At 40.3% G+C, this 51,291-nt stretch carries 47 protein-coding genes; 19 read left to right on the forward strand and 28 right to left on the reverse strand.

Annotated elements, in window-relative coordinates:
- Positions 1–58: 58 nt before the first annotated feature.
- From CLW00_RS05925 to CLW00_RS05940, 4 genes are all read right to left on the reverse strand, one after another.
- Positions 59–1,174, reverse strand: a complete 1,116-nt coding sequence (locus CLW00_RS05925) for a DUF4221 family protein (protein ID WP_106132747.1) — start codon at positions 1,172–1,174, stop codon at positions 59–61.
- A gap of 333 nt (positions 1,175–1,507) precedes the next feature.
- Positions 1,508–3,142: an L-glutamate gamma-semialdehyde dehydrogenase gene (gene pruA / locus CLW00_RS05930; protein WP_106132748.1), complete on the reverse strand. Its 1,635-nt coding sequence runs from the start codon at positions 3,140–3,142 to the stop codon at positions 1,508–1,510.
- A 113-nt stretch (positions 3,143–3,255) separates the two neighbouring features.
- Entirely contained in the window at positions 3,256–3,951 is a 696-nt protein-coding gene (locus tag CLW00_RS05935) for a YjjG family noncanonical pyrimidine nucleotidase (RefSeq protein ID WP_106132749.1), read from the reverse strand.
- Between the two features lie 10 nt (positions 3,952–3,961).
- The gene (locus CLW00_RS05940; protein WP_106132750.1) at positions 3,962–4,345 is read right to left on the reverse strand and encodes an ArsR/SmtB family transcription factor; all 384 of its coding nucleotides are present in this window, start codon (positions 4,343–4,345) and stop codon (positions 3,962–3,964) included.
- A gap of 156 nt (positions 4,346–4,501) precedes the next feature.
- On the opposite strand from CLW00_RS05940, the gene CLW00_RS05945 reads away from it, so the two are divergent.
- Positions 4,502–5,125: a carboxypeptidase-like regulatory domain-containing protein gene (locus CLW00_RS05945; RefSeq protein ID WP_245917195.1), complete on the forward strand. Its 624-nt coding sequence runs from the start codon at positions 4,502–4,504 to the stop codon at positions 5,123–5,125.
- A gap of 248 nt (positions 5,126–5,373) precedes the next feature.
- On the opposite strand, the gene CLW00_RS05950 is transcribed toward CLW00_RS05945, so the two are convergent.
- Positions 5,374–6,777: an aminopeptidase P N-terminal domain-containing protein gene (locus tag CLW00_RS05950; protein ID WP_106132752.1), complete on the reverse strand. Its 1,404-nt coding sequence runs from the start codon at positions 6,775–6,777 to the stop codon at positions 5,374–5,376.
- A gap of 161 nt (positions 6,778–6,938) precedes the next feature.
- On the opposite strand from CLW00_RS05950, the gene pafA reads away from it, so the two are divergent.
- Positions 6,939–8,570 carry an alkaline phosphatase PafA gene (pafA, locus tag CLW00_RS05955; RefSeq protein WP_106132753.1) on the forward strand — a complete coding sequence of 544 codons (1,632 nt, stop codon included), beginning with the start codon at positions 6,939–6,941 and terminating at the stop codon, positions 8,568–8,570.
- A gap of 154 nt (positions 8,571–8,724) precedes the next feature.
- Here the strand turns inward: pafA and CLW00_RS05960 are convergent, their stop codons facing one another.
- Positions 8,725–9,888 carry a homogentisate 1,2-dioxygenase gene (locus CLW00_RS05960; protein ID WP_106132754.1) on the reverse strand — a complete coding sequence of 388 codons (1,164 nt, stop codon included), beginning with the start codon at positions 9,886–9,888 and terminating at the stop codon, positions 8,725–8,727.
- Between the two features lie 399 nt (positions 9,889–10,287).
- Here CLW00_RS05960 and CLW00_RS05965 point away from each other — a divergent pair, with 399 nt between their 5' ends.
- Complete coding sequence (locus tag CLW00_RS05965; protein WP_106132755.1) at positions 10,288–11,079, forward strand: glycoside hydrolase family 16 protein; 792 nt, start codon at positions 10,288–10,290, stop codon at positions 11,077–11,079.
- Positions 11,080–11,162: 83 nt separating this feature from the next.
- On the forward strand, positions 11,163–12,038 hold the full coding sequence (locus tag CLW00_RS05970; protein WP_106132756.1) for a geranylgeranylglycerol-phosphate geranylgeranyltransferase: 876 nt from the start codon (positions 11,163–11,165) through the stop codon (positions 12,036–12,038).
- A gap of 637 nt (positions 12,039–12,675) precedes the next feature.
- Here the strand turns inward: CLW00_RS05970 and CLW00_RS05975 are convergent.
- The 10 genes from CLW00_RS05975 to ilvD all read right to left on the reverse strand — a co-directional run bounded on the left by CLW00_RS05975 (position 12,676) and on the right by ilvD (position 24,758).
- On the reverse strand, positions 12,676–13,461 hold the full coding sequence (locus CLW00_RS05975; protein WP_106132757.1) for a tRNA pseudouridine synthase A: 786 nt from the start codon (positions 13,459–13,461) through the stop codon (positions 12,676–12,678).
- A 118-nt stretch (positions 13,462–13,579) separates the two neighbouring features.
- Positions 13,580–14,641 carry a 3-isopropylmalate dehydrogenase gene (gene leuB, locus CLW00_RS05980; protein ID WP_106132758.1) on the reverse strand — a complete coding sequence of 354 codons (1,062 nt, stop codon included), beginning with the start codon at positions 14,639–14,641 and terminating at the stop codon, positions 13,580–13,582.
- Positions 14,610–16,235 (reverse strand): alpha-isopropylmalate synthase regulatory domain-containing protein, encoded by a 1,626-nt coding sequence (locus tag CLW00_RS05985; protein ID WP_106132759.1) that lies wholly within the window; start codon positions 16,233–16,235, stop codon positions 14,610–14,612. Before CLW00_RS05985 ends, leuB begins: the two co-directional genes overlap by 32 nt.
- A gap of 41 nt (positions 16,236–16,276) precedes the next feature.
- Positions 16,277–16,867 (reverse strand): 3-isopropylmalate dehydratase small subunit, encoded by a 591-nt coding sequence (leuD, locus tag CLW00_RS05990; RefSeq protein ID WP_106132760.1) that lies wholly within the window; start codon positions 16,865–16,867, stop codon positions 16,277–16,279.
- A gap of 16 nt (positions 16,868–16,883) precedes the next feature.
- Positions 16,884–18,284: a 3-isopropylmalate dehydratase large subunit gene (gene leuC / locus CLW00_RS05995; protein ID WP_106132761.1), complete on the reverse strand. Its 1,401-nt coding sequence runs from the start codon at positions 18,282–18,284 to the stop codon at positions 16,884–16,886.
- Between the two features lie 2 nt (positions 18,285–18,286).
- Entirely contained in the window at positions 18,287–19,798 is a 1,512-nt protein-coding gene (locus CLW00_RS06000) for a 2-isopropylmalate synthase (RefSeq protein ID WP_106132762.1), read from the reverse strand.
- Positions 19,799–19,805: 7 nt separating this feature from the next.
- Positions 19,806–20,849 (reverse strand): ketol-acid reductoisomerase, encoded by a 1,044-nt coding sequence (gene ilvC / locus CLW00_RS06005; protein WP_106132763.1) that lies wholly within the window; start codon positions 20,847–20,849, stop codon positions 19,806–19,808.
- A gap of 12 nt (positions 20,850–20,861) precedes the next feature.
- Positions 20,862–21,371 (reverse strand): acetolactate synthase small subunit, encoded by a 510-nt coding sequence (ilvN, locus tag CLW00_RS06010; RefSeq protein ID WP_106132764.1) that lies wholly within the window; start codon positions 21,369–21,371, stop codon positions 20,862–20,864.
- Positions 21,372–21,385: 14 nt separating this feature from the next.
- Complete coding sequence (ilvB, locus tag CLW00_RS06015) at positions 21,386–23,068, reverse strand: biosynthetic-type acetolactate synthase large subunit (protein WP_106132765.1); 1,683 nt, start codon at positions 23,066–23,068, stop codon at positions 21,386–21,388.
- Between the two features lie 13 nt (positions 23,069–23,081).
- Positions 23,082–24,758, reverse strand: a complete 1,677-nt coding sequence (gene ilvD / locus CLW00_RS06020; protein WP_106132766.1) for a dihydroxy-acid dehydratase — start codon at positions 24,756–24,758, stop codon at positions 23,082–23,084.
- A 532-nt stretch (positions 24,759–25,290) separates the two neighbouring features.
- Here ilvD and ispE point away from each other — a divergent pair.
- Positions 25,291–26,097 (forward strand): 4-(cytidine 5'-diphospho)-2-C-methyl-D-erythritol kinase, encoded by an 807-nt coding sequence (gene ispE / locus CLW00_RS06025; RefSeq protein ID WP_106132767.1) that lies wholly within the window; start codon positions 25,291–25,293, stop codon positions 26,095–26,097.
- A 276-nt stretch (positions 26,098–26,373) separates the two neighbouring features.
- Here ispE and CLW00_RS06030 read toward each other — a convergent pair whose 3' ends face one another.
- Genes CLW00_RS06030 through tgt form a run of 3 tightly spaced genes read right to left on the reverse strand, consistent with a single transcriptional unit; the run spans position 26,374 to position 29,499 of the window.
- Positions 26,374–27,294 (reverse strand): DMT family transporter, encoded by a 921-nt coding sequence (locus tag CLW00_RS06030; RefSeq protein ID WP_106132768.1) that lies wholly within the window; start codon positions 27,292–27,294, stop codon positions 26,374–26,376.
- Entirely contained in the window at positions 27,294–28,367 is a 1,074-nt protein-coding gene (locus tag CLW00_RS06035; protein WP_106132769.1) for an LptF/LptG family permease, read from the reverse strand. Before CLW00_RS06035 ends, CLW00_RS06030 begins: the two co-directional genes overlap by 1 nt.
- A 1-nt stretch (position 28,368) precedes the next feature.
- A complete protein-coding gene (tgt, locus tag CLW00_RS06040; RefSeq protein ID WP_106132770.1) occupies positions 28,369–29,499 on the reverse strand; it encodes a tRNA guanosine(34) transglycosylase Tgt in 1,131 nt (376 codons plus the stop codon).
- Between the two features lie 133 nt (positions 29,500–29,632).
- Here tgt and CLW00_RS06045 point away from each other — a divergent pair, with 133 nt between their 5' ends.
- Both CLW00_RS06045 and CLW00_RS06050 read left to right on the forward strand, forming a co-directional pair.
- On the forward strand, positions 29,633–30,769 hold the full coding sequence (locus CLW00_RS06045; protein ID WP_106133065.1) for a glycosyltransferase: 1,137 nt from the start codon (positions 29,633–29,635) through the stop codon (positions 30,767–30,769).
- Entirely contained in the window at positions 30,760–31,371 is a 612-nt protein-coding gene (locus CLW00_RS06050; RefSeq protein ID WP_106132771.1) for a sigma-70 family RNA polymerase sigma factor, read from the forward strand. The genes CLW00_RS06045 and CLW00_RS06050 overlap by 10 nt, the downstream gene beginning before the upstream one ends.
- Before the next feature lie 51 nt (positions 31,372–31,422).
- On the opposite strand, the gene nadD is transcribed toward CLW00_RS06050, so the two are convergent.
- The 4 genes from nadD to CLW00_RS06070 all read right to left on the reverse strand — a co-directional run bounded on the left by nadD (position 31,423) and on the right by CLW00_RS06070 (position 33,525).
- A complete protein-coding gene (gene nadD / locus CLW00_RS06055) occupies positions 31,423–31,989 on the reverse strand; it encodes a nicotinate (nicotinamide) nucleotide adenylyltransferase (RefSeq protein ID WP_106132772.1) in 567 nt (188 codons plus the stop codon).
- Positions 31,990–32,001: 12 nt separating this feature from the next.
- Complete coding sequence (gmk, locus tag CLW00_RS06060) at positions 32,002–32,574, reverse strand: guanylate kinase (protein ID WP_106132773.1); 573 nt, start codon at positions 32,572–32,574, stop codon at positions 32,002–32,004.
- 4 nt (positions 32,575–32,578) lie between these two features.
- Positions 32,579–32,851, reverse strand: a complete 273-nt coding sequence (locus CLW00_RS06065) for an anti-sigma factor (RefSeq protein WP_106132774.1) — start codon at positions 32,849–32,851, stop codon at positions 32,579–32,581.
- A 74-nt stretch (positions 32,852–32,925) separates the two neighbouring features.
- Positions 32,926–33,525: a sigma-70 family RNA polymerase sigma factor gene (locus CLW00_RS06070; protein ID WP_106132775.1), complete on the reverse strand. Its 600-nt coding sequence runs from the start codon at positions 33,523–33,525 to the stop codon at positions 32,926–32,928.
- A 119-nt stretch (positions 33,526–33,644) separates the two neighbouring features.
- Between CLW00_RS06070 and CLW00_RS06075 the strand changes: the two genes are divergently transcribed.
- The 10 genes from CLW00_RS06075 to CLW00_RS06120 all read left to right on the forward strand — a co-directional run bounded on the left by CLW00_RS06075 (position 33,645) and on the right by CLW00_RS06120 (position 45,845).
- A complete protein-coding gene (locus CLW00_RS06075; protein WP_106132776.1) occupies positions 33,645–34,493 on the forward strand; it encodes a lysophospholipid acyltransferase family protein in 849 nt (282 codons plus the stop codon).
- 287 nt (positions 34,494–34,780) lie between these two features.
- On the forward strand, positions 34,781–37,036 hold the full coding sequence (locus tag CLW00_RS06080) for an ATP-dependent helicase (RefSeq protein WP_106132777.1): 2,256 nt from the start codon (positions 34,781–34,783) through the stop codon (positions 37,034–37,036).
- Between the two features lie 55 nt (positions 37,037–37,091).
- On the forward strand, positions 37,092–37,769 hold the full coding sequence (locus CLW00_RS06085; protein WP_106132778.1) for a DUF4290 domain-containing protein: 678 nt from the start codon (positions 37,092–37,094) through the stop codon (positions 37,767–37,769).
- Positions 37,770–39,074, forward strand: a complete 1,305-nt coding sequence (murA, locus tag CLW00_RS06090; protein ID WP_106132779.1) for a UDP-N-acetylglucosamine 1-carboxyvinyltransferase — start codon at positions 37,770–37,772, stop codon at positions 39,072–39,074.
- Positions 39,075–39,559: 485 nt separating this feature from the next.
- The gene (locus tag CLW00_RS06095) at positions 39,560–40,522 is read left to right on the forward strand and encodes a bestrophin family protein (protein ID WP_106132780.1); all 963 of its coding nucleotides are present in this window, start codon (positions 39,560–39,562) and stop codon (positions 40,520–40,522) included.
- A 997-nt stretch (positions 40,523–41,519) separates the two neighbouring features.
- Positions 41,520–43,238 carry an IlvD/Edd family dehydratase gene (locus CLW00_RS06100; RefSeq protein WP_106132781.1) on the forward strand — a complete coding sequence of 573 codons (1,719 nt, stop codon included), beginning with the start codon at positions 41,520–41,522 and terminating at the stop codon, positions 43,236–43,238.
- Between the two features lies 1 nt (position 43,239).
- On the forward strand, positions 43,240–44,004 hold the full coding sequence (locus CLW00_RS06105; protein WP_106132782.1) for an SDR family NAD(P)-dependent oxidoreductase: 765 nt from the start codon (positions 43,240–43,242) through the stop codon (positions 44,002–44,004).
- 6 nt (positions 44,005–44,010) lie between these two features.
- Positions 44,011–44,454 (forward strand): DinB family protein, encoded by a 444-nt coding sequence (locus CLW00_RS06110; protein WP_106132783.1) that lies wholly within the window; start codon positions 44,011–44,013, stop codon positions 44,452–44,454.
- The gene (locus CLW00_RS06115; RefSeq protein WP_106132784.1) at positions 44,451–45,119 is read left to right on the forward strand and encodes an acetoacetate decarboxylase family protein; all 669 of its coding nucleotides are present in this window, start codon (positions 44,451–44,453) and stop codon (positions 45,117–45,119) included. Before CLW00_RS06110 ends, CLW00_RS06115 begins: the two co-directional genes overlap by 4 nt.
- 81 nt (positions 45,120–45,200) lie before the next feature.
- Positions 45,201–45,845, forward strand: coding sequence for a hypothetical protein (locus CLW00_RS06120; RefSeq protein WP_106132785.1), 645 nt, complete (start codon positions 45,201–45,203; stop codon positions 45,843–45,845).
- Between the two features lie 134 nt (positions 45,846–45,979).
- Here CLW00_RS06120 and CLW00_RS06125 read toward each other — a convergent pair whose 3' ends face one another.
- From CLW00_RS06125 to CLW00_RS06140, 4 genes are all read right to left on the reverse strand, one after another.
- Positions 45,980–46,498 carry a lipocalin family protein gene (locus CLW00_RS06125; RefSeq protein ID WP_106132786.1) on the reverse strand — a complete coding sequence of 173 codons (519 nt, stop codon included), beginning with the start codon at positions 46,496–46,498 and terminating at the stop codon, positions 45,980–45,982.
- Positions 46,499–46,702: 204 nt separating this feature from the next.
- Positions 46,703–47,818 carry a DUF6268 family outer membrane beta-barrel protein gene (locus CLW00_RS06130; protein ID WP_106133066.1) on the reverse strand — a complete coding sequence of 372 codons (1,116 nt, stop codon included), beginning with the start codon at positions 47,816–47,818 and terminating at the stop codon, positions 46,703–46,705.
- Positions 47,819–47,828: 10 nt separating this feature from the next.
- Entirely contained in the window at positions 47,829–48,272 is a 444-nt protein-coding gene (locus tag CLW00_RS06135; protein WP_106132787.1) for a DUF2147 domain-containing protein, read from the reverse strand.
- 21 nt (positions 48,273–48,293) lie between these two features.
- The gene (locus CLW00_RS06140) at positions 48,294–48,803 is read right to left on the reverse strand and encodes a hypothetical protein (protein ID WP_106132788.1); all 510 of its coding nucleotides are present in this window, start codon (positions 48,801–48,803) and stop codon (positions 48,294–48,296) included.
- Positions 48,804–48,989: 186 nt separating this feature from the next.
- Between CLW00_RS06140 and CLW00_RS06145 the strand changes: the two genes are divergently transcribed.
- Complete coding sequence (locus tag CLW00_RS06145) at positions 48,990–50,285, forward strand: M20/M25/M40 family metallo-hydrolase (RefSeq protein ID WP_106133067.1); 1,296 nt, start codon at positions 48,990–48,992, stop codon at positions 50,283–50,285.
- Positions 50,278–50,907, forward strand: coding sequence for a Pr6Pr family membrane protein (locus tag CLW00_RS06150; RefSeq protein ID WP_245917182.1), 630 nt, complete (start codon positions 50,278–50,280; stop codon positions 50,905–50,907). The genes CLW00_RS06145 and CLW00_RS06150 overlap by 8 nt, the downstream gene beginning before the upstream one ends.
- 193 nt (positions 50,908–51,100) lie before the next feature.
- On the opposite strand, the gene CLW00_RS21520 is transcribed toward CLW00_RS06150, so the two are convergent.
- The coding region (locus CLW00_RS21520; RefSeq protein WP_211300157.1) for a hypothetical protein at positions 51,101–51,291 on the reverse strand (191 nt) is incomplete at its 5' end.

Genomic DNA, 51,291 nt, shown 5'->3' on the forward strand with positions numbered 1-51,291 from the left:
GTCTATTTCGGACCTCGAAGGTTTTAGGATTAAACCTAGAACCAAGACCTTCGGGGTTTTAAAAACCCCAAAGGTCAAGACGAACCCGAACATATTCCTCGTAATCATCTGAAGAAGGTCCCAATAACTTGAGATAAAACCCTTCTGTTGTGAAAAATCCGAAAGGCGCTATTTTTTGATTGTCAAAAAACACTTCACCAAGCATCTCCAAGTCTTTGTTGTGGATGATAAAACTACTTTTGTTGACATATTTACCTTCGCCGCCTTCCTGGGTTTCTATATTCGTATAACGTAACCACAAATCTCTGTAAGGGTCATGAAGCACCCATTTGTACCTGCTTGTTTCCATGCTTGGCAAAAACACAAGGTACTCTCCCCTTTGTTCTGTAGTACCCTTCTGGAAAACCATTTTATCTGAACTTTTGGATTTTACCCATCTGTTACCATTGTTTTCTATCACCAACAAAGAGTCAGAAACGGGGAAACTCAGGATATGGATTTGATCATTTATAGCGTAAGTATGTGAAAAAATCCCTAACTCTTGATCGTCAAAATGCTGTCCATATATTTCCGGATATTTAAAAGGTAAAGGCTCTGCAAGTTTATTCTCCAAATCATACATCCAGACCCAGTTTTCATATTGCATATTAGGTTCCTTCAGGACAAATGGGACATCAGCCAAGACCAACTGCTTCTTTTCTTTATCATAGCTCATCTTATTGCCGTTGACCACACTGAAGTTGACAGCAAGCCTTTCTTCTGGCACCTCTGGCAATGGGAATCTTTCCATAACCTTGCCCTCAAAATCAGAGAGGACAATCTGCTTTTGGTCAGAAATGAAAAATATACCATCCTCTGTAATCAAGTTTCCTGAAACAAACCCTCCTATACCATCAGGTCCTTCTTTTTCAAAATCAACTGTGTTCTCTAGCTCTCCTGAGGGATAACTGTATTGATACATTCTTCTCCCTACAACACCAATCAAAAAAGATTTACCATTTTGATCCAAAAAGGAAAACTCTTGAGGAAGACTCTTGGTCAAGGTGTCTTTTTCCAGATATAGGGTGTCCACGATGTAATTTTTCAGATCAGCTGTAAAAAAAACAGATTCCTGCTTTGACTTATTACAGGAAACCATCAGAATCAAACAAAAGGCAAAAGCTAAATGTCGCATAGAGAAAGGACGTCTATAATTCTTTGATCTCTTTTGTAATGCTTCTTTTAATCATCCTTGCATTTTTAAAGTGTCACTTTAAAATTACAAGAATATAAAACTAAATTGGAAACCCTTTACAGCAAAAAAAGAAACCTGAAATTTATTTTTTAATATGGACTTTTTCTGCTGGATAAAAGGAGTTGGGTTTTGAAAATTATCAAACCATAAATAGACCTCCAGATTCGATTTCTCAGAAAGCCAATGGAAATTTTTTTATAAAAAAAGACCTTCGGGGTTTTTGAAACCCCAAAGGTCATGCATAATCTCGTTTCTAACCTCTCGCTTCTACCCTCAATCTTCACCCAAAAACGGATACTTGTAATCTACGGGAGACACAAAGGTTTCCTTGATCGTTCTTGGAGAAACCCAACGTAACAAGTTGATCATAGATCCAGCCTTGTCATTGGTACCAGAAGCCCGAGCACCTCCAAATGGCTGCTGGCCTACTACCGCACCTGTCGGTTTGTCATTGATATAGAAATTCCCAGCTGCATTTCTCAATTTCTTCGTAGCCAATTCGACAGCATATCTGTCAGTAGAAAAGATAGCTCCTGTCAAAGCATAAGGAGAAGTCTGATCTACTAATTCCAAGGCTTCTTCAAAATGTTCTGAATTGTATACATAAATGGTCAATACCGGACCAAAAATTTCTTCCTGCATCGTCGTGTACATAGGGTCAGAGACTACCAAAACAGTCGGCTCTATGAAGTAACCTTTAGACTTGTCATAATTACCGCCCGCGATAATTTCTACTCCATCAGCCTCTTTGGCATCAGCTATATACTTACTGATTTTATCGAAAGCCTTTTCGTCGATTACCGCATTGATGAAATTGGTGAAATCCTCCGTAGGACCCATTTTCATGGATGAAAGATCTTCCAAAAGGAATTTTTTGACATCATCCCAAATATTACTTGGAATATAAGCCCTTGATGCAGCCGAACATTTTTGTCCTTGGAATTCGAATGCTCCCCTAGACAATCCTACTGCCACTGCTTTTGGGTTGGCCGATTTATGTGCCAATACAAAGTCTTTCCCTCCTGTTTCTCCTACAATTCTAGGGTAAGATTTGTACTTATAAATATTCTCACCGATGGTTTTCCAAATATGTTGGAATACCCCTGTAGAGCCTGTGAAATGTATACCTGCGAAATCAGGATGGTTAAATACAACTTCTCCTGTAGCAGGTCCATCTACATAGATCAAATTGATCACTCCATCAGGAACACCCGCTTCTTTGAAGACTTGCATCAAGACATCAGCCGAATAAATCTGAGTATATGCGGGCTTCCATACCACTGTATTTCCCATCAGGGCTGCAGATGTAGGTAAATTGCCCGCTATTGCTGTAAAATTGAATGGAGTTAAGGCAAATACAAAACCTTCCAAAGGTCTTTGTTCTAGTCTGTTCCAAACACCATCACCTGAAACTGGAGGCTGCTGGGAATAGATTTCTGTCATGTATTTAACATTAAACCTCAAGAAGTCAATGAATTCACATGCAGCATCTATTTCAGCCTGCATCGCATTTTTGGATTGGCCAAGCATGGTAGCTGCGTTGATTTTGGCTCTGTATGGCCCTGCCAATAGATCTGCCGCTTTTAGGAATATGGCAGCCCTTTGTTCCCACTCCATTGATTCCCAAGCTTCCTTCGCCCCAAGGGCGGCATTGATGGCCTGTTCTACATGGGAGGCATCTCCTTCATGGAAATGACCCAGTAAATGCTGGTGGTCATGAGGAGGAAACATAGGCTTTTTATTACCTGTCCTCACCTCATCCGAGCCAATATACATGGGTACATCAACTTGCTGGCCCCTGAGTTCTTTGAGCTTGTTTTGAAGTTCTTTCCTTTCCGGGGATCCCGGAGCATAACTTTTTACCGGTTCGTTTTTTGGTTCCGGTACGTTAAAAAAGCCTTTAAGCATATAATTTGAGTTTATAAGTTTCTGATAAAACAAATATAAGATTTACGGCTTGGAAAACCCGACCAATGATTGACTAGTGGTGAATCATGTGTTTAGAATTCACCATCATTTTATCAAAGAAAACTTTCTAGCTCCTTGAGATGCTTGATTGTATAAGTAGGGAGGTGTTCAATTCCTTTTTCATACGGATCATAATAAACGTTGTCAATATTGGAATTGATAGCTCCCAGAATATCGGAATTTGGATTGTCTCCTATCATCATCACCTGTTCTGGCTTTACAGATAGCTGTCCCATCGCATACTGAAAAATCTTAGGATCGGGCTTTTTGTGCCCAGTTGTCTCACTGGTTACCACCAAATCAAAATAAGGCGTTAACCCGGAAGCATGCATTTTTTTGGCCTGACTCTCATTGAAGCCATTGGTAATGATATGCAATTGATAATTGGGCTTCAGGTATTCAAGTATTTCGATTGAATAAGGCAATAAATTTGGTTTTGAGGAAGTCCTGTGCATAAAATCCTCTTCCAGTTCCTTCGGTATATCGCTAACACTACCACCAGCCCTTTCAAAAATCTTTTTGAACCTGATCTCCCTGAGCTCATCCTTATTCACTTTGCCAAGGTCATACAATGCCCAAAGCTTGAAGTTCACTTCGTAGAAAGCTTTTAAGAAAGCATCAAAACTGGCGATACCTTTTTCCCCCAAAGCAAAATATTCATAAATCTCCGATAGAGATTCTTTTACATTGGTATCATAATCCCATAAAGTATGATCCAAATCAAAAAACAAGTGTTGGTATTTTTTCAAAATAAGAGGTTTATTTTCTGTAAGGATTGTTTTGAATTTTGTTCATCGCCAGTTCCCTGTTCGAATGCAATATGTTATAAACTTCCTGGTCCTTGATAAGGTTAATGTCTTTTTGGATAAATTTGAAGATCTGCTGAATGATTTCATAGGCTTCATCAAGAATATAATAAAAAATCCATTGGTCTACCCTCCTGCTCCCGACTAATCCTGCATTTTTTAAGTAACTCAAATGACGACTGGTTTTGGTCTGGGTAAAGTCCAGAATATGCTCCATATCTGATATAGACAGCTCTTTGTTCTGTAATAATAGGTGAAGAATTCGAACCCTGGATTCCTCTGAAAGGGCCTTAAAAATTCTCATTCCGTAATTAAGACTTATATTTTTGAGTCGCATTTAGTAACTTTAACAACAAATTCAGCCTGAAATTAAACATTTGATGGTAAAATAGGCTAATATTAAAAGCAAATAAGCAATTGGAGGTGTACCAGACGTCCAAAAGCCAGGTTATTAAACATTACGACATTGAAAATTAAGTTTACCCATCTTGCCATTATCTTATTGGGAATTTGTTTTTTGCTTCCACAGGAAAAAGCAAATGCTCAAGACACCGAACGTAAGGTTATTCAGCTTTCAGGTATTATACTCAATGCCGACAGCACTGATGCTGTCCCCGGGGTCAATGTTTACGTCCCAAAAAAAGGAAGGGGTACAAGTTCAGGTCGATATGGATATTTCTCCTTGCCTGTTCTTGAAGGTGATAGCGTCGTGTTCAGTTTTATCGGCATGCAGCGACAGACCTACAAAGTGCCTGCAGTCATGAACGATGATAAAATCAGTCTTATTCTCACCATGCAAACCGATGAAATTGCCTTGGCAGAAATTGAAGTAATGCCTTTCCCTTCTGAGGAGGAGTTTAAACGGCAACTTTTAGCTATGAATTATGACGCGCCTATGGCAATGGATGGCAGGGGAAGTCTAAGCCCCGAAACTTTACTCCGCTATGCAGCTGGAATGGATGCCTCTGGAAATGAAAATTGGAGAGGGTTCCAGCAAGGTCAAATGATGCAGATACAAGACCGATACGGTCCAAGGCCTTTCACTTTGGTTGATCCTTTTGCTTGGTCCAGATTTATACAGTCCATCAAACGGGGAGACTTAAAGAAACGGGACTAAAAAAATCTTATGAAAAAAGCCCGAGTGTATGCATTTACGCTCGGGCTTTTTTTAGTTATTATGTATATCAGCTTTCATACCAGTAGAATCTAAATAATAGAATTAACCTGTGATTTCGAACCAATATCAATAAATATCAAATATCTATTAGTATCCGTTTGCCAATAAACCCTCGTTTAATTGATTAGTGGCATGATTGCGGATAATCATATTTTGTTATTATGTATATCCGTTTTTTGGATGACTTTTTATTCTTCAATTTGAAGTTTCTGAAGGATACCTTCTTCCTTCATGATCGCCTCAATATCAGCTACAGTTTTAGGCACAAAAGAACTTAGGTTTTTATTGCCATCTTCGGTAATCAGAATGTTGTCTTCAATACGCACACCGATTTGCCACCACTTTGGATCAACATCACTCCCCTTGGGAATATAAATCCCCGGTTCTACAGTCAGCACCATTCCCGGTTCAAACTTACCATTCCCACCTCTATCATGAACATCCAATCCCAAATGATGTCCTATGCCGTGAGGAAAAAATCTATGTCTCTCGCCTTCTTTTATCAAGCCCAATTTCACCAGACCATCATCAATCACTTTTCTTGAAGCCCTATCCACAGCCTGAAAATCAGAACCTGGCTTACAGGCCGCAATACCCGCTTCCAAGGCTTCCAATACGATCTCATAAATTGCTTTTTCTTCGTCCGAAAAAACACCTTTGATAGGCACCGTCCTTGTAATATCTCCCGAATACCCCCTGTACTCAGCCCCGACATCCATCAAAATCAACCCATCCTGTAAGTCGGTTTTGTGATTTTCAACATAATGAAGAATAGTAGCATCGTTGCCGGCACCAACGATAGAACCGTATCCCACTTCCTCTGCACCCATCGCTTTGTGTACAAATTCATGAACTCCTTGGATGGCCCTTTCAGAAATACCCGGCTTAATCGATCTAAAAGCTTCCATATGAGCTTTTCCTGAAATCACAACCGCCTTTTCCAGCACTTCCAGCTCCTCTGCAGTTTTGACAGCACGCATTTTATTCATAATGACTGCCAAGGTATTGTTTCTTGGAAGTTCTGACTGAATATTCAACAAACTGGTTTTTTCCACCATTTCCTTAAGCACTGCATTATGTTTGCCTCCTTCAATTTCGTCCATTTCCATCGTTAAAATAGGACTGACGGCATTCCAATTGATATTTGGAGACTGCAAAAAATCTTTATTTAAGAATACTTGTTCAAAGCCAAGCTTTTCTTTAACTCCTTCAATTCCCAATCTCTCTCCATCCCATTGTTCCCTCAGCGGGTCGCGAGGCTGCACATAGACAATTTCCGTCACTTTTTTGCCATTGAAATCTTGGGCTGTCTGAAATATGATCAATGCCGCATTTGGCTCCCTAAAACCTGTCAGATAAAAAAAGTCTGAGTTAGGTCTATAGGTAAATTCCGTGTCATTGGAACGGTTTTTTACAGGATTGTTAAAAAAAAGTGCAGCACTATTTGGAGGAAGTTGTGACCGGAGTGCTTCCCTCCGTTCCTTGTGGAAATCCGGATCAAGGCCATCTGCAAAATAAGATTGTGCATTAACAGTAGCAATTGACATCCCAAGACATAAGAATGTCAAAATGATTTTTGAAAATCTATACATGTGAATTGTTTTAATAATTGTGAAAGATAATACAGTCAACTGATTTTACTGAACCAATTGTAAAAAAATGGATGTTATTCAAAGCTAAAAGTCCTTAACAAAAGGGTAACCTTCCAGCAAAATTGAATCCCTATATTTGCACCAAATTATAAATCATTGAAATGAAGAATTTATTTACAATTGTATGCCTTATAACATTGGCCTTTCCTGTTTTTTCACAAAGCAACACCACTCAAAAGCCTAAACTGGTAGTGGGAATAGTAGTTGATCAAATGCGTCAGGAATATTTTTATAAATACCAAGATCGGTTCGTCGAGGGAGGTTTCAAAAGACTGATGAACGAGGGTTTTATGATGAAAAATGCGCATTACAATTATATCCCTACTTACACAGGGCCAGGTCACGCATCTGTCTACACAGGCACTACTCCTGCCACGCATGGCATCATTGCCAACAATTGGTACGTCAGAAGTCTTGACCGCATGATTTATTGTGCAGAAGACAGCACTGTAACCGCTGTTGGAGGCACAGAAAAAAACGGACAAATCTCACCTAGAAATATGCTGAGCACCACTATTTCTGATGAATTGAGGTTTTCTACCAACAAAAGGTCCAAAGTAGTAGGCATTGCATTGAAAGACAGAGGTGCCTCACTCCCTGCAGGACATCTTGGCGATGCCTATTGGTATGACAGCAAAACAGGTGAATTTATGACCTCCACCTATTACCATCAGGAACTTCCTGAATGGGTAAAAAAACTAAATGATAAAAAACTGGTAGAGAAATACCTTTCTCAAAAATGGGAGACATTATTCCCTATTGAAACATATACCCAAAGCATCGAAGATGACAACCCTTTTGAGGGGCCATTTATAGGTATGGAGACTACATCATTCCCTCATGATTTACCAGCCTTGATGGAATACAACGATGACTTTGGTTTGATTTCCACTACTCCTTTTGGCAATAGTCTCACTTTAGACATGGCTTATGCAGCCTTAGAAGGTGAACAATTAGGGAAAAGAGGAGAAACGGATCTGCTAGCTGTCAGCTTTTCATCGCCTGATTACATCGGACACAGATTTGGACCAACATCCGTGGAAGTTGAAGACAATTACCTGAGGTTGGATCGGGAATTGGAGGAGTTTTTCAATCACTTAGATAAAGAGTATGGAAAGGATGAATACTTGGTTTTCCTCACAGCAGACCATGCAGTAGCGGACATAGTAGACTATATGCTGAGCGAGAATGTACCTGCAGGAAATTTCAATTCCCGGTCAGTGCTCACGCAGATGAGGGGATATTGCAGCATCAATTACGGAGAAGGTAATTGGGTGCTTAATTTCACCAATGAACAGGTTTTTTTCAACCATGAATTGGCAAAAGAAAAAGGCATTGCCATCGAAAAGATACAAAGAGAGGTAGGTGAATTTATTTTAAACAGGTATGAAGGAATTAAGGAAGTCTACACCGCAGTAGATATGAGAAGATTAGAATATTTAGAAGGGCGAAAAAGCCTTTTGCAAATGGGTTATAACCACAAAGCATCAGGTGACTTATTACTTATCTTGGAGCCAGCTTGGTTGAGTAGTTCTTACAAAGGAACCACACATGGCACTGGATATACTTACGACACTCACGTACCGATAGTATTTATGGGTTGGAATGTGCCTCAAGGATCAAGTTCAAGGTATGTAACGATCACAGATATAGCTCCGACATTATCGATGATGCTTGGAACCAGGTTGCCGAATGGGGCTTCGGGACAGCCGATTTTGGAGATTTTAGATTAGGAAATGTGTGAATGTAAAGAGTTAAAATTTGCAGCTTGACAGCACCTAATTTGTATTGAAAGATAGAAGGGTATAAAAAAAGAAACGCCATACTTGCGTTTCTTTTTTTGTTAGGGTAAGTAATCTTACCAATAAAATTAATTAATCTGAAATTTTATTCCTTCCAAGACATTGGGTATGCCGGATCAACAAAATTCAGTCCTTCTGTTGTTACAAATAATGGTTTGAAAGTATCCAACATAACAGCTAATTCCTCGGTTTCTTTTGCCCCAATTGATTTTTCCACTGTTCCAGGATGTGGCCCATGAGGCAATCCACCAGTGTGAATGGTGAATGATCCCCTGTCAATCCCTTTTCTAGACATAAACTCTCCTTCTGCATAATACAATACTTCATCAGAATCGATATTGCTATGGTTGTATGGCGCAGGAATGGCCAAGGGATGGTAATCAAATAACCTTGGCACAAATGAACAAATCACAAAACCCCAAGCTTGAAAAGTCTGATGTACCGGTGGTGGCTGATGAATTCTTCCAGTAATGGGTTCAAAGTCATGTATTGACAGTGCATATGGATACAGATACCCGTCCCAACCTACAATATCCAAGGGACTATGTCCATAAGTATAGGGATGTAGCATACCGCCTTTTTTGATCTTAACCAAAAACTCTCCTTTTTCCTTTTCGGTATGTAAAGCCCCTGGCGGACGTATATCTCTTTCGCAGTAAGGCGAGTGTTCCAATAGCTGGCCTACTTCATTTCTATATCTTTTTACGGTCTCAATAGGGCCATGAGATTCTATGATCAAAAGCCTCAAAGGACCTTCTTCTTTCCATTCGAAACGATAAATGGTAGTCCTTGGTATGACAATATAGTCACCTTGTCTTACTTCCAATTTCCCGAATTGCGAGTATAGCACCCCTTCCCCATCATGCACGTAGATCAACTCATCCCCATCTGCATTTTTAAAAAAATGATCCATTTTTCTTTCCTCAGGAGCACAGATTCCCATCATGCAGTCGCTATTCATCATCAGTATTTTCCTAGCACTGAGATAATCTTTGCCTGTTGTTTGCACTCCTGCAGTCTTCAAATGAGTCTGCTTCAAGCCATATTCTTTGGCCGGCTCCCAATTATACGGAGTGGGCTCGCCTATTGAGAGCACATTGTTGGGATTATGTATATGGTATAGATTGGAGTAGATACCTGAAAAACCTTTGGAACTCACTAACTCTTCTTTATACAAACTTCCATCAGGTTGTCTAAATTGAGTATGTCTCTTTGGGGGAATATTTCCTAGTCTATGATAATATGCCATGTGAAAATTTATTTGGGTTTATATTATATATATCAAAAATAATAAAAAAATAACGCCCTTTTTGTTTAGTCAGGTATTTAGATCAAGGCAAGAACAAATACATTTTTCTTTAGATGATCATTTTCATTGATGAAAATACCCTCCTTTGCCCAAACCAAAAACAAATACAATTATCAGATTTTTGCTTTTTTAGCCTTCGAATAAGTATTAATTTCAAAAATATATTTAATGAAAGCCTAATCCTTAAAAGTAAGTGATCTCTACCTATAATCATGAAATCGAGACTGTCTGTTTCAGGCATGAGGAAAACGTCACACACTGGGATGTTTATCTATACTGCGAAATTTCATAGCATGCCCCGACTAATCGAGGTGACTGCACAAAAACAATTTTAAACACATGAAAAACCTTATCATTCCTATTGCACTGTTTTTTCTCATCGGATGCCAATCTTTAACAGTAGATGACAACCTCATTTGGGCGGAGGAATTCGATTATGAAGGCCTTCCCGACCTCGAAAACTGGACATATGATGTGGGCGACCATGGTTGGGGTAATAACGAGTTACAGTACTACACCGAAAATAAACCTGAAAATGCCCGAGTGGAAAATGGGAAGCTTATTATTCAAGCCCATCAAGACAGTGCTTATGAAAAGGGTTACAGCTCAGCAAGGCTCCTTACCAGAGGCAAACATGCTTGGAAATACGGGTATATTGAAATCAGTGCAAAGCTCCCAAAAGGTGTAGGTACCTGGCCTGCCATTTGGATGTTGCCTGAAGAGAATAACTATGGCGGTTGGCCAAAAAGCGGTGAAATTGACATCATGGAACACGTGGGCTATGACCAAGGGGTTGTTCATGGGACAGTGCACACGGAAGCTTTTAACCACCGAAAGAATACTCAGGTAGGCAAACAGATCCAAGTCCCTGATTGTTCTGAGGCGTTTCATGTCTATGCCATAGATTGGCAGGAAGACAAAATTGATTTTTACCTGGATGGAGAAAAGTACCATACTTTCGAAAACACCAAAGGTGGCTGGGAAGAATGGCCTTTTGATCATGAGTTTCACCTGATTCTCAATATAGCCGTAGGTGGTGACTGGGGAGGATCAAAAGGGGTAGATACAGACATATGGCCCCAACAAATGGAAGTAGATTATATTCGAGTCTATAAAACCCGTCCTGAATAAGTCCGTTTGATCAATGACATAAAAAGTTTACTGAGTATTTGATGAATCTCCAATAAAGCCTGACCTTTTTATGCTAATTTTGAATGATGAATGCCACAACTACTGCGACACCCTTTTCTATCTGGAGTCTACTTAAAATCAGTAGGCCTTTAAATCTGGTGATTTTGGCATTTGCCCAATTGATGACTGCGCGATTTTTGGTCGAAACAACCCGCATGGGCCTACCAATACTTCAGGATATCAACCTTTATTTGATTATACTTTCCACGGTTATCATAGCGGCTGCCGGCTATATGATAAATGACTATTACGATGTCAAAATTGATTATGTCAATAAACCGGAGGAGGTAATAATTGGTAGAGGGATGAAACGGAGGGTTGCAATTTTTTTCCATACCCTACTCAATTTTATAGGAATCGGAATTGGGCTGATTGTAAGTCCTAGGGTTGCTGTGATTTGTTTTATTTCAGCCTTCTTATTGTGGCTGTATAGCAATCAATTAAAAAGAAGGCCTTTTGTAGGCAACTTCACTGTCGCTTTACTCACAGGTTCTTCTATTTGGATAGTGGGGTACTATTATCAACAATCAGAGCTTCTTGTATTGACTTATGCCATATTTGCATTCTTCCTTAACCTGATCCGGGAAATCATCAAAGATATCGAAGACCGACAAGGAGACAGAAAGCATGGGTGTAAGACATTGCCAATAGTCATAGGATTCAGGAATACAAAACGGGTGATATTTGTAATCGCTATAGCTTTTGTATGTGCGATTTTGATCGTCACCTTCAAGATCAACAATCCCCAACTTTTTTACTATTTCGGGATTTTAAGTCTTCTCTTTTTTTACTTTATGTACAAAATATATGTAGCCGACCGAAAGGTACATTTTACGCAGCTGAGCGTCCTATCAAAAATATTGATGCTGACTGGAATTTTGAGTATGGGTTTTCTTTAGAATCATTTTTATCAGATTTCTTTAATTTTTAAAACGAATTATTTTTTTGTTGACAAGATGAGAAAATATCAAGAGGAAGATTACCCGCATATTTGTGATTTTACCATACTCAGAATGAAACATCCCCATTGACAAAATCATTGTACTTACTGTTATGATTATTAAAATAAACTTTGCCTTAAAATTAACCCACATTACTCAGTGTGATGTTATCTATACGTAAAAAATCCCATCCAGCAATGCCGAATGGGATTTGGTGTTCATTAAATCAAATATTATATAGCAATGATAAAACCTAAAATATCATAAACAAATACCTCCTATATATTGAGTTTACGGAAAAAAAATAGAATCAAACACAAAAAACACCCGTTGCTCAAAATTATATTTTGAGCAACGGTTCACTATCACTCATTTAGGAAATTATACATCTATAAGCTAAATAAATACCGTATTTTTTATCGAGTACACATGCTATATCTCTTATTAGTATTTGCGTAATTATGCGTATAAATGCGTATCTCTTGGAAAATCGAGGTAGCTAAAACATAGCTGTATTTTTTAATAAATTCGATCCAGATTTACATCCAAGCCAGCCTTAAATCATTGAAAATTGACAAACCAGCTGCCGCCAAAATCACTTTGAAGAGAACTGAATTTTGGCCAAAACCAATCCACAGGCTGGCGCTGCAATGGCTATCGGTTTGCCTTCAGGCAAATCCAATGCTTCTTTGAATGCTGAAAAACTAAGTCTTCCCAAACCCAAATCAGCCAATGCCCCGGCCATAATACGAACCTGATACCTCAAAAAACCAGCACCTTTGACTTCAAATACTATCTTAACCTGATTCTGAAGCTCCAATCCCCCACTTGACACGAGAGAAATCTTGGTTTCCAACACTTCCCGTACATAATTATCTGTCACCTTATCGATAGCACAAAACCTTTTGAAATCTTTTTTACCTTCAAATAAGGTCACAGCCTCCTGCATCAATTCAACATCAGGAATTCCTGCAAAAAATGCAGATGTAGGATTTAGGAGTGGGTTTGGCTTCTCCCCGAAAATAAAATTGTAGGCATAGGACTTCCAAGCAACATCCTGAATGACATTAAAGTCAAGTGACACCCGCTTAAAATCCAACAAACGAATATCTGAGGGAAGGTTGAGGTTCACTTGGCTAACTATGTCTTCCTGTACCAAATCAGCTCTTAGAAAAAGCTCAAAAGCACCATTTTCACAACTGACACCGGCATCCGTGCGGCTAGCTCCCAAAATGGTGAAATCTTCATGGCCCAGCACATATCGGAATGCCCGCTCCAAAGTTCCCTGTATGGTCTTGACTCCTTTTTGCTTTTGCCATCCTGCGTACCTGAGGCCTAAGTATTGAATATAAAAAAGAAAGGTAAATGGCTTGTTTTGCATGTCTTAAAGCAAGGAAGTTTGTTTATTGCTTTTTCAAAAGTAAGAAAATACCCAAACGTAAAAAATCCCATCCAGCAATGCCGGACGGGATTAATTGTTCACTAAATCAAATATTATATTAAATATTTGCTGCTAGCCAGTCGCCAACTTCAGAGGTTTTGTAGGACTTGCTGCCCTCAGAAATATCTTCCGTAACCACTCCTTCTGCCAATGACTTGTTGACCACATCCGAAATGGCTTGTGCTTCTTCTTTTAAATCAAAAGCATACTCAAACATCATTGCTGCCGAAAGGACTGTGGCCAATGGATTGGCTATATCTTTCCCAGCTGCCTGAGGATAGGAGCCATGAATAGGCTCAAACAATTTGTTTTCTGTTCCCAGAGAAGCAGAAGGCATCAAACCCATAGAACCTGAAATCACGGAAGCTTCATCTGTTAATATATCTCCAAATAGATTTTCAGTGATCAAGACATCATATGCCTTTGGCCATTGAATCAAGCGCATGGCTACGGCATCCACAAATTCATATTCTACTTTGACATCAGGGTATTCTGAAGCTAACTCCTGAACAGTTTCCCTCCACAATCTTGAAGTTGCCATCACATTCGCTTTATCCACACAGGTCAGCAATTTTCTTCTCTTTTGAGCGGCTTCAAAACCCATCCTGGCCAACCTGATGATTTCTTCCTTCGAATATACATTGGTATCAAATGCCTTTGTGCCTTGCTCATTCCGACCTCTTGGCTCTCCAAAATACACACCACCTGTAAGCTCTCTGAAAAAAACGAAGTCAACGCCATCTACCCTTTCCAACTTCAATGGTGATTTATGTACCAGGGAAGGGAAGGTAAATGTCGGTCTCACATTTGCAAATAGCCCAAGTTTTTGCCTCATACGCAAAAGACCTTGTTCTGGTCTTACCTTGGCTTTGGGGTCATTATCGTACTTCGGATCACCAATGGCGCCAAAGAGCACTGCGTCTGCTCTCAGGCATACTTCATGTGTGTTGTCAGGATATGGATCTCCAGTCAAATCAATAGCGGCAGCACCTACAGGAGCCTCCTCAAAACTGATCTTGTGGCCAAACTTCTTTCCAACAGCTTTGACTACTTTTACTGCTTGGGCTATTACTTCAGGTCCTATTCCATCACCCGGCAATAGCGCGATATTCATTTCCATAAAAATTGGTTTTATCTTGTTCTGGGTTATTTTTTTTATTCCTTTTTTTGGGATCCACTTCATTAGCTTTACCCATTTTATCTATGATATTGAGCATTTTCTCCGTCGCTTTCAAAGCTGCGACTGTCTGATCACTATCCAGACCTTTGGTTTTGAAAATCCTTCCACTGTCCCAGGTGATGACAGTTTCCACAAAGGCATCCGTTTTGCCTCCTGGAGGAATGGTTACATGGTAATTAATCAACTTGGGCAAAGGAACATTGATGAGCTTATATATTTTTTTCAAAGCCTTCATAAATGCATCATACTGTCCATCACCAGAGGCTCCTTCCTCATAGCTTTCACCATAAATATTCATTTTTAGCTGTACGGTAGGTTTGAGGCCTTTCGAATGGCTGAGGTTGTAACCTTCTATGAATATATCATGAGAAATAGAGTTGTTTTGCAGGACATCAGAAATGATATATGGTAGATCTTCAGTCGTTACCCTTTCTTTTTTATCACCCAATTCAATGATTCTTTGGGTAACTTTGGTCAACTCATCCGGTTCTAGGGATATCCCTAACTCCTGCAGGTTTTTTACAATATTGGCCTTACCGGAGGTTTTGCCTAAAGCATATTTCCTCTGCCTCCCAAATCGCTCCGGAAGCAAATCGTTGAAATAAAGATTTTTTTTATTGTCGCCATCAGCATGAATACCTGCCGTTTGGGTAAACACATTCTCTCCCACTACGGGCTTATTGGCAGGAATGTGTTGTCCTGAAAACTGCTCTACCAACTTACTTACCCGATGGATTTTATTCTCTTTGATATTGATTTTGAAGTCGGTAAAATCCTTTAATACAGCAATCACTGATTCCAAAGGTGCATTTCCCGCTCGTTCTCCCAATCCATTGACAGTGGTGTGAATACCACTGACGCCGTTATAAATTGACTCCAGCACATTGGCAACCGAAAGGTCGTAATCATTGTGTGCATGAAAATCAAAATGCGTATCTGGAAATTCGCTGGTTATCAACTTGATAAAATGAGAAACTTCTCGTGGATTGAGCAGTCCCAGAGTATCTGGAAGCATGATCCTTTGGACGTTGATTTGACTCAAAAACCCTATCAATTCTAAGGTGTAGTCCATGGAATTTCGCATGCCATTGGACCAATCTTCCAAGTAAACGTTGACAGCTACACCTTTACTTCTAGCATAAGTAATATTCTTTCGGATATCTTCAAAATGCTGGCCTTGGGTCTTCCTAAGCTGATGGGTGAGGTGATTGAGCGAACCTTTGGTCAGCAGGTTCATCACTTTCCCACCGGCAGCCACTATCCAATCCACAGAAGCTGGAGCATCTACAAATCCGAGCACTTCTACCTTGTCCAAGCAACCTTTTTCGTCAGCCCATTGGGTGATTTTCTGTACTCCTTCCAATTCTCCATCCGACACCCTTGCAGATGCCACTTCTATCCTATCCACCCTCAATTCCTCCAACAAAAGCTTTGCTATCTGAAGTTTTTCTGAGGGCAAAAAAGAAACCCCTGAGGTCTGTTCTCCATCCCTCAGTGTGGTATCCATGATTTCTATTTTTCTATAATGCCCCATTTTTGAACTACGAGTTACGATTTAAGACGCCTGAATCTTGGTTATCGATTCACCGCAAATTCAGTGATTTCATCTTTGATATTGAGTAGATAATCAATATCATCAAAGCCATTTTTCATGTTTTCCTTTTTGTACACATTGATATCAAAAGACTCTGATGCCCCTGTAGAAACAAGCGTGATCGTTTGCTTTTCGATATCGACTTCTACTTCTGTACTTGGATCGTTTTCTACAGCTTCAAACAATACATCTGCAAATTCAGCACTTACTGTCACCGGTAGCACCCCGATGTTGAGGCAGTTATTTTTGAAAATATCTGCAAAAAAGGACGATACCACACAGCGAAAACCATAATCATATAGCGCCCATACGGCATGTTCTCTACTTGACCCTGAACCGAAATTTTTCCCAGCCAAAAGGATCTTACCACTAAAAGTGGGATCATTGAGCACAAAATCTTTTTTCGGATTTCCTTCTACGTCATACCTCCAGTCTCTGAAGAGATTATCTCCGAAGCCTTCTCTTTCTGTAGCTTTCAAAAACCTCGCAGGGATGATTTGATCAGTATCTACATTTTCTGTAGGCAAAGGAACTACTGTACTTTTAAGTATATTAAATTTATCGTAAGCCATTGTCTTCTATTTTGAATTAAAATACTTCCCTTGGATCAGAGATTTCACCAGTCACTGCTACAGCTGCCACCGTCAATGGGCTTGCCAAAAGCGTCCTGGCACCAGGCCCTTGTCTACCTTCAAAATTTCTGTTAGACGTAGAGACTGCATACATTCCAGAAGGTATTTTGTCATCATTCATGGCCAAGCATGCAGAACACCCCGGTTGTCTTAATTTGAAACCTGCCTCTTCGAGAATCTGAACCAGTCCTTCTTCATGGGCTAGTTTTTCTACCTCTCTCGAACCTGGCACTATCCAAGCAGTGATGTTGTCAGCTTTTTTCTTGCCTTTGACAAAATTGGCTACCTCTCTGATATCTTCAATCCTGCCATTGGTACAACTGCCAACGAAGACATAATCCACCTTTTTACCCTTGATAGGTTCACCAGGAGCAAACCCCATATAATCCAAAGATTTCAAATAGGACTTTTTATTACTGCCTTCCATTCCATCTGTGGAAGGGATATTTTCTTTGACCTTGATACCCATACCAGGATTGGTTCCATAGGTAATCATCGGCTCTATATCAGCTGCATCAAATTGGTACTCTTTGTCAAAAACAGCTCCTTCGTCTGTCTGAAGGTTTCTCCATTCTGCAACAGCCTTTTCCCACTCTTCGCCTTTTGGCGAGTATCTTTTACCTTTCAGATAATTGAAAGTAGTCTCATCAGGAGCAATCAGACCTCCACGGGCTCCCATTTCTATGCTCATATTGCAGATGGTCATCCTTGCTTCCATACTCAATGCCCTGATGGCGGATCCTGCATATTCTACAAAATATCCAGTCGCTCCCGCAGCCGAAATCTTGGCAATGATATACAAGATGATGTCTTTTGAGCTTACTCCTTTACCCAATTCTCCATCCACGGTGATCCTCATCTTCTTTGCTTTCACCTGCATGATACATTGTGTGGCAAATACCATTTCAACCTCAGAAGTCCCTATTCCAAAAGCAATTGCTCCAAATGCTCCATGGGTAGAAGTATGACTGTCACCACAGACAATAGTCATTCCAGGCTGGGTAATACCTAACTCAGGTCCTATCACATGTACAATGCCGTGATGCGCAGAACCGAGATCATGCAGTTCAATATTATGCCTTTCACAATTCTCCCTCAAGCGCTCCACCTGCATTCTTGACAACTTGTCCTTGATGGTTTTATCTTGGTCTATTGTAGGTACATTGTGATCAGGTGTGGCTACTGTCCTTTCTGGATATAGGACACCTACTCCTCTTTTTTCGAGGTTGAGGAAAGCCACTGGGCTCGTTACTTCATGGATAAAATGCTTATCTATAAAGAACACATCTGGACCGTGCGGCACTGAGCGTACCACATGGGCATCCCATATTTTATCGAATAATGTTTTCTTTTCCATCTTTACGCTACTATCACTTTGTCTTTCACTGGAATTTTATTGAGTGCGTCTACATACGCCTGGGCAGAAGCCAACACTATGTCGGAATTGGACGAAAATCCATAGTAAGGCTTATCACCTTTGATCAACCTCATGTGCACTTTGGCCACATCATCACTACCATCAGTAATCGCCTGGATCAGAAATTCTTCAAGCACAACATCTGGCTTTACTATTTTACCAATCGCTTTCAATACTGCGTCTACAGGTCCATTTCCATCAGACTGTGCTTGCAATGACAAATCACCTACTTTGAGATTAACCTCAGCATGGATACGCCCATTAGACTCATATTTTACTTTTTCCAATTCTATAAAATTGGACTCTTCCATATATTTACCTACCAGAGAAAGTAAATCCTTTGGTCCAATGTCCCTCTTAGAATCAGCAAGGATTAAAAAGTCTTCATAGACTTCTTTCAATGCTTCTCCTTCTAACTCTACGCCTAAGGAATCTAGGTGAAATTTCAAGGCTGCCCTACCGCTACGTGCTGTCAGGACAATGGATGATTCATGAACTCCAACCTCTTTTGGATCAATGATTTCATAATTTTCTCTATGCTTCAATACCCCATCCTGATGTATCCCAGATGAATGCGCAAAGGCATTTCTACCTACAATGGCCTTGTTTGGCTGTACTGGCATATTCATGAGCTTGGAAATCAATCTGCTTGTTCCGTAGATCTTCTGAGATTGGATATTGGTATGCACCTCAAAGTCTTTGTGACACTTGATTGCCATGACGACTTCCTCCATGGAAGTATTGCCGGCCCTTTCCCCTATACCATTGATGGTCAGCTCAGCTTGTCTAGCACCATGCTGCACACCTGCGAGGGTATTGGCTGTTGCCATACCAAGGTCATTGTGGCAATGTGTGGAAATAATTGCTTTATCAATGTTGCTGACATTTTCTTTCAGGTGTCTAATAATCGCTCCGTATTGTTCAGGAAGACAATAACCTGTCGTATCAGGGATATTGACCACAGTAGCGCCCGCCTTGATTGCAGCTTCAATGATCCTTGCTAGAAAATCCAGTTCAGCTCTACCTGCATCCTCCGCATAAAACTCTACATCTTCCACAAAACGCTTGGCAAACTTGACCGCCTTAACAGCTCTTTCTACAATGTCATCCGGATTAGACCTAAGTTTGTATTGAATATGGTAAGGAGACACACCTATTCCGGTGTGAATCCTCCCCTTTTTGGCATATTTCAATGAATCTGCAGCTACTTCTATATCCTTTTCCACAGCTCTAGAGAGTGCGCAGATGATAGGATTAGAAACTGCTTTCGAAATCTCCAGTACAGAATTGAAATCTCCTGGGCTGGATATCGGAAACCCTGCCTCAATGATATCAACTCCCAACTCTTCCAAAGCCTTAGCCACCACTATCTTTTCCTTGGTGTTCAATTGACACCCCGGTACCTGCTCTCCGTCACGGAGCGTGGTATCGAATATCCATAGCTTTTCACTCATAGTTTTATCAGTTATTTTCTGGTCTTAATTTTCTTACTGTAGCACCTGCTTGCCACATTTCTGAATCTCTCAATTCCTTCAACTCAACTTCCAGTTTTTCCCTGTAATCAGCCTTGCTATTTGAATCAATGGATTTTTGAGCTTCTTTTCCGGTTTTCACAGAATCATAAAGTTCTTCAAAAACTGGTTTGGTCGCATCTCTGAAAGGCTTCCACCAGTCCAAAGCACCCCTCTGTGCAGTAGTGGAGCAATTGGCATACATCCAATCCATCCCATTCTCTGCCACCAAAGGCATCAAGCTCTGTGTCAACTCTTCCACTGTTTCATTGAATGCTTCAGAAGGTGAATGCCCATTGGCTCTCAACACCTCATACTGAGCAGCAAAAATCCCTTGAATGGCTCCCATCAAGGTGCCCCTTTCACCGGTCAAATCTGACGTCACTTCTCTGTAAAAATCAGTTTCGAATAGATATCCAGAACCTACACCGATACCCAAAGCGACTACCCTTTCTTTGGCCCTACCAGTACCATCCTGGAAAATGGCGTAAGAAGAGTTCAACCCTCTTCCTTCGACAAACATTCTCCTCAATGAAGTGCCTGACCCTTTAGGTGCCACCAAGATTACATCTACATCAGCTGGCGGTATGATACCTGTTTTTTCTTTATAAGTGACTCCAAAACCATGAGAAAAATACAAGGCTTTCCCTGGAGTCAGGTGTTTTTTTACAGTAGGCCATAATGAAATCTGCCCTGCATCTGAAAGTAGAAACTGGAGAATTGTACCTTTTTCACAGGCTTCTTCCAATTCAAATAATGTTTCACCAGGTACCCAGCCATCCTGAACAGCTTTATCCCAGGTCTTAGAATTCTTCCTTTGGCCAACTATTACATTAAAGCCATTGTCTTTGAGGTTGAGGGCCTGTCCAGGTCCCTGTACACCATAACCCAACACGGCAATGGTTTCATCCTTCAATACTTCTCTTGCTTTTTCCAAAGGAAACTCTTCCCTGGTCACAACATTTTCTTCTACTGATCCGAATTTCAGTTTCATAGTGTATTATAATTAGGTTTGATTATTTAAAAACTCTTGTACCGAAAATCTTGGTTTTGCAATAGCAACCCTTCCTGACCTTGAAAACTCCAAGAGGTCAAAAGGCTTCAATATTTCCAATAATGCCTGCGTATCTTCTTTGTGCCCCGTAAATTCAAGGACCACAAATTCTTTTTCAGCTGCTATAATATGCGCATTAAACTGCCTGATGACTTTTTCGAGACTTGGGTCAAGGCTTGCTATAGGGATTTTGTAAAGCGCGATCTCCTGATAAACTACTTCATCGTCCATGAAATAGTAAGCTTTGATGACATCCACCACTTTCTCTATTTGTTTGACCAAATGCTCAATCTGCTCTGGCGTAACAGTGACTTCAATGGTGATTTTATGAATACCATCTAATCTGCTTTCCGAGGCTGTCAGGGCGTTGATATTGATCCCCCTTCTGGTGAATATAATGGTGATCCTATTCAGGATACCGATAAAATTTTCTGTATAAACTAATATGGTGTATCTGTTCATATAAATATCCTGACTTAGCTTAACCTTACTTCCTCCACGGAACATCCCGTGGCAATCATTGGGAATACATTATCTTCTTTTTCCACTACTACCTCCAAAAAGTAAGGTCCCTCCTGCACCAACATTTCAGCCACTGCGGCTTCCAAGTCTTCCCTTTCAGTCACCTTCCTTGCTTTAAAACTATAAGCCTCTGCTATTTTGATGAAATCAGGGTTGTCCAACTCTGTAAATGAATACCTTTTGTCAAAGAAAAGCTGCTGCCATTGGCGCACCATACCGAGGTAGTTGTTGTTCAGCAAGACTACTTTTACAGGGGCCTTCGTCTGCATGATGGTACCCAATTCCTGAATCGTCATCTGAATCCCACCATCACCTACGACACAGATTACCTGTTTTTTATAATCATTAAGTTGCGCGCCTAATGCCGCCGGAAGGGCAAAGCCCATAGTCCCCAAACCTCCTGAAGTCACTTGCGTCCTTGTAGTCTTGAAGTCAAAGTATCTCCATGCTATCATCTGATGTTGGCCTACATCCGTCACAAGTATGGCATCTTCTTCTTTGAACTTATTGACTAAATGAATCACCTCTCCCATGTGAAGCCCACCATGGGTCCCATGCAAGTCATTGGACACTACAGCTTCCTTTTCCTGCCCCTCTAATTCTCTAAACCTTTCCAACCAAGTCTCATGTGATTTTTGAGAAACCGCTTCAGTCAATAGACTTAAACTTTTTTTGCAATCACCAAGAATTGGTACTGTGCACTTTACATTTTTATCAATTTCTGATGGATCTAATTCCAGATGGATGACTTTGGCCTGTTTGGCATATCGCTGCAAATCACCGGTAACCCTATCGTCAAATCTCATCCCGACTGCAATCAGCACATCACATTTATTTGTAAGAAGATTGGGTGCGTAATTGCCATGCATGCCAAGCTTACCAACATAATTGGGGTGGGATTCCGGCAATGCTCCTGAACCCAGCAAAGTACAGGCAGCAGGTATTCCCGTTTTATCCAAAAACGCCTTCAATTCATTTTCTGCATGAGCCAAAACAACTCCTTGCCCATAAAGCACATAAGGGCGCTCAGCTGTATCTATCAATGCCGCTGCTGCAGTAACTGCATCTTGATTGATCGGCTGATAAGGTCTATAAGAACGGACATTCAGACAGGGCACGTAATTGAACTCTCCAAATTCTATCTGTGCATTTTTGGTTATGTCCACCAATACCGGACCCGGTCTTCCGGTTTTTGCAATATGAAAAGCTTTGGCAATGGCAGGCGCAATATCCTCTACCCTCCTTACCTGGATATTCCACTTGGTACCAGGCATAGAAAGACCTACTACATCAGTTTCCTGAAAAGCATCAGAACCTAATAGATGAGCTGCCACTTGCCCTGTGATACACACCAATGGCGTACTGTCTATCTGAGCATCTGCCAACCCTGTAATCAAATTCGTGGCGCCTGGCCCAGAGGTAGCCAGTACCACTCCGACCTTCCCAGAAACTCTGGCATAACCTTGTGCAGCGTGAATCGCTCCTTGTTCATGCCTGGTCAGAACATGCTTGATTTTGTCACTGTAATCGTAAAGTGCATCATAAACAGGCATGATGGCTCCTCCAGGATACCCGAATATATATTCCGAATTTTCGGCAATCAGGGATTTGACTACGATATCTGCTCCTCTCACCATAGTATTAATTTTATTAGTTGTCGGTTACGCAGCCTTCTGAAGCTGAAGAAACCAATTTATTGTACTTTTTAAGTGTGCCTTGAAGGTCACTGACATCCTTATTTCTCCAAGATTTTCTACGTTCTTCCATTTCTGCCTCAGACACCTCACAGCTCAGCTCAAGAGCATCAGCATCAATGGTTATCATATCACCATCTTTCAACAAGCCAATAGGACCTCCGTTGAATGCTTCGGGGGTGACATGTCCAACCACAAATCCATGCGTACCACCGGAAAATCTTCCGTCTGTGATCAAAGCGACATCAGAACCTAAGCCCGCCCCTATGATCATAGAAGTGGGTTTGAGCATTTCAGGCATTCCTGGACCTCCTTTAGGCCCGATAAACCTGATGACAATCACTTCTCCTTTTTGAACCAGCTTATTTTTTATAGCTTCATTGGCTTCCAACTCCGAATCAAAAACCCTCGCAGGACCTGTAAAAGATTTGCCTTCCTTACCTGAGATTTTTGCCACAGAACCCTCTGGAGCCAAATTCCCCTTAAGGACACACAAGTGACCTGTTTCTTTTAATGGACTTTCAATAGGATGGATTACATTGACCATTGATGGAATCACAGGGTCAATGTTCGCTAGATTTTCCGCCACAGTTTTCCCTGTTACTGTCATGCAATCCCCATGGAGCATGCCATTGTTAAGCAGATATTTCATAAAAGCAGGAAGTCCTCCTTGCTCAAACAAGTCTTCCATTAAGAACTTACCTGATGGCTTGAAATCTCCCAAAAGTGGCGTTTCATGATTGACGCGCTTAAAATCTTCTAAAGTAAAATCTACTCCAGCAGTTTTGGCTATAGCCAATAAATGCAGAACAGCATTTGTACTGCCGCCTAAAGCAACAGCAACGCGTACTGCATTTTCCAGACTTTTCTTAGTGACTATATCTTTGGGCTTGATATCTTTTTCAAGGAGAATCTTGATATAGGCAGATACTTCCTTGCATTCTTGTAATTTTTCATCAGCCGTAGCTGGAGTAGAAGAACTATAAGGAAGTGACATACCGAGAGCTTCTATCGCAGAAGACATGGTATTTGCTGTATACATCCCTCCACATGCACCCGCTCCAGGGCAAGCATTTTCAATTACACCCTGATAGTCCACATCATTCATCTCCCCTTTGACCCTCTTGCCATAAGCCTCAAAAGCAGATACGATGTTAAGCTTTTCTCCTTTATAATTACCCGAACGAATAGTTCCCCCATATACCATAATAGAAGGTCTATTGATACGAAGCATACCCATCACCGCTCCAGGCATGTTTTTGTCACAGCCCGCTACAGCAATACAGGCATCAAAAGAATGGCCGAGTATAAACGACTCTATTGAATCAGCAATGATTTCCCGGGAAACCAAAGAATAGCGCATGCCAAGGGTTCCCATTGAAATCCCGTCAGATATCCCGATGGTATTAAAAACTAAACCGGTCAGATCATGAGCTTTGGTGGCTTCCTTGATCAGACCGGCGAAGTCATTCAGATGCATATTGCAGGGATTACTTTCGTACCCGCAACTTGCTACACCCACGAAGGGCTGATTCATTTGTTTATCAGACATCCCTGTAGCATACAACATGGCTTTGCCTGCAGGGTGTTCTTCATTTTGACTGATTTCCCAGCTGTACTTTTTCAAATTCATAGTTACTTTAGGTCGGTTTGAGCGTTAAAAAAAAAATGCCTCAACTCCTTGAGGCACTTTAGATTGTATGGTTGTTCGTTATAACAGTCTAGCGCCCCGTCATTTATTATAAATGAGAATAATAAAGCTGAGTGGATTGACTAGTTCTAACATGTGGTTGTTGTTCTTTTTTGATTTTTGATTCCACAATATTAAACCCCAGTTTTTTCTTAAACAATATTTAATTTCTTTTTTTAACTCCAGAAAGGCGTAAAATAAAGCTCAAACTATTTTTTATTAAAATTTTATTTCATAAAAATTGAATTACAAGAACTAAACAGAAATAAGGTCTCGATTTATATGGGATTTCAGAATTTTGTATTGAATTCTTGTTTCTTTAAAAAAACTGATAATTCTTTGATTTTTTTTCAAGACAGAAATTTATTATACAATGAATTCACAATCAATACCTGATTTATATGAATAAACCACAATCCATATTTTAGCAAATATTTCACATATTTACACCTTTCAAAAAAATTGGCTTTTACACATGATTAATTTCCCAAATGCTAAAATCAATCTAGGACTTTACATAACAAGTAAAAGAAAGGATGGGTACCATAATCTGGAAACTTGTATGGTGTCAGTGCCATTGTATGATGCTTTGGAAATGATCCCTGCAAAAAAGATGATATTTGAATGTACGGGATTACCTATTCCCGGAAATAGTAAGGGTAACCTGATCCTTAAGGCATATCAACTGCTGAAAAAGGATTTCAATGACCTCCCTCCTGTACATATACACCTGCATAAAAATATACCAATGGGAGCTGGACTTGGTGGGGGTTCTGCTGATGCAGCTTTTGCCCTCAACCTGATGAATCAATTGTTTGACTTGTACCTAGAGGATTGGTTCTTGGAGGAATATGCCGCCAAACTTGGCAGTGACTGCGCTTTTTTCATTCAAAACAGGGCCAAAATAGCTACAGGAAGGGGCGAAATACTGGAACCTATTGATTTGGCTCTGAATGGCAAACACGTTTTGATCATCAACCCAAATATCCATATTGGCACAAAAGAAGCCTATGCTGGCGTGACACCTAAGGCAGCTCCGATTGATCTTAGAGAAGTCCTAGCTGATAGACAACGATGGAAGAATGAATTAGTCAATGATTTTGAAGCAAGCATTTTCCCCAAATATCCTGAGATCGGTGATATCAAAAACCAACTTTATGATATGGGCGCTTTTTATGCTGCCATGTCAGGGTCAGGGTCTACTGTTTTTGGGTTATTTGATAAAAAACCTGTAAAACAGGATTGGGGAAAAGAATATTTTGTCTTTGAAGGGGTGCTTTGAAAAATTACTAATATGCTTATCCGCAATCATGCCACTAATCAATTAAACGAGGATTTATTGGCAAACGGATACTAATAGAAATTGGATATTTATAGATATTGGTTCGAAATCACAGGTTAATTCTATTATTTAGATTTTACTGGTATGAAAGCGGATATACATAATTACTCATCTAAGTTGTTATTATTGAATGAAGTACACCGTCTTCCCTTTTGAGGCAACTATTGCAGAATACAAGACCTTACACCGCTCCAAAATTTGAATCTAAAACCATCCTCAAGCCCTCAGAAGATTATTCCCCTTGGCTTTTCTCCTTTGATAATAATTATAAACCGGATAAATCAGCACAGAAATCAGGATGATCAAAGTCCCGATGTAAAAACCTCCTGACATTTGCTCCTTATCCCCAAAAATCAATACCGCTAACACAATCCCGTACACAGGTTCCAAATTGATCGTAAGGTTGACCGCAAAGGCCGTAATCCTCCGCATCAATTCCACAGAGACCGAAAAAGCATACACAGTACATACACCCCCCAGCAAAAACAACCAAAGCCAATCCAAACCTACCGGCATCAAATTCAAACCATTCTCCGCAAAGAAAATGGCGTAAATCGGCATCAGGATAACTGCAAATAGGCAGGCCCCCATCATCTCATACAAGGTGAGGATATATGGACTATGCCGCTTGGTCAGCCTGCCATTGATGACAGTAAATACAGCACTCAAAAAAGCTGAACCTACTGCCATGAGTAAGCCCAACCAATAATTCAATTCAAATCTGAAAATCACGTATAGGCCAGATATCACCATCAGACCCAAAAATATTTCGAAAGGCTTTACTTTACTGCGATTGGCCAGGGGCTCTACAAATGCTGTCCATAAGGAGGTAGTAGCCATACCCGCAAGGCATACTGATGCGGTAGATACCCTAGCTGCCCAAAAAAACAAAATCCAGTGTAGGGAAATGATAAAACCTGTACCGATTATTTTGATCAACTCTGAACGAGAAACTCTGATTGATTTTTTCTTTACTAAAAATAAAAAACCCAGTAATAATGATGCAATAAGGGTTCTATAAAACACTACCTCTAGTGAGGGAATACTGATCAAAAGGCCCAAAATAGCTGTAAAACCCCAGATCAGCACAATGAAATGCAGCAATAAATAATCCTTGACAGAGGCTTCAGTAGACATTAACGTGGGACTGTTTTGTATAAGACTAGACCCGTAATCGCAAAAACGATATTGGGAATCCAGAGTGAAAGTATGGGATATGCCGAACCAGCCTCTGCAAAAGTCCGGGCCAGCAAGAACATGATGATGTAAACAAAGGCCAATAAAAACCCTAACGCAATCTGAAAACCTGAGCCTCCCCGGGTTTTTCTAGAGGCAACTATCACCCCAATAAAAGTCAATAGCACAGCGGCAAATGGAGACATGTAGCGGACGTACTTTTCTATTTTGTAATAGTTGACATTGTCTGCGCCTCGCTCTTCCAATATTTGTATTTGCCTGTTGAGGTCAGGTAATTTCAAGGTTTCATGGTGATTGGAAGGCAAGTCAAAATCATCCGGTGTGATAGAAAGCAGGGTATCCAAAGTCTCCCCAACCGAGTACTTTTCACCCCATTCTTCCAATTCCCGCAAACGCCAATTTCTCAATTGCCAGGAATTAATGGCCGTATCCCAAACAATTCTGTCTGCGGAAAGCTTGGCAATCAACTGTCCATCACGGATCTGTTCCAATGTAAAACTATACCCGGTGTTACCAGAAGTATAATACCTCGAAATATAGGCATAGACATCAGGAGCTACTTTGACATGGATATTAGTTTCTGTGTAAAACTTCTCTTCATCCAGCCAGCGGGATTTAAATTCGGTCACACCTGCCGTAGCACCTGGAAGCACCCATCCATTGAGCAAAAAAGCTGCTGCTCCTATTAAAGAAGCTCCTATAAAGAAAGGAACCAGCATCCGCATAAAACTTGTACCACTGCTGAGTATGGCGACTATTTCGGTCCTGCCTGCCATTTTGGAAGTAATAAAAATTACCGATATAAAGACCGTAATCGGAGTGAGCAAATTATTGAGGTATAGCCCATAATTCCCCAAATAGATCATGATCTCCGTGGCAGGAACCTGATTTCTGATAAACTTGTCATTCTTTTCGGTAAAGTCTAGTACCAAAACAATAAGGATCAGCATCAAAACCACAAAAAAGTAGGTTTTGAGGAAATCCTTAATGATCAATTTATCGAGAATCTTCATTTTAAAGTCTTCTGCTTACTTTTTCTACCATCTGATTCTTCCAAACGGCAAAATCACCTGCAATGATATGTTCTCTTGCCTGCGTCACCAGCCAAAGGTAAAAACTTAGGTTATGTATACTGGCAATCTGTGCTGCCAATATTTCTTTAGAAATGACCAAGTGCCTTAAATATGCTTTGGAATAAAATGAGCTTACATAAGAATTGATGTGCGGGTCAATTGGGCTAAAATCATCTTTCCACTTTTCATTTCTCATGTTCATAATACCTTCAGAAGTGAAAAGCATGCCATTTCTGGCATTTCTTGTAGGCATTACGCAGTCAAACATATCTACACCCAGAGCAATACCTTCCAGGATATTGGCCGGAGTACCTACCCCCATCAGATAGCGTGGCTTATCCGCTGGAAGAATATCAGTGACCATATCCGTCATTTCGTACATATCCTCTACTGGTTCTCCTACAGATAGACCACCAATAGCATTCCCTTCCCTATCGCATGAAGCCACGAATTCTGCAGATTGCCTTCTAAGGTCTTTGAACACACTTCCCTGAACTATTGGAAACAAGGCCTGACTGTAACCATATTTACCTTCAGTAGTATCAAACCTTTGGATACACCTCTTGAGCCAACGATGGGTTAGTTCCATTGAATTTCTGGCGTAATCGTGTGTACAAGGATATGGGGGGCACTCATCAAATGCCATGATGATATCCGCTCCAATGATCCTTTGGATGTCCATCACTCCCTCGGGACTGAAAAGGTGTTTTGATCCATCTATATGCGATTTGAAAACAGCCCCTTCCTCAGTAAGCTTCCTGTTTTCGGCTAAAGAAAAAACCTGATATCCACCAGAGTCTGTCAAAATTGGCTTAGACCAACCGTTGAATTTATGTAAACCACCTGCCCTTTCCAGTATATCAAGTCCTGGTCTTAGGTACAAATGGTAGGTATTGCCTAATATAATCTGGGCTTTGACATCATATGTCAACTCTCTTTGATGCACGGCCTTTACAGAACCCGCTGTACCCACGGGCATAAAAATAGGGGTTGCGATATCCCCGTGATCTGTTTTGATTACACCTGCCCTTGCTTTACTCTTTGGGTCAGTAGCTTCTAAATTGAATTTCATGAACTGTTTTCTTCACAACTCCATAAATATTAGAGAGTTGTTAATTTTTTCCTTAATTGAGGGACAAAAATATAAGCTTATTCTTAAATGAATGCTCAAATTGCTTATATATTTGTTTGTTAAACTGATTCAGATGTTATTAGATATTTTGTGGATTGTATTTCTACTTGCGCTGGGCGTACAACTATTTTATATTTTAATCATTTTTGGAAGAATATCTTTTTTTTACCGAAGTAAAATTTCTTCAGGTCAAAGCAACCAAGAGGGTGTCACTGTCATAGTAGCGGCGCATAATGAAAAAGAAAATCTAAAAAAACTCATCCCGATACTTTGTGAACAGAATTACCCGAATTATGATGTAATGATCATCAACGACAGATCCAATGATGGCACCAAAGGTCTCTTGGAGGAAATGATGTCCAAGTACCCCAAGCTGAGGACTGTCACCATCCAATACACCCCAGATCATGTCACTGCAAAAAAATATGCACTTACCCTTGGTATCAAAGTAGCCAAAAATGACGTCCTGTTGTTGACAGACGCTGATTGCCTTCCGCAGTCAGACAAATGGATCAGTCGTATGACAGCACCGATAAGAGTAGACAAAAAAACATTTGCACTGGGTTTCTCCCAATACAGTCAAGGTAAAGGGATTCTAAATAGCTGGATCCAATTCGAAACCCTTTGGACAGGCTTACAATACATATCCTTCGCCCTATGGAAGTCCCCATTTATGGGAGTTGGCCGTAACCTTAGTTACCGAAAAAGTTTTTTTATGGAGAAAAAGGCATTCAAGGGCTTATGGCATATAGAGTGTGGGGATGATGACCTTTTTGTCAATCAATACGCATCAGGAAACAATACCGCCGTAGTCGTGGACCCAGAAAGCATAACCATCAGTACACCCAAAACTACTTGGAGCGCATATTTCACACAAAAAAAGAGACATTTTCACGCAGGAAAATATTACAAGTCAAGTGATAAACAGAAAATTGGACTGTATTCATTTTCTCACCTGCTTTTTTGGACTATAGGTATTTCTTTACTGGTTATTTTGGGAATAGAGCAGAAATGGGAACATTTTGCGATAATTTTAGGTATAATTATTGTCCGTTCTATATTGCTCACATCGGTATTTACTTCTGCAAGAAAAAAGCTCGAGGGAAAGTCAAACATGTTCTGGACAGGTTTCTTCGACCTTATGTATATCGGTTACTTTTGGATCGTAGGAGCATTTGGATACCAATCAAAGAAAGTTAGATGGAAATAAACGAACGAGGATTTTCAAAAAAGGCATTAGAAGATTTTGAATTGATTGACAAAGCTGTCATCGATCAAGACCAACAAGCCTATGCCACTTTGATGAAGCGGTATAAAAAGGCCGTATATTTTATGATCTTAAAAATGATCAGGGATGCCGATGATGCTGATGACCTCACCATGGAAGCTTTTGCAAAGGCTTTCAAAAACCTCCATCGCTTTAAAAAAGATTATACCTTTAGTACATGGTTGTTTAGGATAGCGACCAATAACACCATTGACTTTATCCGGAAAAAGAAACTCAAAACCATGAGTCTCAACACCACCCTAAGTGATGATGGTGGTAATGCCGTGACCATCGACGTAGAGGATGATGACAACAATCCACAGGATGAATTCATCAAGTCCCAGCGGAAGGAAATGGTGAGGATTTTTGTAGACAAATTGCCAGACAAGTATCGAAGGCTCGTCGAATTGCGCTATTTCCAGGAGTTGTCCTATGAAGAAATTGCGCAGGAACTTGAAAAACCTCTTGGAACGGTCAAAGCACAGTTGCACAGGTCACGGGAATTGCTTTCTGAAATAGCTGCGGGGAAAAAGAAACATATCTGATCAATCACAATAAACTTGGAGGGCTGTAGTGCTTAAGTTCTGAAATAAATCTTATAAAAACAGCTTTTTATCCCTTATGTACTCCTCTACCGCTGTGGGGATTAAATATTTTACTGATTTTCCCTTCCTGATAGTTTTTCTGATAAAAGTCGCTGAAATATCCATTAGCGGGGCTTCCACAAACCTTACATTGGGATGGTTAAATTCTGGAGAAGAGCCCGGACGGGGATAGACATACAGTCCGTAATTTTCCAAAATCACTTCATGATTTTTCCATTTGTGGAAGTGAGTGAGGTTGTCAGCACCTACGATCAACTTGAATGTATGGTCGGGATATTTTTCTGATAGGTAGGTGAGGGTATCAACTGTGTAACTTGGCCTGGGCATATGGAACTCCACGTCAGTAACCCTAAAATAAAAATGATCGGCGATGGCGAGCTCTACCATCTTATGCCGATCAAATTCATGCAGTAAGGTTTTTTGCTTTTTGAAGGGGTTCTGAGGACTAACCACAAACCACACTTCGTCAAGGTCTGTCTGATCCTGCATCACATTGGCTATCACGAGATGTCCTATGTGAACAGGATTAAAAGATCCAAAAAATAAACCTATTTTCAAAGCGATTGTTTTTTATTTGGATAAGAAATCACCCACTAATTTTTCTGCAGTCTCAAAGGAATGCTGCATATTGTCATTAAGAATTGTGACATCAAATTGATCTTCGAATGTAGCTTCAAACTTAGCTTTGTACAACCTCCTGGACAAACTTTCCTCTGTTTCTGTCCCTCTATCTTTCAACCTATCATGAAGCACCTCCATGGAGGGCACTTTGACATATATCGCAAGGGCCTTGTCTCCAAAATATTTTTTAAGATTTACACCTCCTTTGACATCAACATCAAAAATCACATGCTTACCTTCATCCCAAAGTCGCTGAATTTCTTCTTTTAAGGTGCCGTAAAAATTACCTTCATAGACTTCTTCCCATTCAATGAAGGCATTTGTATCAATTTTTTGCTTAAACTCTTCTGGAGTCAAAAAATAATAATCCTTTCCATTTTCTTCAGTTCTGCCACGCTTATCACGCGTAGATGCTGAGATTGAAAACCCTAGGTTGGGGAATTTTTGAATCAAGTGCCTGACGATCGTAGTTTTTCCCGAACCAGATGGGGCTGAAAAAATAATTGCTTTTCCTGAGGACATGTGTTTACTTAATTTCCTGGATTTTTTCTCTTATGTTGGCGATTAGTTCCGCTGGCGTACTCTGCTTGGTACATTTTGTTTTCAGCACTTCCCTTATGGCCTGTTCTAGGTGGTAATGCTCAAAACATGGGGCACATTTTGCAAGCTTCTCATCCATTACCTCCTTTGAATTTGGGAGATTTTCACCGTCCAAGATACTCTCCAAAAGTTGAAAGCATTTGCTGACATCCTGACACGTTAATTTCCTTTCTCCGGACGCTGCTGACTTATTATCCATTTTACTTGATTAATTTACACTTGTAATTTCTCTTCATATTCGATTCTACTGATGAATCACATTCCAATGAAGTTTTATTCATCTTCGTCTTCATCTGTTTTGTAACCCATGTTCTGTGCATAGGAACGCAGTTTTTCTTTCAATAAGTTCCTTGCCCTGTGGAGCCTTGACCTTACAGTTCCGATAGGTATGTCAAGGATTTTAGCCATTTCTTCGTATGTAAATCCTTCCAAATCACAGAGGATGATCACTGTCCGGAAATCTACCGCCAAGCTATTGAGTGCATTTGAAATCTCATCACCCAGCATATCTTTGACAGCATCGACCCTCAAATCTGTAGTGATACCGTAATCAACATCATCGGAGTTGTAATAAGTTTCAACATCCTGATAATCAACTTTAGCAGGTTGCTTGCTCTTCTTACGGTAGTCGTTGATGAAGGAGTTTTTCAGGATTCGAAACAGCCATGCCTTGGCATTGGTTCCTTGCTCAAAGGAATTGATAAAACGGTAAGCCTTGAGGTAAGTGTCCTGTACCAGGTCCTTGGCATCATCTTCGTCAAAAGTTAATCTGTAGCCAAAGTTGTACATAGAATCTATGTGCGGCATAAATTCATTATCAAATATATTGTTCTTTTCCTGATCGGAATATTTTTTTCTTTGCACTTCAGACATAAGCTTCAAAAGTAATCAAAGGGTCAATTTATCACTAATTTTTTTGAATAAAGTCGAGGCTTTTGGCTTATTTTGACCTTTTATATTCCTAAGGCTACAGGCAAAAGCCAGCTTTCTTTATGTTTATTTTCAAAATACTATCCTTATTCCCACTGTGGTCACTGTATTTATTGACTGATATGGTATACCTTTTGGGGTATTTTGTAATCGGTTACAGAAAAAAAATAATCTTCAAAAACATAAGAGAGGCCTTTCCGCAAAAATCTGAAAAGGAAGTAGAGACTATTGCCAAAAAATTTTTCAGAAACTTGACTGACTCCTTTGCCGAAATCATCAAATCCTACAGTATTTCAGCCCAAGACCTGGACAATAGAGTAAAAATCATCAATCACCATCTGGTCACTCAGGCAATTGAAGACGGACAGGTGATTATTGGCCTTCAAGGCCACTTTTTCAACTGGGAATGGCATCTATTGCAAATGACTGCCAATATTGAAAAAAGGTGTGATGTTGTCTATGCCAAGGTGAGTAACCCTTTTTTTGAGAAGCTAATGATGACCATCCGTACCAGATTTGGGGTTGACATGGTAGAAAAAGAAGCTTTTCAGCGCGATTTCCTAAAAAAGAGAAACCTGCCAAGATTAATAGTCCTAGCAGCAGATCAAAGACCAGGTAACCGTGATATTCGGTATTGGACCAAATTTATGAACAGGGAAACGGCATTTTTTGAAGGAGCTGAAAAACTGGCAAAAAGGTTCAAACACCCCGTCATCTATGCCCATGTCCACAAACCAAAAAGGGGACACTATGTTTTTACCTATGAAATAATGGACCAGCCTCCCTATGAAGGTAATCCAGATCATAGCATCACGGATAGGTTTATTCATTTGTTGGAAGCCAATATCAGAGAACAACCCGAAACTTACCTATGGAGTCATAATAGATGGAAATGGAAAAAGGGTGATTAGGCGCTGGGAATAAGGCTTAAAAATGACTACTATAGATTCTATCATCAAACTGAGTAAGCTAGCGACTATTGACAATGATCTAATCTTAGGGATATTAGGGGCTTTAAGTCAAAGGGAAATAAATCAGGTAAATGTTGGTTTAAAGTAAATTTTTGAACTGGTATAATTTTTTGCAGCAACATTTAAGAAAAATTCCAAAAAGAAAAGAACTCAATTAATTTCTTTCTCCAAACTCTCTCATCCATCTCAAAATCCCTAAATTTGACTTTTGTTGGTAAATTAAGCGCATGGAGTATTTAGAAGGATTAAACCCACCCCAAAGAGAAGCAGTAGAACATACGGACGGACCTGTAATGATCATCGCAGGTGCAGGTTCAGGCAAAACCCGAGTCCTCACTTTTAGAATCGCACACCTGATTCACGCCAAAGGTGTTGACCCTTTTCAAATTCTTTCTCTGACCTTTACGAATAAGGCCGCTGCAGAAATGAAGCACCGAATTGAGAGGCTGATTGGTTTGGAAGCACGTAATACATGGATGGGAACTTTTCACTCTATTTTTGCCAAAATACTAAGGGTAGAAGCGGATAAACTGGGGTATCCTTCCAATTTCTCAATTTATGACTCCGACGACAGCAAGTCTCTGATCAGAAGTATTGTAAAAGAAATGCGGCTTGATGACAAGGTTTACAAAGCCAATACCGTTCTTTCAAGAATCTCAGGCGCCAAAAACAGACTCATCGGTTGGGAAGCTTACCTCAACGACCCATACATAAAAGCTGATGATGATGCCGCTATGAAACCTAAGGTGGGTGAGATCTACAGAAACTATCAAAAGCGCCTTTTCAAGTCCGGCGCTATGGATTTTGACGATTTGCTCTTCAATACCAATGTGCTCTTTCGCGATCACGTAGACGTGCTCAATAAGTACCAACAACGCTTTAGGTATGTGATGGTGGATGAGTTTCAAGACACAAACCTATCCCAATACCTCATCACCAAAAAACTAGCAGCAGTACACCAAAACATCTGTGTGGTCGGTGATGATGCACAGAGTATTTATGCCTTTCGCGGCGCCGATATCCAGAATATTCTCAATTTTGAAAAAGACTACCCTGACTTATTTGTAGTCAAATTGGAGCAAAATTACCGCTCGACCAAAAATATCGTACAGGCTGCCAATAGCATCATAGCCAAAAACAAGGCACAACTGAAGAAAGATGTCTGGACGCAAAACAAAGATGGAGACCTCATAGAGCTCATCAAGGCCAGTTCAGACAATGAGGAGGGCAGGATGGTAGCCACGACTATTTTTGAAGAAAAAAACAACAAAAAACTCGACAACAGCGATTTTGCGGTTCTTTACCGGACCAACTCCCAATCCAGGTCAATAGAAGAAGCCCTCCGCAAAATGAACATCACCTACAAAATTGTGGGTGGACTTTCTTTTTACCAAAGGAAAGAAATCAAAGACCTGATGGCTTACATGCGCTTTATTGTCAATCGAGACGATGAGGAAGCATTCAAAAGAATTATCAATTACCCCAAAAGGGGCATCGGGGATACTACTGTAGAAAAAATGCTCGTAGCAGCATATGAACATGATTTACCCCTGTGGGAAGTCATGACCAATGCGGCAAGTTTTCTCCCAGGAAGAGCTGCAAATGCGGTGGAAGACTTCTCGGTGATGATCAAGAGTTTTGGGATAGAAGTAGAGCGGAAAGATGCCTTCGAAGCGGCAAATTCTATAGCCAAACAATCGGGCCTCTTGCGTGAACTCTACGAAGACAAGACTATCGAAGGGCTCAACCGATACGAAAACGTTCAGGAATTACTGAATGCCATCAAAGAGTATGTAGACAATACGGAAAATGAAGACAAAAGCCTCGGTGCTTTTCTACAGGAAATTGCCTTGCTCACAGACAATGACAGGGATAAGGATACAAGTGATGCTGTGACATTAATGACTATTCATTCCTCTAAAGGACTTGAATTCAAACAGGTTTTTGTCGTTGGAATGGAAGAAGACCTATTCCCTTCTCAGATGATGATGCAAAGTAGAGAGGACTTAGAAGAGGAAAGAAGGCTATTTTATGTGGCCACTACCAGGGCGATGGACAAGCTCTATATGACCTATGCATTGACGAGGTACCGCTTTGGCAGATTGCTCAATTGCGAACCAAGTAGGTTTCTGGAGGAAGTAGACCCTTCATGTATCAAAGTGAACAAAAGAATGACAACAGCTTTGTCAGGAGCGTTGAGGAACGAATCCAGTGAAGGTAGGACGGGGTTCGTCGGTTTGAAAAGGCCAAATGTCAGACCCGCAACAACAGCCAAGGTCCATACACCGAGCCCTGACTTCAAGCCATCAAACACCAACAACCTCGCTGCAGGCATGAAAGTTGAGCATCCTAAATTTGGTTTTGGATTGGTAAACAAAATCGAGGTGGAAGGAATTAACAGAAAAGCCAGCATAGCTTTTGATAATTTTGGAGAAAAGACTTTATTACTTAGCTTTGCGAAGCTTCGGATAGTAGAAGATTAAGGCCCATGCATATTTTTATTTTTAAATTTCGTCAGGCCTTACAAAAATTTATCCCATGGAAAATACAGATAGCAACAAGCATTTAGTCACGTTGAAAGAATACGGAAAAAACATCCAGAGATTGGCGCTGCACATCTCTGAAATCGAAGACAGGGATAAGCGCACTCAAAGTGTGTACACCTTGGTAGAATTGGTCAAGCAGCTCAATCCTCAGATGAAGGCAGAAAATGACCAAAAAATATGGGATGACCTGCACATCATGTCAGGCTTCAAACTTGACGTGGATGGGCCTTATCCAAAACCTGCAGAAGACGTTCTTTTCAGGAAACCAAAAATTGTTGGTTACCCGAAAGGTGAAGTCAGGTTCAAACATTATGGCCGCAATATTGAAAAGCTGATCGAAAAAGCCATTGAAATAGAAGATGATGAAGAGCAGGAAGCTGCTATTATCTATATCGGCCAATTGATGAGAAGTTTTCACTCCACTTGGAACAGAGACAATTTTGATGACCAGATTATCTTAGATGATATCAAAACCCTTTCCAGAGGGAAATTACATATAGACTTGGAAAAAGTCAGGGAAATGGGACTTTTTGAAACCAATACCAGGAGAGATTTTAAACTACCTTCTGAACCTGAATCTTCTTCTAACAACAACAGAAGAAAATACAGTAGCAACAATAACAACAACGACAGAAGAAGAAACGGGGGGCACTCCAAAAAACGCAGATAAATGGCATCATTTAAAGTAAAAGGAGGCTTAAAGCTCAAAGGTGAAATAATTCCCCAAGGAGCAAAAAACGAGGCCTTGCAGATTCTCTGTGCAGTATTATTGACTGCAGAAAAGGTAACCATTAACAAAATCCCAAACATCAGGGATGTAAATAAACTGATCGAACTTTTAGGGGAGATGGGGGTCAAAGTAGAACAACTGGCACCTGAATCCTATTCTTTCCAGGCGGATAACATTAACCTGGAATACCTCGAAACCAGTGATTTTCTAACCAAGGCCTCTTCATTAAGGGGGTCAGTGATGATTTTAGGACCGCTATTGGCAAGATTTGGAACAGGCAGGTTGTCCAAGCCCGGAGGTGACAAAATCGGCCGTAGAAGAATGGATACTCACTTTACAGGTTTTCAAAAACTGGGGGCTGAGTTCCACTACGATAAGAAAAAAGAAATTTACCATATAGATGGCAAAAATCTCAAAGGCACCTACATGCTGCTCGACGAGGCATCTGTAACAGGTACAGCCAATATCTTGATGGCGGCTGTCATGGCTGAAGGTAAAACCACCATTTACAATGCTGCATGTGAACCATATTTGCAACAGCTATGTGACATGCTCAACCGAATGGGAGCCAAAATCACTGGAGTAGGCTCTAACTTGTTGCATATCGAAGGGGTAAAAGAATTAAAAGGCACAGATCATACCCTATTGCCGGATATGATTGAAATAGGGTCTTTTATTGGTTTGGCAGCGATGACTCAATCTGAAATCACCATCAAAGATGCTCAAATACACCGTTTAGGGATCATTCCAGAGACCTTCAAACGAATGGGTATCAAGATGGAGTTTAGAGGTGATGATATCCATATACCGGCTCAAAAACATTTCGAAATAGAGACTTTTATTGACGGCTCCATTTTGACGATTGCTGATGCCATTTGGCCAGGATTTACCCCTGATTTGCTCAGTATCGTATTGGTCACAGCTACACAGGCAAAAGGTACCGTATTGGTTCATCAGAAAATGTTCGAAAGTAGGTTGTTCTTTGTCGATAAACTGATTGATATGGGCGCGCAGATTATCCTTTGCGACCCACATAGAGCGACGGTAATTGGGTTGGATAGAAAATATCCACTCAGGGGAATCCGAATGACCTCACCTGATATTCGAGCAGGAGTATCATTATTGATAGCAGCCATGTCAGCCGAAGGCACTTCAGTCATTGACAACATTGAACAGATTGATAGAGGATACCAATACATCGATGAGCGTCTTAATGCACTTGGTGCACAAATAGAGCGAATTTAAATATCAGACCTCATATTTAGACCTGTCAGTTTACCTATAACTGGCAGGTCTTTTTTTTTGCCTTCAAGTCTGTAGTTTAATTGTAGATCTTAGATTGTAGATTGTAGATTTCAGATCTTAGATTTTAGATTGGGGTCAGTATTGAGTTGAAGGTTTGGTGTATCGGTCTCAGTTCATCAATTCATCAGTTCGTCAGTTCATCAATACATCAATTCATCAGTTCATCAATTCGTCAATTAATCACTTCCCAAAACATACAATCAACCCAACCTTTAAAACAACAATTGTAGATTTTAGATTTTAGATTGGGGTCAGTATTGAGTTGAAGGTTTGGTGTATCGGTCTCAGTTCGTCAATTCATCAATTCGTCAATTCACCAATTCATCAACACCTCAATTCTCCTCCTAAAAATGAGTAATTAGAAGATTTAACGGGATCATAGGGTAGGAATTTGTAATTTAATATCCTGAAAAATTTTTATAAACATGATCGTAAGAAGAAACCTCAAGCTCAAGATGATCCTCCATTACACATGGAGACAGCTGGCCTATTACCTCTTTTTATCAACTTCTATTGTTGTCTTACACGACATATATGAAATTGTCATTTTTAACATTCCAAGCTATACGATAGCCGCCCTAGGTACAGCATTGGCAATATTTCTGGGATTTAAAAATGACCATGCTTACGACAGGTGGTGGGAAGCAAGAAAAATCTGGGGCTTGATGGTGAATTACAGCCGCGCTTGGACACGGCAAGTGACTACAATGGTGATGTCGCTGGACAGCCATGAGAATGAAGAAATCAAAGCATTCCAAAAAACCTTGGTCTACAGGCATATCGCATTTGTCAATGCCTTGAGGGTGTTTTTAAGAATAAAGAACACCTACAACAAAGACCAAAGTGAGATGTTTGAAGATGACAATACCTATGCGGATACCAAGCCGTTTTTAAGTGAAGAGGAGTATAAAATCTTTTGCTCCCAAGACAATCCTCCCAACTATTTGCTTCAACAACAAGGTTCGGATTTAAATTTGGCTTTTAGAAAAGGCTGGCTAAGTGACTACAGGTTTGTGAAAATGGAGGAAACTTTAGTAGACTTCAATGATATCCAAGGAATGAGTGAACGCATAAAAAACACCCCACTACCAAGGCAATACACTTTTTTCTCAAGAGTTTTTGTGTTGATCCATTGCACTTTGTTGCCTATGGTTTTTGTAAGTGAATTGGGTTGGAAAACAATTCCGATTGCATTGGCCGTTTCATTCGTGTTTTTGGCGCTAGACCTGATTGGCGAACGTACAGAAGATCCTTTCGAAAATAGGCTGGAAGATACTCCAATGTCCTCATTGAGTGTAACTATAGAAACCAACCTCAAAGAACAGCTCAAGGAGAGCAAAATCAATTTCCCCAAGAAGTATGAACCTGAAAATGGAATTGTCTTTTGATTGAGGAGTTCACAATTGTAGATTTTAGATCTTAGATTTTTGATTTTAGATTGGGGTCAATACTGAGTTGAAGGTTTGGTGTACTGGTCTCAGTTCGTCAGTTCGTCAATTCATCAGTTCATCAAAAATTCAATCAACACAACCTTTAACCCAATAATTGTAGATCTTAGATTTTAGATTTTAGATTGGGGTCAATACTGAGTTGAAGGTTTGGTGTACTGGTCTCAGTTCGTCAGTTCGTCAATTCGTCAATTCATCAAAAATTCAATCAACCCAACCTTTAACCCAACAATTGTAGATTGTAGATCTTAGATTTTAGACTGGGGTCAATACTGAGTTGAAGGTTTGGTGTACTGGTCTCAGTTCGTCAGTTCGTCAATTCGTCAATTCATCAAAAATTCAATCAACACAACCTTTAACCCAATAATTGTAGATCTTAGATTTTAGATTTTAGATTGGGGTCAATACTGAGTTGAAGGTTTGGTGTACTGGTCTCAGTTCGTCAGTTCGTCAATTCGTCAATTCATCAATTCCCAAAACAAACAATCAACCCAACCTTTAACTTTTTTAACATTTAACCTTTAACCCAATAATTGTAGATTTCAGATTGTAGACTGGGGTCAATACTGAGTTGAAGGTTTGGTGGATCGGTCTCAGTTCGTCAGTTCATCAATTCGTCAATTAATCAATTCCCAAAACAAACAATCAACCCAACCTTTAACCCAACAATTGTAGATCTTAGATTTTAGATTGGGGTCAATACTGAGTTGAAGGTTTGGTGTACTGGTCTCAGTTCGTCAGTTCGTCAATTCATCAATTCATCAAAAAATACAATCAACCCCACCTTTAACATTTTTTTTCTTTTAACATCCTTCAGTAACACAACTTGATCAGTTCTAACCTCCTCCACTCCTCACATTTTTACCTTCCTTTTCCTTTTCCTCCGAAAGATTTCCTAAATTCCTCTCCTAGTCAATACGCTCAAACCTAAGTAACTATGAAAGACAAAAAACTCCGTAGCCAGGAATGGTATGGAAGAAAAGGAAAAGACGGTTTCATCTACCGTTCTTGGATGAAAAATCAAGGACTCCCCCACCATCTTTTTAATGGTGAAAAGCCTGTAATAGGCATCTGTAACACCTATTCTGAGCTCACCCCCTGCAATGCACACTTCCGTGATTTGGCAGAGGCTGTCAAGCGTGGGGTATGGGAAGCTGGTGGTTTCCCTTTAGAATTCCCTGTGATGTCATTGGGTGAATGTTCAATCAAACCTACCGCCATGCTTTTCCGCAACCTGGCAAGTATGGATGTGGAAGAAAGCATACGTGCCAACCCCATGGATGGTGTCATCCTCATGTGTGGTTGTGACAAGACTACACCATCATTGGTCATGGGGGCAGCATCTGTAAACTTGCCTAGCCTTGTGCTTTCAGGAGGCCCGATGTTGGTGGGAAGATTTAAGGGTAAAAAAATAGGCACCTCTGATGTTTGGAGATTTGCCGAAGATTTCAAAACAGGCAAATTATCCCAAGAAGAATTTATAGAAGCAGAAGCCGCCATGTCCAGGTCAATTGGTCACTGTGCCCCGATGGGTACAGCCTCCACCATGGCAGCCATGGTAGAATCACTTGGTTTGGCCCTACCTGACAATGCCACCATCCCTGCTGCTGACTCCAGAAGAAAAGTAATGGCTCACATGGCCGGAATGCGCATTGTTGACATGGTCAAAGAAGACCTTACAATGGATAAAATCCTAACAAAAAAGGCTTTTGAAAACTCCATCATGGTAAATGCAGCACTTGGTGGTTCCACCAATTTTATCCTGCACCTTACGGCCATTGCGAAAAGAATGGGAGTAGATATTGATTTGACGGATTTTGACCATTTTTCTGCCAAAATCCCGCTTATAGCTAACGTACAACCATCTGGAGAACACTGGGTCGAGGACCTTTTCTATGCAGGTGGATTACCGGCGGTCATGAGGGAAATAGAAAAACACCTTCACCGTGATTGTATTACGGTCAATGGCAAAACCATAGGTGATAATATTTCACAGGCGGAATGCTATGACCGAAATCTTATCGGAACATTTGAACATCCCATTAAACCTGATTCTGGAATTGCTGTACTCAAAGGCAACCTTTGCCCAAATGGAGCGGTCATCAAACCTTCCGCAGCAAGTCCACACTTATTGGTACACACAGGCAAAGCTGTTGTTTTTGAAAATATCGATGAGTACAAAGCTAAAATAGATGATCCTAATCTAGATATTGACGAAAACTCGGTCATGGTCATGAAAAATGTCGGTCCAAAAGGCTACCCTGGAATGCCTGAGGTAGGCAATATGGGACTTCCACAAAAGCTATTGGAAAAAGGGATCAAAGATATGATTCGAATATCGGATGGCCGCATGAGTGGAACGGGATACGGTACAGTTGTGCTTCATGTTTCTCCTGAGTCAGCAATCGGCGGGCCACTGGCTTTTGTCCAAAATGGCGATCAAATTAGTTTAGATGTGCCCAACCGAAAATTGGATCTTTTGATTTCGGATGAGGAAATGGAAAAAAGGAAAGCGGCTTTCAAACCTGAAAGCCTCCCGTACAACCGAGGTTATGTAAACCTCTTTTTGGATAAGGTCAATCAGGCACATGAAGGTGTAGACTTTGATTTCTTAGTAGGCAGTTCGGGTTCTGAAGTAAAAAGAGATTCACACTAACATGCAAAAGCAAGCACCAAAAATCGCATTGATTACCGGTGCAGGTCAGGGTATTGGACTGGAAATAGCCAAGACCCTGGCCACCAAAGGGCACCATATCATCCTCAATGACATTGAAAAAAGCTTGGTAGATGATGCAGTTCAGGAATTGCTTACTTTCCAGAAAGGTAGAATCATAGGTTTCGCAGGTGATTCCGGTGACAATTCCTGTATTGAAGAAATGGTAAGAATGTCAGAAAAAGAATTTGGTAAATTGGACATTGCTATAGCCAATGCAGGGATTACACTGTATGGAGATTTCTGGGATTACAGCCCCCAGGATTTCCAAGAAGTGATGAGGGTCAATATGGGGGGAACATTTTTCCTTGCACAAGCTGCTTCAAACCTTATGAAAAATCAAGGTAATGGTGGTTCCCTGTTATTCACCTCTTCGGTAACAGCTCATCAGGCACATAAAAACCTGGCCGCTTATGGCATGAGCAAGGCAGCTATCGAAATGCTAGCCAAGAATTTAGTCCTTGAACTTTCTCCCTTTCATATCAATGTCAACACCATTGCACCTGGAGCGACATTGACAAAAAGAACCGCTCAAGATCCTGATTATGAAAATACCTGGTCAAAAATAACTCCTATGGGCAGGCCGGCTTCAGTTGCCGATATCGCCCATGCAGCAGCATTTTTGGTATCGGATGAAGCAAGGCATATAACCGGCCAAAACCTCATCATTGATGGCGGTTGGACAAGTATTAGCCCTTCACCATATTAGAAATTTATGAAAAGTTTTGTCAGGAATTTCCTAGAATACAATCATTCAAGTAATGATAAAGTGATTTCTCTTTTGGAAAAACACAAAGAGGAATTGCCCGAAAAATGCATAACACTCTTTTCCCATATCCTGAATGCACAGGAAATCTGGAATGCCAGAATACTTGGAAAGCAACCTGAATTTAAAGTCTGGGATGTCTCGAATCTAGCAGAATTTCGAAATTTTAACCAAAGATTCTTCTCGGGATCAATAGCTATTCTTGAGGAATTCAACTTGGATCAAAAGATAGACTACCGCACTTCCAAAGGCGACCCATTCATCAGCACTGTGCAAGATATCCTTATCCATGTTGTCAATCATGGCAGCTATCATCGTGGACAGATCATGCAATTGCTTAGGGATGAGGTAAATGATGCCATTTCTACGGATTATATCTTTTACAAAAGATGATAGGAACCCAAAAACCAGAAACGCACTACCCCCCACCTTGGCAACTTCAGGGTGAAGGAGTGATTTTATTATACAGGTTTCCAAAAAAATGGATCAATGAACATCCGCTCATCCCAACACATCTAAAAGGTCAATTTAAAGGCGGTTTTGGCTATCTGATGCTTGTCAACTATTATGATTCTCCTGTAGGGCCCTACAAGGAATTGCTACTGATTCCAGGAAAATTCAAGCCAAACAAGAAGCAAAGCATCACCCATATTGTAGTCAATTCAGAAAGAAGCACTCAGAATGGTAGATTCAATTGGGGCATACCTAAAATCACACTGCCCATCATATGGGAGTCCGAAAAAGGGCTGGATACGATTGGGATAGGTGATGAAGATGATCCTATATTTTTCTGCAAAATTAGTTATAAAGGAATGTCCTTTCCGGTGAGCACCAAGATATTGCCCATCAAACTCTACCAACAATGGAACGGAAAGGCTTTTGAAACTGAACCGAAAGGATCAGGATGGGGGAAATTAGCCAAAATTGAAACGCTTAAAATCAACCACAAAAGATTCCCGGATATCAGTAAGTTCAAACCTATTCTAGCAATCAAGGTAAGTCCTTTTTCAATCGATTTTCCAAAACCTTCCTCAACTTATGATGTAGTAAAAACATAAGATTTCTCACAGAAACCCAAAACGCAAGAACAATTTCCTTTTAAAAACCTTATATTCATTTATTCCAAAACTGCCTAAAAGATGAAAAAACTCACCAATTCCCTATTTGTATTGACACTTTGTTGGTGTCTTGCCTGTAGCCAACCAGAAGATAAATCACTCCCTCAACAGGTTGCTGCTGCCTATGGGATTGAAAATTTTGACAAACTCAATTCCATAGCCTACACTTGGAACGTACAGGTAGGCCCTGATGTAAGGACCAGGGATTGGAAATGGAATATCAAGGAGCGGACCGTTTATTATGCAGGTCCTGACACAAGTTATACTTACAGCCTAGACCTTCCAAAAGACGAGTTACCACAAGCAGATGCTGGATTTATCAATGACAAATATTGGTTGATGTATCCTTTCCAATTGGCATGGGATTCAGGATATGAGTATGAGGTAGAGGAAAATGTGGATGCACCGATTTCAGGAGAATCTACCACCAAACTGACAATCATATATAATGCTGAGGACGGATATACTCCCGGTGATGCCTATGATCTCTACCTTGATGGCAATAAAATGATCAAAGAATGGGTTTTCAGAAAAGGAAACGGTGAGGCTGGAAATGCTTTTACTTGGGAATCCGAAAAGGATTTCAATGGTGTCACCTTTGCAACCGAACATAAAAATGCCGAGGGAGTCAAGTTTATTTGGTTTACCAATATTGAGGTGAATTAATCATCAAATTAGCCACCAAGACACAAAGGCTAATCTGTGTTAATTGCGCCCACATGTGTTAAAAAAAAGACCTTTGAATCTACATTATCGGATTCAAAGGTCTAAAATTTTTCAATTACTTGAGGAAATGTGATTTACTTCACAAAACTCAATTCAAGTTCAAGTTTCACCAATACAGGCAGTCCTATACCAAAGAAATCATCGCTTTCTTCTTCTTCGAAAATAATGGTAAGCCTATTATTTGTCAATTGTTCCACCTTGAAATCCGTCTCATCATCTTCAGAAGTTAGTCGAAGGATGGTGTTATTTTCAAGTAATTGATAGGTCCCCGATTCATCATTGATACCATCAATTCTAATTTCATAGGTACCGTCTGCATCAAATTGAAGCTCAGTTCCTTCAAAATCCTCATCGCTAAAGAACTCATCTTTGATTTCTTCTGCAGCTTCTTGAGCCTCTTGCTGACTGGCTCCGATAGCTTGTAAAAACTGCACCAAAGGTTGTCCATTGATAGACATATCCAATCTGTAGCTACTATAATTCCAAATCCCCACTATAGGAGATACTTGCGGTTCGTCTTTTTCCCCACAGGAAAAAAGTAAGACCAATAGGCTTAAAGCCATGGCCTGAAAAAATTTGATGCTTGTTTTCATAGTTTGTTTTTTTTTAAATCCTTTGGTAAAGAAGAAAACTAAACTAGAAATTTCAAACTACTACTTTAAAAAAAAATGAATTCAAGTGTAAAACATAATGTTTTTGAATAACGATTGACATTACACTTAGACATTGTGAGAAAAAAACCTCCTGAAATGTCTTCTATGAAAAAAAGAGTTTCAGGAGGTTCTATTGAAAAAAAACTAAAGAGTCACAAAACTGATCCCTACATTGAAATAAACAGTATTTCCAAGGTTGTTGACCATTCCGTATTCTTGGGTACCAAAGAAGCCTCTAAAAAACTCTCTGCTTCCCTCAAGTTCATCAGCATTGAATGTGTAGTCAATCCTGTATCCTGCCTGAAAATGCATCCAAAAAGGACCGGAAAGCTGCTTTTGAAGTTCTATCCTTGGCCTGAGTTCACCTCTTCTGATTTCATAACTGTTGTTTCCTACTGAAAAGTCATTGATCCTGTAACTCTGTCCTTCCAATTCATATCCAAAGAGCAACAAAGCACTTTTGCTGAAATTATATCTACCATGAGCTCTTGCGGGAAAAAGAATTTCCGTCCCCCATTTCCTATCAGCACTGGTCACATCATACATCACAACAGGCACATAATTTAGGTTACCCACCCTGTAGGTTCTGGCTAGCCCTAAGCCCCATCTTTTTCTTTCACTGACTCTTTTGGCATATACCGCTGCCAAACTCCATCTCACGGTATTGAAGGGCTGAAGGGAAAAACCATAATCTCCACTCATATCCAAAGAACCTTGGAATATGAAGAAATTTTCTTCCGAGATCGGCACAAAGAAAGTATTGGTCCAATTGAGGTTGTTCAATCCTCTTTCATCCAAAATCTGCGTTAAACCTGATGCATTTTGCTCGGCTTCAACACCACCTATATTGTAACCTACGCGCATGTAATTCAGTCCACTCTGCCATACCAAGTTACTTTTAGAGATGATGGGGATATTAGAATTGAATCTCATCCCTCCGGTGAAGTTTACCCTGCCCGTTTCAGATATAGGTGCTGCCTCATCCACACCCCAACCGGAATTACCACTTGCGGGGAACCTGGCAGCTGACAAGTTCATATCATACCCTAATTGTTGGTCATAAGAAACACTTAAAAACCGGGTTGGGCTCAATCCTACTATTGTTGGTTTGGCAAATCTTTTCACATTGGATTCGTCTACCAATTCCAAGTCATCATACATGGACCAATCCTCTTCTTCCTCTTCTTCTTGAGCAAAAATAGGAGAAAAGCCTGCCAAAAACATAATAGTAAACAGCAGGCATATTTGCTTTTTTGACATCTGCATACCTTTATTTCACCTGCAATCTTCTCCAAGTATCTGACCTTCCGAAGGTTTTTACACCGACATATCCTCTGATATCGAGGGTGTTTTCATCCTTCATGGTAATGACACTACTGTAAGTGTTTCCAGACTCAGGATCATAAATGGTTCCTTCTTCCCAAACGCCCTTTCCTTTGTATTCAAAATCCTTCAACATCCTGTAACCTCTTAAGGGGACGTTTCTCATACTTTGATCAGGATTATTGGCATCCAATTTAGGTTTGCCGGTTTCGGGATCATTAGGTTCTTTTAGCCAAACAATCCTACCATAGTATTTTCCATCAATATTATCAATTTTAACTCTGGCTTTACCATGTCCTGGTTCCCATACGCCTACCAAATCATCTGCTTCTTGCGCAAATGCAAAAGCACATACAAATAGAAATGTGAGTGATGCTAGTATCTTTTTCATGTTATTTTTAGGTTTATTTTTTTATTTAATTCCAAGTTCGAATTTCACTTTTACTTTAAAACTGACATTCCCCCAATATTCTTCTTCCAATAAGTCAAAATCTCCCACAAAGGTCATTTTCCCATCCTGAAAAGCTGAGGCTAGGTTTTCCTGTCTACCTGCAACAGATAATTCAATCACTTCATCCGTATCCAACTCGCTTTCATATAGTCCTACCCTAGTCATTGATGTATTCTGAGAAGTAACCTCGAAAACCATTTTTTCCAAAGAGGGCAAATCTTCATCAGGCATCAACCTGATTTCGATAGCTGTTACTTTTGCCTTGGACACACTTGACCCTTCTTCACCCAAGATGTTTTGTAAGTCAAATTCCCAAGAGGCTGTAGCGGTATTGGCGCCTTCAAACAGAGGCCCCTCAGCTATCATGTCTAACTCTGGCGTCTCAATCTCAAGGGTCTTTAAATCACCCCCACAGGAAACCGCCAAGAGTATCATCAAGAATGCAATGGAAGTATAAAAGAAATTTCGCATAAGTATAATGGGTTTTGTAAACTGAATTTTACTACGGCTAACAAAATAGCTTATTTTTCACCTTCTATGAAGAATTTTAACTTGATTATCACAATAAATTTTAACTTTGAGAAGCATGTCTTGTTTCATTTTCCAGAAGAAAAAACATGCTAAAAGCTCTTGATCAGTCTAATAACTACAATTATGATGCGAAAATTATTTACTACAGCCTTTTTTATCCTATTCCTGTGTTTGAACACTTTTGCCCAAGGACTTAGCGATACGGAAAAAAAGTTGATCGATTTGATTGATAAAAATTATGAGGAAACTGTAGCCTTATTGGAAGAAACTGTCAACATCAATTCAGGAACACTCAATATTGAGGGAGTCAGAGAAGTTGGTAGGGTTTTCGAGAGGGAATTTGCCAAAATAGGCTTTCAAACCGAGTGGATTACACTCCCTGATTCGCTTCGAAGAGCGGGCCACTTTGTAGCAAGCAAAAAAGGAAACAAGGGAAAAAAATTGTTTTTTATCGGACACTTAGATACAGTATTTGAAAAAGATATGCCTTTTTATCCATTTACAATGGTGGATGAAAATACAGCAAAAGGACAAGGCGTAAATGACATGAAAGGTGGCAATGTGATGATTTTCGCCACTCTAAAAGCACTCCATGAGATGGGTTTGTTGGATGACAGAACTGTTACGGTTTACTTCAACGGCGATGAAGAAAATGCAGGAAATCCCTCACATGTAAGTCGTGCAGATTTTATCGAGAGGGCCAAGCAGCATGATTATGCCTTGGGATACGAAACAGCACAGGGGTTCAATATTGCTACAGTGGCCCGAAGAGGTGCCTCCACTTGGGTGTTGAAAACAGAAGGAAAACAAGTGCATTCATCAGGAGTATTTAAGGAGCATGCTGGTTTTGGAGCCATTTACGAAGCTGCAAGAATTTTGAACAGTTTCAGAGAAGAATTACTCGGAGAGCAATACCTCACATTCAATCCTGGGCAAATCATTGGGGGATCTGATATTCAATATGATGTCAATACAGGTGAAGGTGAAGCATTGGGCAAAACCAATATAGTAGCAAGAGAAGCTTTGGTGACCGGTGACTTGAGATTCCTGGGTGAAGCACAAAAGGAAGCTGCTCGAGAAAAAATGAGTCAGATTGTTGCCCAACACCTGAACCAAACTAAAGCAACCATTACTTTTCAAGATGGTATTCCATCAATGGAGCCTACACCTGGAAATTATGCCTTGGTAGAAAAGCTCAGTGCAACCAGTGAGGCTATGGGCTTTGGAAAAGTTGAAGCGGGTGACCCTGGTTCAAGGGGTGGTGGAGACATTTCTTATATAGGTGAGTTTTTGGATTGCATTGATGGCATAGGCGCTTCAGGTACAGGAGCCCATTCTCCGGCTGAGACGATCAACATGAAAGAGTTTCCTGATTTGATCAAAAGAAGTACTGTGTTTGTGTATCGCTTATTGCATGAGTAAAATGAAACAAAAATTTGCCTTGGTCTTTTCCATTATTGTCTGGCTGGCTGTTATCATTCAATTTTTCGTGATGTTGGAAAACCGGGTGGTTTCCATAGCAGAATCAAGCATTCGGTTTTTCAGCTTTTTCACCATTTTGACCAATATTCTGGTAGCAGTGTATTTTACTTTTCAGTCGAATAAACTAAAACCAAACTCCTTTTGGAATCGACCTGGAACTTTAACGGCCATTACCGTTTACATTTTAGTCGTAGGCTTGGTCTATCAGATCGTTTTGCGACCGATTTGGGATCCTCAGGGGCTTGCACGATTGACAGATGAACTTTTGCACTCTGTCAATCCATTATTGGTGCTTTACTTTTGGTGGAGATATGAAAAATTTCGAGAGTTGAAATGGTCTCAACTCCCAAAATGGCTGATTTACCCTTTTCTGTATTTTATCTGGGCCATGACACACGGATTGATCACGGGGTTCTATCCTTACCCATTTGTCAATCTCCCTGAGATTGGATTGGCACAACTGAGCATCAACTTCATTGTGCTGGTATCGGTGTTTTTGGGATTTTCTGTGTTACTGATGTGGTTGGGGGAAAAAGTGAATACCCAGCGCGATGAGCATTGAGTTTTTAACTCATGTATTATCGAGCTATAAGCTCTACACTCATTGATCCGAAGGTGCAACCTTCGGATAACGCATCACCTTAACCTTCAAATGATTTAAATAGCTTCTCAAAAAAAACAAATTTGCGCTGAAAGATGCGTTGTCACGCGGTTGTACCGCGGGACTGCTGAGTATTGAGTTTTTAACTCTTGCATTATCGAGCTGAAAGCTCTTGACTCAAGAATCCGAAGGTGCAACCTTCGGATAACGCATCACCTCCACCTTTAAATGATTTAAATAGCTTCTCAAAAAAAAACAAATTTGCGCTGAGAGATGCGTTGTCACGCGGTTGTACCGCGGGACTGATAAGTATTGAGTTTTTAACTCTTGCATTATCGAGCTGCA

Source organism: Mongoliibacter ruber, from assembly GCF_003003005.1.
GTDB lineage: Bacteria > Bacteroidota > Bacteroidia > Cytophagales > Cyclobacteriaceae > Mongoliibacter > Mongoliibacter ruber.

Coding starts and splice junctions, on each gene's coding strand:
- ilvN (WP_106132764.1), bottom strand. CDS start 21,371: ATGAACAGATACACCATATTAGTTTATACAGAAAATTTTATCGGTATC.
- CLW00_RS06070 (WP_106132775.1), bottom strand. CDS start 33,525: ATGTCTGAAGTGCAAAGAAAAAAATATTCCGATCAGGAAAAGAACAAT.
- gmk (WP_106132773.1), bottom strand. CDS start 32,574: ATGTCCTCAGGAAAAGCAATTATTTTTTCAGCCCCATCTGGTTCGGGA.
- CLW00_RS06065 (WP_106132774.1), bottom strand. CDS start 32,851: ATGGATAATAAGTCAGCAGCGTCCGGAGAAAGGAAATTAACGTGTCAG.
- CLW00_RS06140 (WP_106132788.1), bottom strand. CDS start 48,803: ATGCGAAATTTCTTTTATACTTCCATTGCATTCTTGATGATACTCTTG.
- CLW00_RS05940 (WP_106132750.1), bottom strand. CDS start 4,345: ATGCGACTCAAAAATATAAGTCTTAATTACGGAATGAGAATTTTTAAG.
- CLW00_RS06045 (WP_106133065.1), top strand. CDS start 29,633: ATGTTATTAGATATTTTGTGGATTGTATTTCTACTTGCGCTGGGCGTA.
- CLW00_RS05985 (WP_106132759.1), bottom strand. CDS start 16,235: ATGGGGCATTATAGAAAAATAGAAATCATGGATACCACACTGAGGGAT.
- CLW00_RS06125 (WP_106132786.1), bottom strand. CDS start 46,498: ATGAAAACAAGCATCAAATTTTTTCAGGCCATGGCTTTAAGCCTATTG.
- CLW00_RS05975 (WP_106132757.1), bottom strand. CDS start 13,461: ATGCAAAACAAGCCATTTACCTTTCTTTTTTATATTCAATACTTAGGC.
- ilvC (WP_106132763.1), bottom strand. CDS start 20,849: ATGAAACTGAAATTCGGATCAGTAGAAGAAAATGTTGTGACCAGGGAA.
- CLW00_RS06100 (WP_106132781.1), top strand. CDS start 41,520: ATGAAAGACAAAAAACTCCGTAGCCAGGAATGGTATGGAAGAAAAGGA.
- CLW00_RS06130 (WP_106133066.1), bottom strand. CDS start 47,818: ATGTCAAAAAAGCAAATATGCCTGCTGTTTACTATTATGTTTTTGGCA.
- CLW00_RS05925 (WP_106132747.1), bottom strand. CDS start 1,174: ATGCGACATTTAGCTTTTGCCTTTTGTTTGATTCTGATGGTTTCCTGT.
- CLW00_RS06030 (WP_106132768.1), bottom strand. CDS start 27,294: ATGTCTACTGAAGCCTCTGTCAAGGATTATTTATTGCTGCATTTCATT.
- pafA (WP_106132753.1), top strand. CDS start 6,939: ATGAAGAATTTATTTACAATTGTATGCCTTATAACATTGGCCTTTCCT.
- CLW00_RS06145 (WP_106133067.1), top strand. CDS start 48,990: ATGCGAAAATTATTTACTACAGCCTTTTTTATCCTATTCCTGTGTTTG.
- leuC (WP_106132761.1), bottom strand. CDS start 18,284: ATGGAAAAGAAAACATTATTCGATAAAATATGGGATGCCCATGTGGTA.
- CLW00_RS05970 (WP_106132756.1), top strand. CDS start 11,163: ATGATGAATGCCACAACTACTGCGACACCCTTTTCTATCTGGAGTCTA.
- leuD (WP_106132760.1), bottom strand. CDS start 16,867: ATGGCTTACGATAAATTTAATATACTTAAAAGTACAGTAGTTCCTTTG.
- CLW00_RS06120 (WP_106132785.1), top strand. CDS start 45,201: ATGAAAAAACTCACCAATTCCCTATTTGTATTGACACTTTGTTGGTGT.
- CLW00_RS06080 (WP_106132777.1), top strand. CDS start 34,781: ATGGAGTATTTAGAAGGATTAAACCCACCCCAAAGAGAAGCAGTAGAA.
- ilvD (WP_106132766.1), bottom strand. CDS start 24,758: ATGAATTTGAAAAAGTACAGCTGGGAAATCAGTCAAAATGAAGAACAC.
- pruA (WP_106132748.1), bottom strand. CDS start 3,142: ATGCTTAAAGGCTTTTTTAACGTACCGGAACCAAAAAACGAACCGGTA.
- CLW00_RS06035 (WP_106132769.1), bottom strand. CDS start 28,367: ATGAAGATTCTCGATAAATTGATCATTAAGGATTTCCTCAAAACCTAC.
- CLW00_RS06135 (WP_106132787.1), bottom strand. CDS start 48,272: ATGAAAAAGATACTAGCATCACTCACATTTCTATTTGTATGTGCTTTT.
- CLW00_RS06050 (WP_106132771.1), top strand. CDS start 30,760: ATGGAAATAAACGAACGAGGATTTTCAAAAAAGGCATTAGAAGATTTT.
- CLW00_RS06085 (WP_106132778.1), top strand. CDS start 37,092: ATGGAAAATACAGATAGCAACAAGCATTTAGTCACGTTGAAAGAATAC.
- CLW00_RS06110 (WP_106132783.1), top strand. CDS start 44,011: ATGAAAAGTTTTGTCAGGAATTTCCTAGAATACAATCATTCAAGTAAT.
- ilvB (WP_106132765.1), bottom strand. CDS start 23,068: ATGGTGAGAGGAGCAGATATCGTAGTCAAATCCCTGATTGCCGAAAAT.
- tgt (WP_106132770.1), bottom strand. CDS start 29,499: ATGAAATTCAATTTAGAAGCTACTGACCCAAAGAGTAAAGCAAGGGCA.
- CLW00_RS06095 (WP_106132780.1), top strand. CDS start 39,560: ATGATCGTAAGAAGAAACCTCAAGCTCAAGATGATCCTCCATTACACA.
- murA (WP_106132779.1), top strand. CDS start 37,770: ATGGCATCATTTAAAGTAAAAGGAGGCTTAAAGCTCAAAGGTGAAATA.
- CLW00_RS05960 (WP_106132754.1), bottom strand. CDS start 9,888: ATGGCATATTATCATAGACTAGGAAATATTCCCCCAAAGAGACATACT.
- CLW00_RS05965 (WP_106132755.1), top strand. CDS start 10,288: ATGAAAAACCTTATCATTCCTATTGCACTGTTTTTTCTCATCGGATGC.
- CLW00_RS05950 (WP_106132752.1), bottom strand. CDS start 6,777: ATGTATAGATTTTCAAAAATCATTTTGACATTCTTATGTCTTGGGATG.
- CLW00_RS06000 (WP_106132762.1), bottom strand. CDS start 19,798: ATGAGTGAAAAGCTATGGATATTCGATACCACGCTCCGTGACGGAGAG.
- CLW00_RS06150 (WP_245917182.1), top strand. CDS start 50,278: ATGAGTAAAATGAAACAAAAATTTGCCTTGGTCTTTTCCATTATTGTC.
- CLW00_RS06105 (WP_106132782.1), top strand. CDS start 43,240: ATGCAAAAGCAAGCACCAAAAATCGCATTGATTACCGGTGCAGGTCAG.
- CLW00_RS06075 (WP_106132776.1), top strand. CDS start 33,645: ATGTTTATTTTCAAAATACTATCCTTATTCCCACTGTGGTCACTGTAT.
- leuB (WP_106132758.1), bottom strand. CDS start 14,641: ATGGAAATGAATATCGCGCTATTGCCGGGTGATGGAATAGGACCTGAA.
- CLW00_RS06115 (WP_106132784.1), top strand. CDS start 44,451: ATGATAGGAACCCAAAAACCAGAAACGCACTACCCCCCACCTTGGCAA.
- ispE (WP_106132767.1), top strand. CDS start 25,291: ATGATTAATTTCCCAAATGCTAAAATCAATCTAGGACTTTACATAACA.